Raw genomic sequence first — 57459 nt, 5'->3', positions numbered from 1 at the left:
CGCGCCGGCCCGCCGCGGCGCCGCCCACCTCGTCAGCGTCGACGCGCAGGTGCTCGGCCCCGTCGGGCAGGCGGGCGGCACGTCGGTGAACGGCGGCCCGGTGGCGGACGGCAAGGTCACGAGGGACGGCGGCGCGGCGGCCGGGCACCCGGGTGGCGCGGCCGCGGCCCGGCCCCACGACCCTGCGTCACCCGCATCCGCAAGCGACGCGCAGGCCTCCGCTGCGACACGATCCCGGCGGCGCACGACCTCGGCACCCGATCCCGCGAGCCTGTCCCCGGCCCTCGCCCTGCCCGAGCTCGCCGAGCGCGTCCGCGCGGCCGCGGAGGCCGCGGTGTCGGCGCGCCACGTCGATGCCCGGATCGCCGAGACCGAGGCGAGCGCGCGCCGCGTGCAGCGCGAGGCCGCGGCCGCCCGCAGCCGCCTCGACCGGCTCGGCGTCGAGCTGTGGCTCACGGCGGCTCCCGAGGAGGGCGGCCTCGACGCCGCCGCCGAGCGGGGCCGGGACGCCGTCCGGATCGGCGCCGCGGAGGCCACGGCCCTGGCGCTACTCCGCACCGCCGCCCCGGATCTCGACGCGGACGCCCTGGTCGCGGCCTCGGAGACCGAGGAGCAGAGCGCGCTCGCGGAGGAGCTCGAGCGGACCCGGCTCGCCACGGTCGCGGTCGCCGCGGAGCACGACGAGCTGCTCGGCCAGCTCGGCGGCCTGCGGGACCGCCGCCGCGTGCTCGAAGGTGCGGACGGCGCTGCCGTCCTCCACGCCGAGGCGCAGGGCCACCTCGCCCGCGCCGCCGAGGCCGCGGAGCGGTACGTGGTCGTCCACCTCCAACGGGAGACCCTGCGCAGCGAGCTCGAGGGCTACGAACGCCGCCACTCCTCCCCGCTGCTCGACCAGGCCGGCACGCTGCTGGCGCGCCTGACCGGCGGCCGGTTCACCGCCCTGCGCCCCGCCGGCACGGACACCCGCACCCTCGTCGCGCTCCGCGCGGACGGCGAGGAGCTCAGTCCGGAACGTCTCTCCGAGGGCACCGCGGACCAGGTCTTCCTCGCGCTGCGCCTGGCCGGCATCCGGCAGCTGCAGGCCGAGCGCCGGGCCGCCGGCCTCCCGGCGGTCCCCGTCGTCCTGGACGACGTCCTCATGACCTTCGACGACGAGCGCGCCACCGCGGCCCTCGCCGTCCTTGCGGAGCTGGGGGAGGAGTGGCAGATCCTGCTGTTCACCCACCACGGGCACCTCGCCGCCCTCGCCCCGGCCCGGGCCACGGTCATCGACCTCGGCCCCGGCGTCCCCGTCGCCACCCCCGCCCGACCCCACCCCGCCTGACCGCCCACCCCCGCGAGTCGGCACTTTCGGTAGGCCGACACACACATCTGCGACGCACCCGAAGCACTCGACCGGACGACCACCCGCGAGTCGGCACTTTCGGTAGGCCGAAACGCACATCCACGACGTACCGAGGCGCGTGGCCCGGACGACCGCCGCCGGCCGGGCAGTCCCGCTCCGTGGGAGGCCACCTGCGGGAGCCCCGGGCGCCCGTCGCGCTCGCGTCCGAGAGCTGCGCCCCTCGGACCACTGGACCGCGCCCGATGCGATCGGCTCGCGAACGGAGCTCGCCGGCGCGTGGCCCACCGACAGCGCCGACTCGCGTCCCCGGAACCGCCGACTCGCGCATCCCCGGAACCGCCGACTTGAGCGACCGGAACTGCCGACTCGCGCTACCGGAACCGCCGACTCGTGGGGCGGGAGGCGCCGACCTGCGAGGGCAGCGGGAACCTGCCGGTGCGGTGGTGACCCCCGCTCGTGCACCCGGCAGGATGGGCGCGTGTTCGATCCGTGCGGGGAGCATTTCACGATCACCTCCGGCGCCCAGGCCGCGTCGGTCAGCGAGGTCGGGGGAGGGCTGCGGTCCTTCACCGTCGACGGCGCCCATCTCACCGAGCCCGTGCCGGACGGAGCCCGCCCGCCTCGCGGCTCCGGCGCCCTCCTCGCCCCCTGGCCGAACCGTGTCGCCGGCGGCCGGTGGACCTGGCAGGGCAAGGACCAGCAGCTCGCCCTGACCGAACCGGCGGCCGGCAACGCCATCCACGGCCTGCTCCGCCAGTCGTTCTTCCGCCCCGTGGCGCGGTCCGAGAGCTCCGTCACGCTGGAGGCGATCGTGCCGCCGCAGAACGGGTGGCCCCAGCCCGTCCGCGTCGCCGTCACCTACTCGCTGGACGACGGACTCACCGTCCGCACCGAGGCGACCAACGAGGGCACCGGCGAGATCCCGTTCGGCCTCGGTTTCCATCCCTACCTGCGGGTCGGCGACACCCCGACGGACGACTGCACCCTCACCCTCGCCGCCCGCGCCGCGCTCCCGCTCGTCGACCAGCTCCCGGGCGGCCCGCTCGAACCGCTCCCGGCGGACCATCCCTTGCGCGCCGGCGCCCTGCTGCAGGGCCAGCGGCTCGACCACGCGTTCGGCGACTGCGAACCCGGTGTCGCGCATCGCCTGATCGCCCCGGACGGCAGCGGCACCGAGCTCTGGACGGATCCGGCCTTCCGCTGGGTCCAGGTGTTCACCCCCGACGACATGCCCGGTCACGGTCGCGGTGTCGCGGTCGAACCGATGACCTGCCCACCCGACGCGCTGAGCTCGGGCACCGATCTCGTCGTCCTCGCGCCGGGCGAGAGCTGGTCGGCGAGCTGGGGCGTTCGTCCGGTGCGGGAGGCCCCGCGCCGGTAGGGTCGGGCCCCGTCGACGAGGACGAGCCGGGAAGGGGACCCATGCAAGCGCTCACCGGAGGCAGCCTGCCCGAGCTCGGCGGAGTCGCAGCGAGCGGAGCCGACCACGGGCGGAGCGTGGAGGTCCCCGGCTACGACCGCTCGGCCGTGACCGTCGGCATCGTCCACTTCGGAGTCGGCGGGTTCCACCGCGCCCACCAGGCGATGTATGTCGACGCCCTGATGAACGCCGGCGAGGCGATGGACTGGGGGATCTGCGGCGTCGGCGTGCTCCCCGGCGACCGGCGCATGCAGCAGGCCCTCACCGACCAGGACGGGCTCTACACCCTCGTGGTCAAGGAACCGGACGGGTCGTTGCACCCCAGGGTGATCGGGTCGATCGTCGAGTACCTGTTCGCGCCGGACTCGCCCGAGGCCGTGATCGAGAAGATGGCGGCGGGGTCCACCCGGATCGTCTCCCTGACGGTCACCGAGGGCGGCTACACGATCGACCAGGTCACCGGCGAGTTCGACGCGAACGACCCCGGCGTGCAGGCCGACCTGCGGCCCGGCGCGGAGCCGGCGACGGTGTTCGGGCTGGTCACCGAGGCGCTGCGGCGCCGCCGCGAGCGCGGCCTGCCCGGCTTCACGATCATGAGCTGCGACAACATCCAGGGCAACGGCGACACCGCGGCCCGCACGTTCTCGGCGTTCGCGCGGCTCGAGGATGCCGACCTGGCGACCTGGGTCGAGCAGAACGTCGGCTTCCCGAACTCCATGGTGGACCGCATCACGCCGGCCACCAGCGCCGAGGACACGCAGCGCCTCGCGGACGAGTTCGGCCTCCGGGACGCGTGGCCGGTGGTCTGCGAGCCCTTCACCCAGTGGGTGCTGGAGGACCGGTTCACCGCGGGCCGCCCGCCGTTCGAGGACGCCGGCGTCCAGCTCGTCGACGACGTCGTCCCCTACGAGCTGATGAAGCTCCGCCTGCTCAACGCGTCGCACCAGGCGTTGGGCTACTTCGGTTTCCTCGCCGGCTACGGCTACGTGCACGAGGTCGCGGCGGATCCGCTGTTCGCGAGGTTCCTGCGGGACTACATGGACCGCGAGGGCACGCCGACGCTCTCGGAGGTCCCGGGTGTCGATCTCAACGCGTACAAGACCACCCTGATCGAGCGCTTCGCCAACCCCGGCATCGCGGACACGTTGGCGCGCATCAACTTCGGCAGCTCGGACCGGATCTCGCTGTGGGTGCTGCCGGTGATCCGCCACCAGCTCGCGCACGGCGGGGAGATGGAGCGCGCGACCGCGGTGGTGGCGAGCTGGGCCCGCTACTCCGAGGGGGTGGACGAGAAGGGCGCCGAGATCGACGTCCAGGACCGCCTGGCCGACACCCTCGTCCCCCTCGCGAGGTCGCAGCGCGAGAACCCCGAGGCCTTCATCCGCAACACCGCGGTCTTCGGTGATCTGGCCGACGACGAGCGGTTCCGCGACGTCTACCTCTGGGCTCTCGACTCCCTCCACCGCCACGGCGCCCGCGCCACGGTGGAGGCGATCGTCGCCCGAGGCTGATCGCCGATTCGGTGCGCTCACGCCCGCCCGGGATGCGTGTCTGCACCGACACGGCGACCATCCGAGCCGGGCGCGCGGGGGCAGCCGGGCGCGCGGGACAGCCGGGCCCCGCGAGCGTCACATTCGGGCTCCCGAAAGTGCCGACTCGCGGGTCTTCGAGGTCGGTCCGGCCGTGCCTAGTCCGACTCCGCCAGCAGCGCCGCCCCGATGATCCCCGCCTCGTTGAGCAGCTCTGCGGGCACCATCGGCGTGCGCGTCTGCACGTAGGGGTGCCAGCGGGAGAACTTCTTGCTCACCCCGCCGCCCACCACGAACAGGTCGGGCCAGATCAGGTTCTCGAGCACCCCGAAGTACCGGGTCAGCCGGGCTCCCCAGTCCTCCCAGGACAGCTCCTCGCGCTCCCGGGCCGAGTCGGCGGCACGGGTCTCGGCGTCGTGGCCGTCGACCTCGAGGTGACCGAACTCGGTGTTGGGCATGAGCCGGCCGCGGTGCACCAGGGCCGAGCCGATGCCCGTCCCGAGCGTGATCACGGCGACGACACCCTTGTGCCCCTTGGCCGCGCCGAACTCGACCTCGGCGGCTCCCGCCGCGTCCGCGTCGTTGACGACGATCGCCTTGCGACCCGTCGCGGCGTGGATGATCTTCTGCGCGTCCGCCCCGATCCAGGACTTGTCCACATTGGCCGCGGTCTGGGTGACGCCGTGCTGCACCACCGCGGGGAAGGTGCAGCCGAAGGGCCCCTTCCAGTCGAAGTGGTCGAGGATCTGCCCGACGACCTCGGCGACCGCCTCCGGTGTGGACGGTTGCGGTGTGGGGATGCGCAGCCGCTCGTCGGCCAGCCTGCCCTTCTCGAGGTCGACCGGCGCCCCCTTGATCCCGGAGCCGCCGATGTCGATCCCCAGCCCGAGGTTCTTCTTCTTCGTCATGCGAGGGCCCCCTTGACCACCTGCTGCGCTTCTTCCTGGATCCGGGCGAGGTGCTCGGGTCCGAGGAAGCTCTCGGCGTACACCTTGTAGACGTCCTCGGTGCCGGACGGCCGTGCCGCGAACCACCCGTTCTCCGTGGTCACCTTGAGCCCGCCGAGCGCCGCGCCGTTGCCGGGGGCCTCGGTGAGCCGCGCGGTGATCGGCTCACCGGCGAGCTCGGTCGCGGTGACGTCGGAGGCGGACAGCTTGCCCAGCTTCGCCTTGTCCTCGCGCGAGCAGGCCACGTCGATGCGGGCGTAGGACGGGTTCCCGAACCGCTCGGTGAGCTCGCCGTAGTGCTGCGACGGCGTCTTCCCGGTGCGCGCGGTGATCTCCGAGGCGAGCAGCGCCAGGATGATCCCGTCCTTGTCCGTGGTCCACGGCGAGCCGTCCGTGCGCAGGAAGGACGCGCCGGCGCTCTCCTCGCCGCCGAACGCGATGCTCCCGTCGCGGAGCCCGGGCACGAACCACTTGAACCCGACGGGCACCTCGACCAGCTCCCGGCCCAGGTCCGCGGCCACCCGGTCGATCATCGAGGAGCTCACCGCCGTCTTCCCGACGGCCGCGCCACCGGGCCAGCCGGGCCGGTTGCCGTACAGGTACCCGATCGCGACGGCGAGGTAGTGGTTCGGGTTCATCAGCCCCGCGTCGCGGGTGACGATGCCGTGCCGGTCGGAGTCCGCGTCGTTCCCGGTGGCGACGACGTACTTCTCCTTCTGCGCGACCAGCGACGCCATCGCGTACGGCGACGAGCAGTCCATGCGGATCTTGCCGTCCCAGTCCAGCGTCATGAAGCCGAAGGTGGGATCGACGTCCGGGTTCACGACGGTCAGGTCCAGCCCGTAGCGCTCGGCGATCGCGCCCCAGTAGTGCACCGACGCCCCGCCCAGCGGGTCCGCGCCCAGGACCAGGCCGGAGCCCCGGATCGCCTCGAGGTCCACCACGGAGCCGAGGTCGCCCACGTAGGTGTCGAGGAAGTCGTACCCCGCGCGTTCCGCCCGCGCGAGGGGAACCCGCTGCACGTCCTCGAGCCCGTTCTCCAGCAGCTCGTTGGCCCGCCCCGCGATCCAGCCCGTGGCGTCCGTGCCGGCCGGGCCGCCGTCCGGCGGGTTGTACTTGAAGCCGCCGTCGGCCGGCGGATTGTGCGACGGGGTGACGACGACGCCGTCCGCCAGGCCCGAGGTCCGGCCCCGGTTGTAGGTGAGGATCGCGTGCGAGACCGCGGGCGTGGGCGTCCAGCCGTCCCGCGAGTCGACGAGCACAGCGACGCCGTTGGCCGCGAACACCTCCACGGCGGTCTCCCAGGCCGGGTCGGACAGCGCGTGGGTGTCCTTGCCCAGGAACAGCGGCCCGTCCGTGCCCTGCTGCGCGCGGTACTCGCTGATCGCCTGGCTGGTGGCGGCGATGTGGTCGTCGTTGAAGGTCGCCGTGAGGGCCGACCCGCGATGCCCGGAGGTCCCGAACGCCACCCGCTGCGCGGCCACCGACGGATCGGGGTGCACGTCGGCGTACGCGGCGAGCAGCGCCGGCACGTCGACGAGGTCCTCGGGGCGGGCCGGGGTTCCGGCCCGCGGGTGAACGGCCATGATCGCCTCCGAGTGCGAGGGTCGCGCGGGTGTCGCGCCCAGCCTGCCGCATCCGCGCCCCGCGGTCACCTTCCGTGGACGTGAACGGCGCGCGGCCACCCGTCTACCCTCTCGGGATGCGGATCGCCTCGTTGCTGCCCGCCGCCACGGAGATCGTCACGGCCCTCGGCCTGCGGGACACGTTGGCCGCCGTGACCTTCGAGTGCGCGGCCCCCGGGGTACCCGTCGTGGTCGACACGGCGCTCCCGCCCGGGCTCCCACCTGCGGAGATCGACGCATGGGTCGGCGAGCGCGTGGCCGCGGGCCTGCCGATGTACGAGCTCGACCGCGCCGCGCTCGCCGCCGCGGACCCAGACCTCATCCTGACCCAGGACCTCTGCCGTGTCTGCGCCCTCCCCGCCGGGACGGTGGCGGATGCCCTCGATGCCCTCGGTAGCGACGCCGAGGTCGTCTCGGTGGACCCGCACACCGTCGACGAGGTGCTGGCCGCGATCACCGACGTCGCGCGGGCCGCGGGCGATCCGGCCGCGGGGGAGCGGCTGGTCGGATCCCTGCGCGAGCGGCTGGCCGAGGTCGCCCGCGCCGTCGCGGACCGCCCGCGCCCGCGCACGCTCGTCCTGGAGTGGACCGATCCCGCGTACGTCCCCGGCCACTGGGTCCCGGAGCTCGTCCGCCGCGCCGGGGCCGAGCCGCTGGCCGGGATCGACGGAGGTCGCAGCGTCGCGGTGGCGTGGAGCGCACTGACCGCGCTGGAGCCGGAGGTGGTGGTCGTCGCGCCGTGCGGGTTCGGCCTGGAGGCGGCGGTCGCGCAGGCCGCCGGCGTCCGCGACCGTTTCCCGGACGTGCCGCTGGTCGCGATCGACTCCGCGGCCTACGTCGTGATGGGCGGCCCGAACCTGGTCGGTGGCGTCGAGGCCCTGGCCTGGGCCCTCCATCCCGACGCGCTCCCGAAACCGCCGCCCGGCCGCGTCGTCCGCCTGGGCTGAGCCTCAGTCCGCGGGCTCGCCGCCCCACCGCCGCCCGACCGTCCGGGCCAGGAACGGCGCCACCAGCAGCATCAGGATCACCCGCAGCACCTGCACCGCCACGACGAACGTGACGTCCCCGCCCGACGAGATCGCGGTCGCCAGCACCGCGTAGATCCCGCCGGGCGTGGTCGCCAGATAGCCCTCCAGCAGCGTCGTGCCGGTGGTCCACGAGAGCACCAGCCCGAGCGCCGCGCAGGCCCCGACGATCGCCAGGATCAGCCCGGCCGCCAGCGGGAGGATCCGCAGGACGGTGCGCAGCGCGGGCCGGGTGAAGCGCAGCCCCGCCTGCCAGCCGATCACCGCGTAGGCGACGTCGACCAGCGCCGCCGGGGGCTGCCCGCCGAAGGTCAGCCCACCGACGCTCAGGGCCACCGCGACGATCATGGGCCCGAGCAGCGCCCCGGCCGGGACGTGCAGCTTCGCTGCGATCGGCGCGCCGACCAGGGTGCAGACCGCCACCAGCGCCAGCCCCACGTACCAGGGCGCGGCGCTCCCGCCCGGCGGTCCGCCGCCGCCGACGTGCCCGGCGCCGAACACCGCCGTCGCGACGATCGGCATCGTCGCGGTGACCAGCCCGACGCGCAGGTACTGGATCACCGAGACGATCCGCTCGTCGCCGCCGAGCTCGCGCGCCACCGCGACCAGCCCGGAGGCGCCACCCGCGGTGAGCGCGAGCATCCCGGTCAGCGGCGTCACGCCGCGCTGCACGCCGAGCAGCAGCCCGGCCGCCATGCTCACGACCAGCGAGCCGAGGCTCACCAGGAGGACCGGCAGCCAGCCGTTCGCGAGGGCGCCGAGGGTGTCCGGCCGGGCCAGCACCCCGATGACCACGCCGATCACGGCCTGCGCCCCGCTCGTCGCCGTGCGGTGCACCCGGACCGGCCCGAGCCCCGCCAGTGCCAGGACGGTGGCCACCGCGAGCCCGGCGAACAGGGCGGGCGAGGGCACCCCGGCGAGCTGGAGGACGACCGTCAGTGCCGCCGTGAGACCGACGAGCAGGGCCCAGCGCCACCACGGGAAGGCGCGCAGCTGCTCCCGTCGGTCCGTCACCGTCCGACCCTGTCACGCCGCGTCGATCCGTCGCGCGGGCCGACGGCGCGTGGCAGAGTGATCTCCGATGCAGCGGCGCGACGACGATCCGGCGGATACCGGGACGGACCGGGCGGACAGGACGCCGACGGGCCTCGAGATCGCCCGGCTCACCGCCCCCGGCGGCGAGTTCGCCCTGCGGGAGACGGTGGTCGGCGGCGTCCCGCTGCGGGTGTACGAGCGCGGGCCCCACACCCTCGCCGAGCTGGTCGCCGACACCGCCGCCTTCGGCGACGCCGTGTGCACCGTCCACGAGCGCGAGCGCACGACCTATGCCGAGAACCTGCGGCTGGTCCACGGCCTCGCCGCCGCCTTCCTGGACGAGTACGGGCTGGCCCCGGGGGACCGGCTCGGCATCGCGATGCGCAACCACCCGGAATGGGTCCCGGTCTTCTCCGCCGCCCAGCTCGCCGGGATCGTCGTGGTGCCGCTCAACGCGTGGTGGACGCCGCCGGAGCTGGTCTGGGCGATCGGCGACGCCGGGATCCGCCTGGTCGTGGCCGACGCCGAACGGGCCGAGGCGCTGCTCGGGCGCGTGGACGTGCCGGTGGTCCGGGTGCGTGGGACTGACCCCTCGGCCGCCCGGGAGTGGGGTGAGCTCGCGGCCTCGCTGGATCTCTCCGCCGGGCCGCCGCCGGTGACCGTGCGGCCCGAGGACCCGGCCACGATCGTCTACACCTCCGGCACCACCGGGAGGCCGAAGGGCGCGGTGCACTCGCACCTCAACCACGTGACGAACGCGCTGAACACCCTGCTCACCGCCCGCGCCACGGCCGCCGCGGCCGGGAGCCCGCCGCCGGCCGGGCAGCCGGGCTCGCTGGTCACCTACCCGCTGTTCCACATCGCGGGCCTCAACGGGCTCTACGGCCAGCTCCTGGTCGGCGGCAAGATCGCCACGATGTACCGGTGGGACCGCGACGAGGCCCGCCGGCTCGTCCGCGAGGAGCGGCTGACCGGCTGCGCCGGGGTGCCGTCGACCATCGCCGAGCTCGCCGCCCTCGTGATCGAGCACCCCGACGAGCTGGGCTCGCTCACCCGCATCGGGATGGGCGGGGCACCGATCCCGGGTGAGCTGGTGCGCCGGATCGCGGCGAACCTCGGCCCGCGCGCGGCCAACGGCTACGGCCTCACCGAGACCACCTCCGCGATCTGCGCGAACGCCGGCGCCGACTACGCCGCCCACCCGGACAGTGTCGGCCGGCTCGCCCCGGGCGCGGAGCTGCGCGTGGTCGACCCGGAGTCGTCCGACGACGTCGCGGCGGACTCGGTCGGCGAGCTCTGGTTCCGCGGGCCCACCGTCGTGGCCGGCTACTGGAACAACCCGGCGGCCACCGCCTCCGCCTTCGCCGACGGATGGTTCCGCAGCGGCGACCTCGGCTACGAGCGGGACGGCTGGGTGTACGTCGTCGACCGCCTGAAGGACGTCGTCCTGCGCGGCGGGGAGAACGTCTACAGCGTCCAGGTCGAGGCGGCGCTGTACGAGATCCCCTGGGTGGAGGAGGTGGCGGTCTACGGGATGCCGCACGCGCGCCTGGGAGAGGAGGTCGCGGCCGCGGTCCGCACCGTTCCCGGCGCGCTGCGGGACGAGGAGGCGCTGCGTGCCCAGGTCGCCGCCCGCGTGGGAGCCTTCGCCGCCCCCACCCACGTCGTCTGGTGGGACGGTCCGCTGCCCCGCACCGCTACGGGCAAGATCCTCAAACGCGACCTGCGCGAGCCGGGCCCCTGATCATCGGGACCCGCGCGCTCATCCCAGCTCGGCGAGGGCGGCCTCGGCGCGGTCGAGGGCGGTCGCGGCGTCCCGGGCGATCCGGCCGGCCTCCCGCTCCGCCTTCGCCGCCTCCTTCATCGTCTCGACGGCGCGGGCCCGGGCCTCGCGGGCTCGTTCCAGCTCGGCGGTGAGCTCGTCGACCCGCTCGCCCGCGTCGTCGCGATCGGACTCGGCGTCGCGGAGGGCGGCCTGGGTGTCCTCGTGGGCGTCGGCGGTCCGGCCCGCCTCGGCGCGGGCGGACTCGACGGCCTCCGCGGCCCCGGCGCGGGCCCGCTCCCGCTCGCGGGCCTCCCGCTCCCGCTCGGCGGCCGATTCCTGCGCGGCCTCGTCCCGGTCACCGGCCGAGTGATCATCGGACTCGGCCGTTCGCCCGTCGGTCTCCGGGCGGGGCCGGCGGGGTGGGGGACGCCGGGTGCCCGCGCCGCCGGAGCGGGGGGTGAACGCCTCCCCGTCGGCCGGGCCGAAGCCGGACCAGCTCACCGTCCTGGTGAGACGCCCGGAGCGGACCTCCTCCGCGATGCCGCCGTCCGCGAGGGCGGCATCGAGGATGCCGCGCAGGTCCTTCTCCACGGACTCGGTGACCCGGTGCCCGTCCGCGGCCGCCAGCCGCCGGGCCTCCCGTGCCATCGCGCCGACCAGCTTGGACCGCTGCGCCGACAGCGCACGCAGCTGCGGGCCGTCGAGGTTGCGCTGGGCGGCGGAGAGCTCGCCGCCGAGCTCCAGGAGCCCGTCGAGCTGCTCGAAGCGTTCCCGGGCCAGCAGGTTCGCGAGCCAGGCGGCCTGGGTCGGCCGCCGCAGCCGGCCGATCGCCCGCGCCGCGTCCTTGTCCCCGGCCTCCTTCGCCGCCGCGACCAGTTCGTCGCGAGCCGGGACGAAGTCGTCCGGGGCTAGGCCGTACAGCTCGTCGGCCGCTTCGTCCAGCCGGTCCACGCGGTTCGTCCTTTCTCGATTAAGTATGATGGCGGTCACAGATCGACATCGCTACGCCGGGTTGTCACGGCCCGTTGCCGGGCACCCGACGGCATGAGCAGCACCACACTGATCGTAGTGGTCGTCGTCGTGGTGATCGTCGTGTTGGGACTCGCGGCGTTCGCCTGGTCGACGGCCGGACGCCGGCGCAGCGCGCGATTGCGCGAGCGCTTCGGGCCGGAGTACGAGCACCAGCTCGCCCGGACCGACGATCCCGCCGAGACGGACCGCGTCCTCGCCGAGCGCGAGAAGCGGCACCGCTCCATCAAGCTCCGCGACCTGGACGACCGCGAGCGCGCCACCTTCGAACGCCGCTGGACGGACGTGCAGCGCGAGTTCGTCGACGATCCGGACCAGGCCGTGCAGCACGCCGACGCCCTGGTGGACGAGGTGATGTCCGCGCGCGGCTACCCGGTCGACGACTTCGAGCAGCGGGCCGCCGACGTCTCGGTCGACCATCCCGTCGTGGTGCAGCGCTACCGCGAGGCCCGGCGGACGGCCGAGGCGAACCGGCAGCGCAAGGCCGACACCGAGGAGCTCCGCAGGGCCGTGACGAACTACCGCGAGCTGGTCGACGCCCTGCTCGGCCACGAGCCGGACCACGGCCGCGGCGCCGCACGGTCCGAGCGCGTGAACGACACGCCGCCCGACCGTGCGAACGGCGCGCCGCGCGAGACCCGCACCTGACCGGCCGCACCCCTACCGCACCCGACAGCCTGGAGGCCACGACATGCACCGCTCCGAACACGACGACCGCACCCTGCTCGACAAGGTCCTGGGTCGTGAGCAGGACGTCCCCGCCCCGCGGGACCGGGACGACCGGGGAGATCGGCGGGCGGACCTCGCCCACGAGGACCTCGGTGCCGGTGACGTCCCCGGCGACGGCCTCGCGACCCACGAACGCCGCCTCGACCCCGACCGGCCGGCGGACCGCCTCGACCCGGACGGTTCCGACCCGGACCGCCTCGATCCGGACCGCCTCGATCCCGACCCGCGCAGCACCGGCTCGCGGGGCCCGGACACGACCCGCCGGGCCGACCGGCTCGACCCGGACCTGCCCGGACAGGACCCGGCGGGGACCCGAGGCGCGGATGCCCTGCACGACGAGGGAAGCGGGCGCGCCGGGAGCACCGGGCACGCCGACGTGCGGGGAGCCGACATGCGCACCGTCGACCTCCGGTCCGACGGCGCCGCCCCGGACGACACCCGTCACGACAGCGCCGCTCACGACAGCGCGGCTCACGACAGCGCGGCTCACGACAGCGCCGCTCACGACAGCGCCCTGAGCGACCACGCCCTGGGCGACCGGGCCGACGGCCGCACCACTCAGGACGGACCGGGGCGGGACCCGTCCCGCCCGGACCACGACCCCACCCTCACCGACCCGGACCTGCACGACCGCAACGGGACCCGGGCCGACGGCCGCACCGACGCCCGCGGTGACACGGCGGACCGGGGCCCCCGCGCCCGTTCGCTCGGCGGCCCCGCCGACGGGGCCGCGGGCGGTACCGACGAGCATCCGGCGCTCATCCCGCAGGACCGCTCCGCCGACTACATGCGCCGCTGGGAGAGCCTCAAGGCCGGCTTCGTCGACGAGCCCCGCGGCGCCGTGCGCGACGCCAACGGCCTGGTCGGTGAGGTGCTCGACGAGCTGGAGGAGCTCTTCCGCCGCCAGCGCAGCGAGCTGGAGATCGACCTGCGCGACGAGCAGGCGTCCACCGAGGACCTCCGCCTCGCCCTGGGCCGCTACCGGAGCTTCTTCGACCGGCTCCTGACCTTCTAGCGGGGGAGGCCCGAGGACGGCTCGGGCCGTGAGGGGTGGTCGCCCGACGGGGCGACCACCGCTCACCGGGCTCAGACCAGGACGAACGCCGCGTCGGGCTCGAGGACCCGGAAGGTGAAGCTCTCCTCGAGGTAGAGGCTCACGGTGTCGGCGTCGTGATGGCTGTAGCCCACCGCCAGGTCCTGGCCCACGTCGAGGACGAAGTCGCCGCCCCGCGCGCTGACGATCACCGCGCCGTCCACGCCCGGTGCCCAGATCACCGAGCCGCCGAGGATCCGCGACAGGTGGTCGAAGAGCAGGTAGCCGCCGAGCTCGGTGGTCTCCACGATCTGGGTGTAGAGGTCGGGGCCGACGAGCAGCGAGTACGGGCCGCCGATGCCGTTGCGGCGCAGTGCGTCCACGCCGCGGGCGATCACACCCGGCCACTTCAGGCAGTCCTCGCCGAGCGCGAGGGTGTCGTACGGGGTGGTCTGGAGGATGCCCTCGACCTGGGCGGCGGGCCAGCCGTGGAAGATCGCCCGGTTCTCGATCTCGGCGGCCACCCGGGCGGCACGGGCGAGGTCGTCGAAGTCGGGATCGGCGGCGCCGCGCTGGATGTCGTCGATCTCGCGCCGGCTCACCGTGAACGGGACCCGGACCTCGGCCAGTGGCGTCACCCGGCGGGCCGCGGTGCGGACGCCGTCGGCCCCGGTGACCCCGGGCGGGGGCCCGGCCAGCGGGCTGGTGCGGCCCAGCGAGTGGGCCGAGCGGTGCCAGCCGCCGGCGCCGACGAAGTCCACGACCTTGCGGGCGGCGAGCAGGGAGGTCAGGCGCTCGCGCGCCTCGTCGTCGATCGCCTTCCACGACTCGGTCGGGATGGGGGCGTGCGCCCGGAGGAGATGGTCGGAAGGTGCGCTCACGATCGTCCTTTCAAGCTGCCGATGCCGAGCGAGGTGTCGCCGGAGAAGTCGGACGGCGGGGTGATCTCCCGTTCGATCTCCTGGACGTACTCCTGCGGGTCCTTGTCCACGATGTCGAGTCCCCGGGTCCCCGCGTGCCGCTCCTTGAACTCGGTGAACCGCGCGCCCAGGGAGTCGCGCAGGTCGGCGGGGGCATTCAGCCGGAAGTCCGGCAGGCCCTCGTTCTCCTCCTCGCCCATGTGCTCGTCGTTCGCGGCGCGGGCGTCGTCCACACCGGACCACCAGCCCGCGCTCCCGACGGGGTGCCGGTCGGCCTCGCGGACACCGTCGCGGATGTCGTTGTGGTCGCCGATCGCGTCGAGGGTCTCCTCCTGGGGGTCGTTCTCCCCCTTGCGGAGCAGCTGCGGGTAGAAGATCCGCTCCTCGGCCTCGGCGTGGACGTCGAGGAGGTCGGCGACCGGGCGCCACGCCTCGCGCAGCGCCGACGGGTCCGCCCCGGCCGCCCGGAGCTCGTCGAGCTCCGCGAACCGGCGACGGAACCACTCGTGGTCGTCGAGGATCAGTGCGGTGATGTCGGGCACGGCGGAAAACGTACTGCGCGCCGCGCCGCCGTGCCCGGCGGAGTCAGCCCGTGTTCTCGTGCGTGGCGACGAGCGTGGCGCGGCCCAGCGTGGCACCGAAGAGGGTGAAGCCCAGGAAGGCGGGCGTCGCGCCCGCGGGCACGTCGAGCGTCTCCGCGGACACGGCGTGCACCACGAAGTAGTAGCGGTGCGGGCCGTGCCCGGGCGGCGGGGCGGCGCCCAGGTAGCGCGCGAGGCCGGCGTCGTTGGCCAGGGTGACGCCGGGAGCCGAGCCGCCCTCGGTGCCGGCGTCCGTGTCCAGTGAGGTCGTCGACGCGGGGATGTTGAACACCGCCCAGTGCCAGAAGCCCGACGCGGTGGGCGCGTCCGGGTCGTAGCAGGTCACGGCGTAGCTCTTGGTGCCCTCGGGGGCGCCGCTCCAGGACAGCTGCGGGGAGACGTCCTGCCCGCCCGGGACGCCGAAGATGCCGGAGAGCTGGGCCGCCGGCAGGGTGCCGCCGTCGGTGATGTCCGAGCTGGTGACGGTGAACGAGGGGACCTCGGGGAGTTCCGCGTAGGGGTCGTGGCTCATGCCCGCGATCATGGCACCGATCGACCTGCCAAGCTGCCCCCGTGGAGTACCTGCTGCTCATCGTGGGCCTGATGCTCGGAGCCGTGCTGCTGGTCGGCGTCGGGGACCGGCTGCGGCTGCCGTGGCCCGCGCTGATGGTGGTGCTCGGTGCCCTGGTCGCGGTGGTGCCGGGCCTGCCGGACTCGTTCGAGCTGGAACCCGAGCTGATCCTGCCGCTCTTCCTGCCACCGCTGCTCTTCGCGACCGCGCAGCGGACCTCGTGGGCGCTGTTCCGCGCCCGCTGGCGGACGATCGCGCTGCTCGCCGTCGCCCTCGTCGTGGTGACCGCCGGGGCGGTGGCCGGTGTGGCGGCCGTCCTGGTCCCGGGAATCACGGTGACGGCCGCAGTCGCGCTCGGCGCCATGGTCGCGCCACCCGACCCGGTGGCGGTGGAGGCGGTGGCCGGGCCGGTGCGGATGCCGCGCCGGCTGCTCTCGGTGCTGCAGAGCGAAGGCCTGTTCAACGACGCCACCGCCCTGGTGATCTTCCAGGCCGCGGTGCTGGCGACCGTGCGGGGCGACGAGCTCTCCGTCCCCGGCCTGGTGTTGTCGTTCCTGCTCGGGGCGGCGATCGCCGTGGTGATCGGGCTCGTGGTGGCGTGGCTGGCGCGGCAGCTGCTGACGCGCATCGGCGACACGGTGGGGCGCAGCGCCCTGACCCTGGTGCTGCCGTTCGCCGTCTACCTGGCCGCCGAGGAGGCGCACGCGTCCGGCGTCGTCGCCGTGGTCGTGGTGGCCCTGCAGCTGCGGCGGCTCTCGGACGCGGACGAGGCGGCGGACCGCCTCGTCCAGCGCTCCTTCTGGGACGTCGTGGAGCTGCTGGTCACCGGCATCGCGTTCGGCCTGATCGGGCTCGACCTGCGGCAGGTCGTCGAGCAGGCGGGTGACGACCTGCCGCGGATGCTCGGCCACGCCGGGATCGTCTGCCTGGTGGTGCTGGGCGTCCGTGCGGTGTGGATGACGGCGGCATCGGTGCTGTTCCGGCACTCGAAGGACCCGTCGGCGGGGCCGCGGGCCGGGCGGGAGGCCCTCGTGATCGCGTGGTGCGGCATGCGCGGCCTGGCCACGCTGGCGCTCGCCCTGTCGCTACCGGTGCAGACCGCCGCGGGCGAGCCCTTCCCGGCCCGTGTGGAACTGACCCTGATCGCGGTGTCCGTGCTGGTCGTGACGCTGCTGGTGCCGGGCTTCACGCTCCCGACGCTGGTCCGGCTGCTCGGGGTCGCGGAGAGCGCCGAGACCGAGGAGCGGGCCGAGCAGGACATCGTGCGCCGGGCGCGGCGGGCGGCGCTGCAGCGGATGACCGCGCGCCTGGACGAGGAGCGCGACGAGTCGCTGTCGGAGGAGGTCGAGACCGCGATGCGCGACCGGCTCGGCCGGCTCGACTCGGTGCTCTCCGGCGAGTCCCTCACCGAGGACGAGCGACAGCGGCTGCTGGCCCTGCGCGAGCGGCGGGACCTGATGCAGCGCATCGAGGCGGACGCGCTGGGGGCCGCGCGGGCAGAGGTGCTCGCCGCCCGGCGGGAGCCCGGCGTGGATCCGGAGGCCGCGGACCGGGTGCTGCGCCGTCTCGACCTCCGGACCGTCCTGCTGGGCTAACGGGGCCCGTAGACCACGATCGTCGAGCCCCACGGGTCCTTCGCGACCGCGCGCACCTCGTGGGGGCCCTGCTCGGCCGGCCGCACGACCGTGCCGCCCGCCGCGGTGAGCGCGTCGAGCGCCGCACCCACGTCCGGCACCTTGAACGATGCCGCGGCCACCCCGCCGGTGACGTCCTCCTCCGGGCCGGCGAGGGCCAGGGTGGTGCCGCCGGCGTCGAGGGCCGCGTAGCGGTCGCCGTCGACGAACTTGGGGGTCAGGCCGAAGGCCTCTCCGTAGAAGCGCACGGCGGCGGCGACGTCGCCGACCGGGTGCAGGACGTTGCCGATCTTCGTCTCGCTCACGCCCGGAACCCTACGGCGTCAGGTGATCGTCGTCCCCCCGTCGACCGCGAGTGTCTGCCCGGTCACGTAGCCGCCGGCAGCGCTCGCGAGGAACACCACCGCCGTGGTCAGCTCGTCCGGGTCGCCCATGCGGGCGAGCGGCACCCGGTGGATCATGGCGTCGAGGTAGCCGGGCCGGTAGGTCTCCGTCATCTCGGAGGCGAAGAAGCCGGGGGCGAGCGCGTTGACGCGGATGCCCTTGCGGGCGCCCCACTGCTGGGCCAGATCGCGGGTCAGGCCGATCAGGCCGGCCTTGCTGGCCGAGTAGGCGGCCTGGGGCAGCCCGGCCGTGGTGAGGCCCAGGATGCTGGAGATGTTCACGATGCTGCTGCCCGGCTGCATGACCCGTCCGCAGGCCTGCGCCATCCAGTAGCAGCCGTTCAGGTTCACGTCGATGACCTGGGCGAACTCCTCGGGAGTCTCCCGGGTGGCGGGGACGGCGGTGCCGATCCCGGCGTTGTTGACGAGGACGTCGACCTGGCCGAACTCCGCCATCGCGGCGTCGACGAGGGCCTGGCAGTCCGCGGGCTTCGCGACGTCCGTGGGCACGCACAGGGCCCGCCGGCCCATCGCCTCGACGGTCCTGCGGGTGTCCTCCAGGCGGTCCGCGCGGCGCGCGCCCAGGACGAGGTCCGCCCCGGCCTCGGCCAGGCCCCGGGCGAAGGCCACACCGAGCCCCGACGACGCACCGGTCACGACGGCCACCTTGCCGGCGAGGGAGAAGCGATCCAGAAGGCTCATGGCCGCCGACGATAATGCACTCGCACCAATTTGCCGCCGTGGCAGTGGCGCCGGTGACAGCGGCTTGCGTCGCGCCCGAGGTGCGGTGCGAGGATCGGGCCGGAGTGTGCCGCCGTGAGCGGCACGAGCGGTACCGAACGCATCGAGTCGAAGGAGACGAGACATGGCGGAGTCCCAGCAGCGGGTGGCGATCGTGACGGGCGCGGCCCGGGGGATCGGCGCGGCGACGGCGCTGCGGCTGGCGCAGGACGGCCACAAGGTCGCGGTGATCGACCTCGAGGAGTCCGCCGCCAAGGGCACCGTGGACGCGATCGTGGCCGCCGGCGGCACGGCGATCGCCGTCGGCGCGGACGTGTCCGACTCCGCGGCCGTCGACGCCGCCGTCGAGCGGGTGGTCGCCGAGCTCGGCGGCCCCACGATCCTCGTCAACAACGCCGGCATCACCCGGGACAACCTGCTCTTCAAGATGACCGAGCAGGACTGGGACTCGGTCATGAACGTGCACCTGCGGGGCTCGTTCCTGATGGCGCGCGCGGTGCAGAAGTACATGGTCGAGGCCAAGTGGGGCCGGATCGTCAACCTGTCGTCGACGTCGGCGCTGGGCAACCGCGGCCAGGTGAACTACTCCGCCGCGAAGGCCGGCCTGCAGGGCTTCACCAAGACCCTGGCGATCGAGCTGGGCAAGTTCGGCGTGACCGCCAACAGCATCGCGCCCGGCTTCATCGCCAGCGAGATGACCAAGGCCACCGCCGAGCGCCTCGGCGTGGACTGGGAGGAGTTCAAGGCCGCCCGCGCCGCGGAGATCCCCGTCGCGCGCCCCGGTGAGGTCGAGGACATCGCCAACACCGTGTCGTTCTTCACCGACGCCCGCTCGGGCTTCGTGTCCGGCCAGGTCATCTACGTGGCCGGCGGCCCGAAGGCCTGACGAGCCCCCCGTCCCGCCGGTGCCCGGCACCGGCGGGACGGGTGGTCAGGCCGGGTCGCGGATGGCGATCGCCCAGGCCGGCAACGGTTCCTGGCCCGCCACCGGTACCTCCTGGCCCGTGACGTTGATGATCATCGCGCTACCGTCCGGTGCCCGGAAGGCGATCAGCGGCTGGGTCTGGCTGCGGCCGATCTCCATGCCGCCCTTGGCGAGCCGGGGCACGAGCCACCTCCACGCGGGGGTCAGCGGCGTCGGCTGCCCGCCGTCCGGCTTGGTGGCGTCCGTCCACAGGGACGCGTAGGGGATCCCGCTGTCCTGCGGGCCCCACAGCAGCGCGGTCGAGACGTCCGTGCGGGCGTAGGCGGCGACCGCGGCCAGGGTCGCGACGGCGCTCGCGGGACTCGAGGCGCCGCCGTCGACCCCCGGGGGCGGGTCGGGGTAGAACTCGGCCCACCAGATCGGCAGCTTCGTCTTGCCGCGCAGCCAGCGGTCGACGTCCGCGTACTTGCCCGCCGCGTCGGCGACGGTGCCGGTGATGGTCCCGTCGCGGGTGGCGGTGCCGCCGTCCGCGATCACGAAGTCGGCGCCCACGTTGTGCGTCATCCAGTACTCGACGACGTCGACGACCCGCTGGTCCAGCGCTCCCCAGGGCCCGGTGAGCTCGCTGCTCGCGTTGGGGTCACCCGCCGGCAGGCTGATCATGACGACGTACGGGCCGCCCACCATGACGTCGGGCCGGACGGCCTTCACCGCCGTGTAGACCTTGTTGTAGAGGGCGGTGTAGCCCTCGTAGTCCCAGCGGTTCTCGTCCTCGTGGTAGAAGCCCTTGAGCTCGTTCCACACCTGGACGGCCTCGATCTGCGGGTAGCGCTGCACCGTCGCGGCGACGAGGCTCGCGAACGCGTCGAAGTACTGCGGCTGGGGGGAGACCTCCAGGTCGGACCAGTCCGTCCGGCCCGCGGTGCCGCCCTTCATCCAGTCCGGGGCGCAGCAGGCGGTGAGCACGGTCCGGCCACCGGTGCTCTTCACGAGGTTCATCCTCGAGTCGAGGGTGGACCAGTCGTAGGTGCCCGGCGACGGCTCCGGGTTGAGGGTGCCGAAGCCCATCAGGTGGACGTTCTGCCAGACGGCGCTGCCGTCCTTCAGGATCGCCGTGCCGCGCTCGCGCGCCGCGGTGGGCTCCGCGAGGTCGAGGCTGTCCTGGGTGTGCGTGACGCCGAGGTCCAGCGCGGTGGACTGGGTGTTCCAGTCCCAGCCCTGGCCGAGGTCGACCGCCGCGGCGGTCCTCTGGGCGGCGCTCCGGTCGACCGGCGGGGCGGTCGTGGAGGTGCACCCCGCGACGAGGGCGAGGGCCGCGGCCACCAGCGCGAGGGGGAGGCTCCGGAGCGCCGGGCGGGGCCGGGTGCTCGGCCCGGGACGGAGTGGCTTGCGGAGAGGCACGGGGGGAGGGTGTCAGGGGGTCGCTGTGGTGCTGCTGAGAGCAGTGCCGGACGGGGTGGAACGGCCCAATGCGGTGTCCGCCGCCCGGGCGAACCAGCCACCGGCCTCCCGGAGGTCCGCCGGGGTGCCGTGCTCGAGGACGCGGCCGTCCGCCACGACGTAGAGGTGGTCCATCCGGGAGCACCCCGCGAGGTCGTGGGTGACGAGCAGCGTCGAGCGCCCCCCTGCGGCGGTGAGGAGATCGTCGAGGACGGCGTCGCGGGTGTCCGCGTCGAGGTGTGCGGTGGGTTCGTCGAGGACGAGCAGCGCGGGGTCGGTGAGCAGCGCACGGGCCAGCGCGAGGCGCTGCCGCATCCCGCCCGAGAGCCGGTGCCCCCGCGGGCCGACGGGGTCGTCGAGGTCGAGCCCGTCCAGCCGCACCCGGTGCAGCACCCCGCGGAGGTCGTCGTCGCCTGCGCCGGGGCGGGCCAGTCGCAGGTTCTCGCGCAGCGTGCTGTCGAAGACGTGCGGATCCTGCGGGACCCCGCTGACGGCGGCGCGGACGGCGTCGGGGGAGCGGCGCAGCAGGTCGGCGCCCCCGAGCCGCACGCTGCCGGCCTCCGCGTCGTGGAAGCGGAACAGGATCGCGGCGAGCGTGCTCTTGCCCGCCCCGCTCGGTCCGAGCACGGCGACGTGCGCCCCGGCAGGGATGTCGATGTCGATGCCCCGCAGCACGTCCGGCCCGTCCCCGTACCGGGCCCGCAGGCCCCGGATCCGCAGGTCGGCGGGCGCGGCGGGGACCGGCTCGGCCGACGCCGGCCGGACCTGCGGGGGCGTGTCGAGGACGTCGAACAGCCGCCGGCTCGACGCCGAGATCGCACCGAGCCGGGCGGCCGCGGCGGGCAGCGGCGCGACGATCTCGAAGGCCGCCAGCGCCGTGAGCACCAGGACGGCGAGGGGGACCGGGTCGAGCCGCCCGCCCTGGACCGCGGCCACGCCGAGCAGCAGCGACCCCCAGAGCGTCAGGCCCGCGACCAGCGCAGTGGCCCCGGCGCCGAGGCCGAGGATCGTCGCGTCGCGGCGGGCGACCCGGGTGAGCGCCGCGTCCGCCGCCGCGACCCGCGCGACCGCGGCGTCCGTGGCGCCGTAGGCGAGCAGGTCCGGCGCCCCGTGCAGGGTGTCGACGAGTGCGGTGGCCAGCTCCGCCCGGGCGGCAGCCGCGCGCCGCCCCGGCCCCCGGCCCGCGCGCGCCGCCAGCAGCGGCACGGCCAGCCCGGCGAGCAGCAGCCCGCCCGCCAGCAGCAGTCCGCCCTGGGTGAGCAACGCGGTCGACAGGGCCACCGTCCCGGCTCCCACCACCAGCGCCGACAACGGCGGCGTGAGCCCCCGGACGAGCAGGTCCTGGGTGGCGTCGGTGTCGCTGACCAGCCGCGCCACCAGATCGCCGGACCGGAAGCGCCGCACCGGTTCCGTCTCCGCCAGCCGCGCGTAGACGCGGTCCCGGACGTCGGCCAACGTGCGCAGCGCGGCGTCGTGGGTGACGAGCCGCTCGAGGTAGCGCGCCACCCCGCGCGTCACCCCGAGCGCCCGCGTGAGCACCACGGCCACCGACAACGCGGTCACCGCCGGATGCTGCGCCGCGGTCGCGATCAGCCATGCCGCCAACGCCAGCAGCCCGACCCCCGAGGCCGTCGCCACCGCCCCGGCCAGCACACCCAGGGCGAACCGCATCCCGCGCGGCCGCGCCAACGCCAGCATCCGCAGCATCACCCCACCCCCTGCGGGGACGTCTGGCCCCCGGTCGGGTCGACCGTGCCCACGCTCCCTGCTGACCAGGCCTTGTCGTGCGTGACCAGGACGGCCGTCCGGCCCTCGACGAGGCGGTCGACGGCCCGGCGCACGGCGGCGGCGTTGTCCGGGTCGAGGTGGGCGGTGGGTTCGTCGAGCAGGACCAGCGCGTCCGGCGTCCGGGCCGCGCGGAGGAAGGCACGGGCCAGGGCGACCCGCTGGCGCTGCCCCGAGGAGAACCGGCTGCCGCGCTCGCCGACCCGGGTGGCGAGCCCGTCGGGGAGCTCCGCGAGGACCTCGTCGAGCTCCGCCAGCGAGGCGGCGCGGCGCACCTCCTCGTCGGTCGCGTCGGGTGCGCCGAGGCGGATGTTGCCGGCGAGGGTGTCGTCGAACAGGTGGGGATCCTGCGGGACCCAGGCGATCCGGCGCCGCCACGCCGCGGCGTCGACATCCGCGAGATCCGTTCCGCCGCAGGCGATCCGGCCCTCCGTCGGCGGCAGGAACCGGAGCAGCAGCGACACAAGCGTGGTCTTGCCGCCGCCGCTGCGGCCGGTGATCACGGTGGTCACGCCGGCCGGCAGCGTCAGGTCCAGGTCCTCCAGGACCGGCTCCTCGCGCCCCGGGTAGCGGACCGTCACCCCGCTCAGGACGATGTCGCCGGACGGGGCGGGGCCGCTGCCCGCCGCCGGCAGGGCGTGCGGTTCGTCGAGCACCGCGAACACCTGCTCCGCCGCCGCGATGCCCTCCATGCTGGCGTGGAACCGGGCCCCGACCTCGCGCAGCGGCAGGTAGGCCTCGGGCGCGAGGATCAGCACCAGCAGCGCCGTCCCCAGGTCGATGTGGCCGTAGAGCAGCCGGAACCCGATCTCGACGGCGACGATCGCGACCGACAGCGTGGCCAGCACCTCGAGGGCGAAGGCCGACAGGAACGCCACCCTCAGCGTGCCCATCGTGGCGTCGCGGTGCTGCTCGGTGACGGTGCGGACGAGCGCGGCCTCGGCCTTGGCCCGGCGGAACAGGGCGAGGGTGGGGAGTCCCTCCACGACGTCGAGGAAGTGGCCGCCGAGCCTGTCGAGGAGCTGCCACTGCCTCCGGGTGCGGGCCTGCGTGTGCATCCCGATCAGGGCCAGGAACAGCGGGATCAGCGGGAGCGTGGCGGCGATGGCGACCGCGGAGATCCAGTCCGCCCGCACCACCACCACGAGTACCGCCACCGGGACCAGCGCCGCGAGGACGAGCTGGGGGAGGTAGCGGGCGAAGTAGTCGTCGAGGGCGTCCAGGCCGCGGGTGGCCAGGGTGGTGAGCTCCCCGGCGTTGCGCGCGCCGGGGCCGGCGGTGACGTGCCGGACCAGCCGCATCCGCAACTGGGACTTGGCCTTCGCGGCGCTGCGGAGCGCGGCGGCCTCCCCGGCGTAGGCCAGCAGGGCTCTCGCGACCGCCACGGCGGCGACCACCGAGATCAGCAGGCCGAGGGCGTCGAGTCCCGCGCCGTCGCCGGAGGCGGAGCCTGCGGGGCCGACCATCGACGGAGCGCGGCCGACGGTGCGGGACACGAGCCACGCCTGCACCAGGATCAGCCCGGTGAGTGCCACCCCGCACCCGCCCGCGACGAGCAGGTGGGTGCGCACGGCGCTCGCCGTGCGGAGCAGGCGGGGATCGAGGGGTTTCATCGGGTGGCTCAGTGGGCCGTGATGTGGGCGCGGGTGACGCGCCTGCGGAAGACCCAGTAGCTCCAGGCCTGGTAGGCCAGCACGAGCGGCAGGAAGACCGCGGCCACCCAGGTCATGACGCCGAGGGTGTAGGGCGCCGAGGCGGCGTTGTCGACCGTGAGGGAGAAGGCGGGATCGGTGGTCGAGGGCAGGACCTCGGGGAACAGCGATCCGAAGATCAGCACCGCCAGCATGGCCACCGCGACCGTGGTCGCCGTGAACGCCCAGCCCTCGCGGCGGCGCGCGATCAGCCCGACCGCCAGCGCGAGCGCGACGGCCGAGACGATGCCGACGGCGAGTGTCCACCCGGTGCCGCTGCGAAGATCGTGCTGGCCCTGCGTCCAGCCGACGAACCCGACGAGCAGCGGCACCACGACCAGCCCCGACCGGGCGGCGAACGAGCGCGCCCGCAGCCGCACCGGGCCGTCCGTCTTCAGCGCCAGGAACACCGCGCCGTGCAGCAGGAACAGGCCCAGGGTCAGCAGCCCGCCCAGCACGGCGTACGGGGTGAACAGGCCGAACACGCTCGTCGTCACCACGTGGTCGGCGCCCATCGCCAGGCCGCGGACCAGGTTCGCGAACACGAGCCCCCACACGAAGGCCGGGATCACGCTGCCGGCCACGATCACGCGGTCCCAGCGCCGCCGCCAGGCGACCGAGTCGACCTTGCCGCGGTACTCGAAGGCCACGCCGCGCCCGATCAGCGCGAGCAGGACCAGCAGCAACGGCAGGTAGAAGCCGCTGAGCATCGACGCGTACCAGGCCGGGAACGCGGCGAAGGTCGCGCCCACGGCGGTGATCAGCCAGACCTCGTTGCCGTCCCAGACCGGGCCGATCGAGTTGATCATCACGCGGCGGTCGGTGTCGTCGCGCGACAGCACGGGCAGCAGCGCGCCGACGCCGAAGTCGAAGCCCTCCAGGACGAGGTAGCCGGTCCAGAGGACGGCGATGGCGATGAACCAGAGCAGCGGGAGATCCACGGTGCCCTCCTCAGTAGACGAAAGCCGGGACGCGGTCGTCGGTCTTCTCGGGTTCGTCCTCGGTGGGGTACGGCATGACCGCCGCGGGGCCCGCCTTCACGTACCGGAAGAGCAGCCTCGCCTCGATCACCGCGAGCACCAGGTAGACGAGCGTGAAGGCGCCCAACGAGATCGCCACCTCGGCGAGGCTCACACCGGGGGAGACGCTCGCGGCCGTGAGCAGCTCGCCGTGGACCGTCCAGGGCTGGCGGCCCATCTCGGTGAGCACCCAGCCGACGATGTTCGCCAGCAACGCCGCGGGGAGCGCGGCGATCACCAGCCCGTACTGCCAGCGAGCGGGGAACAGCCGGCCCCTCCTGGTCAGCCAGAGCCCGACCACCGAGATCGCCACCCCGGCCAGGCCCAGCCCGATCATGAGCCGGAACGACCAGTAGAGGACGCCGATGTTCGGCTTGTAGTCGTTGTCCCCGTAGAGCTGGACGTAGCGCTGCTGGACGTCGTTGATGCCCTGGACGTCGCCGTCGAAGCTGCCCGTGGCGAGGAACGCGAGCAGGCCGGGGACCTGGACGTTCACGTGGTTGCGGCCGTCGCGGATGTCGCCGACCGCGAAGATCGAGAACCCGGCGCCGTGCTCGTCCTGCCAGAGCGCCTCGGCGCCCGCGAGCTTCATCGGCTCGTACTGCGCCATCAGCTTCGCCTGGTGGTCGCCGCTGAGCGTCACGAGGACACCGGCGATCGCCGTGACGACGAACCCGGTCCGCATGCTCCTGCGGAACAGCTCGTGCTCGCGCGGATCGCGGTCCTTCAGGAGCTTGTAGGCACTCACCGCGGCCACGAACAGGCCCGCGGCGACGAACGCCGCCGACACCACGTGCAGGTACGTCGACCAGGCCTGGTCGTTGCTCAGCACGGCCCAGATGCTGGTCAGCCGGGCCTGCCCGGTCACCGGGTCGATCGCGTAGCCGACGGGGTGCCGCATCCAGGCGTTGGCCGCGAGGATGAAGTAGGCGGAGAGGTTGGTGCCGATCGCGGCGGCCCAGATGCAGGCCAGGTGCACCCGGCGGGGCAGCCTGTCCCAACCGAAGATCCACAGCCCGATGAAGGTCGACTCGAGGAAGAACGCGAGCAGCGCCTCCATCGCGAGCGGGGCGCCGAAGACGTCGCCGACGAAGGTCGAGTACGCGCTCCAGTTCATCCCGAACTGGAACTCCTGGACGATCCCGGTGACCACGCCCATGGCGAAGTTGATCAGGAAGAGCTTCCCGAAGAACCGGGTGGCGCGCAGGTACTCCGTGCGCCCCGTGCGATGCCACGCCGTCTGGAAGGACGCGACGACCACGGACAGCCCGATCGTCAGCGGGACGAAGAGGAAGTGGTAGATCGTCGTGATCCCGAACTGCCATCGGGCGAGATCGAGCGCCATGGTGGAGGCTCCTCCCGAACTTCTACGCGCTGTAGTAGTTCGAGTTCAGTTCTACACCACGTAGAAGTTCAGGCTCAGGAGACCTACACCACGACCTGCGCGTAGCTGTGGCCGTCCGTGTTCTCCACGACGACCGACTGCACCTGGTCCGGAGGGATCCCGGCGGCACCGTCGAGGTGCACCCCGTTCGCCTCGCCGGTCGGCGGCACGACCCAGCCCCCGGCGACCTCCCGGCTCCCGTCCTTGGCGACGACCACGAGTCGGCAGTGCTCGCCGGCCGGCACCCCCTTCACGTTCGCGGCCAGCCGCACCCACCCGTTGGCGGGGGTGACGGTGACCGCGGCGGTCACCGCACCCTCGGTGACCTGCGCGGTCCGGGCCCCGGCGACGACCGTCGGGGTGGGCGTCGACGGGGTGAGGGTGCTGCCGATCGCGGCCCCGCCGCCGACCAGCGCCGCGGCCACCACCACGGCGGCGACGGCTCGGGTGAGCACGCGGCGGCGGCGCTGCCCGGCGCGTTCCTCCCGGATCTCGCGCAGCGCGCGGTGCAGCACCAGGTCGCTGTCCGGTGGCCCCTCCAGCAGGGCCTCGTCCGGCAGCTCGTCGAGCGTCCGGGTCATGGCGCGCAGGTCCTCCCACTCGGCGCGGCACTGCGCGCAGGTCTCCAGGTGCAGCTCCACGGCAGCCGAGTCCTCGGGCCCCAGCAGGCCCAGTACATGGGCGGAGAGCTCGCCTCCGTCGTGGTTCTCGATACTCATCCCACCGCTCCTTCGGCCGCCGGGCCGAGCGCGGTTCGCAACGCTCGCAGGGCGTAGTAGGAACGGGACTTGACGGTGCCGGTCGGCACCCCGAGCGCCTCGGCCGCCTCGGGCAGCGAGCGGCCGCGGAAGTAGACCTCGGCCAGCACGTCGCGGTGGTCGGGGGAGAGGCGTTCGAGGGCGGGCAGCACGGTGAGCGCGTCGACCACGCGATCGGCGTGGTCGCGCGTCGGCTCGGGGGCGCCGGCCTCCTCCTCGACCTCGGTCGGCCGGGCCCGCTGGGCCCGCACCCGGTCGGTGACGAGGTTGCGCGCCACCGTCAGCAGCCAGCTGCGGACCGAGCCGCGCCCGTTCGTCAGGACGTCAGAGTGCTGCCACGCGCGCACGAGGACCTCCTGCACGACGTCCTCCGCCGCGGCCCGGTCCCCGAGCAGCTTCGTCGTGAACGCGAGCAGCGCCCGCCCGTGCTCGGCGTAGACCGCCCTGATCAGCGCCTCGTCCGGGTTCTTGGGCCCCGGACTCCGCCGGCCCCGGGGGGAACGGATGACCATGAACTCTCCAGTCGCTCCCGGTGGCGGGATGTGCGGGACCTGTGGGTCGCCCCGGTGCCCGCCGGAGCGCGGTGAGGGTAGCGAAGTCCATACCGGCCACACGGACGGCCGAGCAGATCGGTTCACCGCGAACTTCTTTCCCGATCCGGTGAACCGTCCGGGCCCGCGGTCCGTGTACCCCAGCAAGACGCTCCCCGTCGAACACCTGGAGACATGATGCGAACGCGTGGTCCGGTGCTGACCCTGCTCGCGGTGCTGGCGGTCGGGCTGGCGGTGTTCGGGCTCAACAGCCTGCTCAGCGGCCCGCCCACCGACGCCTCCGCCCCGGCGGTGACCCCGGCCGCCCAGGCGGGCGGGTACGGCGACTACGGGGCCTCCGACGGCTACGCGCCCGCGCCGGCCGCCGCCCCCGCTCCGGCTGCTGCGGCTGCCCCTGCCCCGGTCGCCGCGGCCCCCGCTCCGGCGGCCTCGGGGACCTACACGGGTCGCTCGGCCGGCGACGAGGTGACGGTCGCGATGGGCATGCAGGGCGACAAGGTCGTCGCGTACGTGTGCGACGGCAAGGACGTCGAGGCCTGGCTCGAGGGCACCGTGAAGGACGGCGCGGTGCAGCTCAGCGGCCCCGACGGCGCCGACCTCACCGCCGGCGCGACCCAGGGCGCCGTCGTCGGCACCGTGGCGGTCGCCGGCAGGAACTGGCCCTTCTCCGCCCAGCCCGCGAGCGCGGCCGGTTCCCCGACCGACCGCACCACCCTCAAGAAGCTCGGCACGGCCTGACCCGTTCGTCCCACCCGGCCGCTGTTCCCCGACGGCGGCCGCCCGATCCCCGGAGGTCCCCGTGCGCAGCTCCCCGCGCCCCGGCACCACGACCGACCCCGCCGACGACCTGTGGAACCCGGCCTACGACCCGGGCCGCATCAGTGCTCCCGGCAGCAGTGCCCCCGACCGCAGCGCCCCCGACGGCAGCGCCCCGGACGCGTACCGGACGGACGCCTACCCGCGTGGTGGCTGGGACCCGGCCGACCCGCCCACCGATCCCGCGCTCCCGGTGGTCCCCGCCTTCCCCGAGCCGCGGGGCCACGCCCACGACGAGCTGCCCGCCTACCCCACGGACCGCTCCGCGTTCGTCGCCGGCCGCACCACCGAGATCCCGGCCGTGGTCCCCGGCGGGCCCGACGGCACGGGCTGGGAGTACGGCTCCTGGGCGGGACGCTCCTGGGAGCGCCCGGACTACGAGGACTACGGCGACTACGCCGACTACGCGGACGAGGACGGCCGGGACCTCCCGCAGGGTCCCCACGCCTCCTCCGCGGCGAGGTTCGCCCCGGGAGGCGGCCACGCCGGGTTCGACGACCGCGCCGGGTTCGACCTCGAGACCGAGTTCGACGACCGGGCGCTGTTCGACGACCGGGCCGGCTCCCGTGACTACGCCGAGTTCGACGAGTACGGCGATCTCGATGCGCCGAGGCGCGCCGCCGGTGACCGGGAGTTCCCCGACGTCGAGGACTTCGACGGGGAGCCCGGCCGGGACACGCCGTCCACCGAGCTCGTCCCGGTCGGTCGTCCCCGAGCGTCCCGCCTCCGCATGACGGCGCTGCTCGTCCCCGCCGTGGTGGGGATCGCACTGTCGGTCGGGCTCGGTGTGTACGCCCGGGTCCACGAACCCACCGGCGTCGCGCTCAGCCTGGCCGGCTTCTCCAGCGGGGTCGCGGCCAAGAGCTGGCTGACGGCGCTCGCGTTCGCCTTCGGGCTGGCGCAGCTGTGGTCCGCGCTGCGGATGTCGGGCCGGTTCGGCCGCGGCGCCGGCCCCCGGACCTTCCTCGTGCACCGCTGGGCGGGCCGCATCGCGGTGCTGCTCACCCTGCCGGTGGCCGTCCACTGCCTCTACGCGCTCGGCTTCGCCGACACCACGCCCCGGGTGCTGATCCACTCGCTCGCCGGCTGCCTGTTCTACGGCGCCTTCGCCACCAAGATGCTGGTCCTGCCCCGCCGCGCCGCGCCCCGCTGGGCGCTGCCGGTGCTCGGCGGGGTGGTGTTCGCGCTGCTCACCGGCCTCTTCCTGACGTCATCGATGTGGTTCTTCACGACCCACGGGGTGACGTTCTGAGCCCGGCCGATCCCGCCCACCCCGACGTTCTCGCAAGGAGCGCCATGACCACCACCCCGCTGACCCGCCGCTCGATGATGGTGGGCGCCTGCGCCGCCGGCTGCGCGGCGCTCGCCGGCTGCGCCACCTACGGCGGCCCGCAGTTCCCCGCCACCTCCGCACCGCCTCAGGCCGGTGCGCCCGCTCAGGCCGCGCCGACCCAGGGATCGGCGGCGCCGCAGGCGCCCGCCCAGGGCTCCCCGGGACAGGGCGGGGGCGCCGCCCTCGCGAGGACCGCCGACATCCCCGTCGGCACCGGGAAGATCTTCGGCGCCGAGCAGGTCGTGGTGACCCAGCCCTCGGCCGGCGTGTGGAAGGCCTTCGACACGACCTGCACCCACCAGGGCTGCACCGTGTCGAGCGTGTCGTCGGGCTCGATCGAGTGCCCCTGCCACGGCAGCATGTTCTCGATCACCGACGGAGCCCCGACCGCCGGACCGGCCAAGAAGCCGTTGGCCGCCAGGAAGGTCACCGTCGCGAACGGGTCGATCACCCTGGCCTGACGATCAGCCCAACCTCGACCCGGCCGTCGTGCTCGTCGAGGACGTGGACGCGCGTGGCCTGGGCGCGGTAGAGCCGGAACCGCGCCGCACCGGTGACATCGGCCTCGCCCCAGGAGCCGATGCCCTGCTCCTGCGTGCGCCGGTTGTAGACGGCGAGGGCGTCCGCGAGCCGATCGGGTCCGACCTGCTCGGCGAGCGCCTCGACATACACCGCCGCGGCTCCGCCCACCGCCACCGTGGAGTCGAAGACGACGATGCCGACGTCTGCCCGCGCGGCGATGTTGAGCGAGTGCCGGGCACCGGGCCGCGACACCCACACGAACTCCCGGCAGTCCCGGTCCGCGAACCACACCGGTGTCGCCCACGGCCGGCCGTCGCGGTCGGCGGTCGCCAGGGTCAGGTAGGCGTTCGCCGCCAGCACCCTTCGCGCCTCGCCCGCCGCCGTGCCCGCGTCCGCCCCCACCGCGACCGCCATGGTCCCGCCTCCCGTCGTCGGATGTGCTCCCGAGAGGTGGACGTCTGCCGTGAGCCGGACTCATCGGCCTAGCGTCGCGATCGCCGAGGTGAGAGCCGAGCGTGGGGTAGGTGCCGCCCCGGTTGTCTCGCCCGCCACCTGGCCTCCCACCTGCGGGAACGCGGACGCCCGCGAGGTTCTGATGGTCAAACGATCCGGGTGATCATGAGAAATCCACACTGGTGCCCTGATGATCACGGCGGGGCGCGATGTGTTGAGGCCGGGACGGGGACCGGGCGTCTTCGAGGTGTTCGGGTGCGGTCGATCCACGAGGGTGGGACGAACTCCGGGAGGCCGTGGACCATGCGCACCTGCCACAGCGAGTGGTGGACCAGGCGGTGGTGGGCGGCGCAGAGCATCACCAGATTGCCGAGGTCGGTCGGCCCTCCGTGCTGCCACTCCGTCACGTGGTGGACCTCGCACCAGGAGGGCGGGCGGTCGCAGCCGGGGAAGGCGCAGCCGCCGTCCCGGGTCGTGACCGCGCGGCGGAGGCCGTCGGGGACGGTCCGGGAGATCCGCCCGACGTCGAGCGGGACCCCGTCGGCGGACAACACCATCGGGATCACCGCCGCGTCGCAGGCCAGGCGCCGCAGGGCGGCCGCGGTGAGCGCGCCGCCGAACTCGAGCGAGGCCGCGGCGGCGCGCCGCTCCAGGTCCTCCAGCCGGACGGTCACCACGAGCTGGGGTCGGCGGCCACCGGTCTCGGACAGGCGTCCACGCTCCAGGACCTGCGTGCAGGCATCGGCCAGCGCCTCCGCCTGGCGTTGGGGCACAGGACGTTCGTCGTCCGCGTCGCGTGGTGCGGTACCCGGGTCGATCACCGCGACGACGGCGGCGAACAGGGCGGCGTCGTCGTAGCGGGCGGTCAGCTTCCCGCCGGGGCGGGTGCGGAAGTGCGAGAGCCTCAGCTCGTTGATCGGTGCGGGGCCGTCGTCCGGCTCGGCGCCGTCCTGGTCGAGCAGCTCGACGAGCTCCATGCCCCACCTGTGGAGCTGAGTCGGAGTGAGCGCCGCGGCCTCGGCGGCCAGCTGCACCTCGGCGCCGGCCCAGGTCTCCGGATCGAGACGCCGAGCCGGTGCGCTCTCCAGTACCCGAGCGATCACCTCGACGTGGCGCAGGCCGGCGGCGCCCTCCGCGAACACGGTCGCGGTGGCGGGCATCAGGGCAGGGAGGACCTCGCCGCCGAGGCCCGTCGTCGGGCAGACGTTCTCTGCCGCGACCACCCGGCGCCGGGCCTCGAAGCGCTCCCATCCCAACAGGTCCGAGAGCGCGCCGGCGGGGGAGCGATACCCGCGCTCGGCGAAGGTGCCCCGCCGCTGCAGGTCAGCTGTGGCGACGACCATGATCCGGTCGAGCGCCCGCCGAGCCTCCTCCGCGACGACCAACAACGCCACGAGATCGTCCGCCTCGGCCCGCGCCCCGGCGGCCGCGCGCACCAGATCGAGAGCCTCGGCAAGGCTCTCTCGCGCGGAGTCGACGGGGGTCGCGGACATGCCCCCAGCGTACTCGAACGCCCTTTCGATCTCAGGTCGATCGTCGCAGGTGAGATCCCTCTCAGCGTTCCGCGAGAGGGTTCCCGAACGGCTCCGCCACTCGTCGCGTCGGTCCGACCGCTCCCCACGACGATGCGCCCGAGTCCCCTCCCACGCACCTCTGTGCTCGTGACGGATCCGCGTGCGACGCGGCGGCTTGCGCGCCGCCGGGCGTTGCTCTCGGGTCCCCGGGCATGAGCCGCGAGCACGGGCGGGCTGGGTCGTCGGGTCGTCGGGGCGTCTGCCGCCGGGCGCGGGTCGGTTGTGCCCGGAGGCTGCTTCCCTCAGCCGGACCCGAAGTGTGCGGGGCCGGGCCGCCCCTGCCGAGAATCGTCGCGTCCGGCACCGCGCGGGCCGACAGTTCGTCGCCGAAGCCCGGCCGAGCCGGAGCGGGGGCGGCCGGTGCCGGTCAGGTTGTGAGTGCGACGCTCCAGCGCCGGCACGGGACACGTGGCCGCTCCGGGTGAGCTGACCACTGGTGTCCAAAGCCACGGCAGTCAGGGCTGACCGTCTCTGATCCGGTCACTAGACTCCGCACGGCCCCCGGAAGTCGCTCTCCGGGGTCGGTGAGGAGTGGTGGATGGCCCCGCAAGAGACGGGCGAGACCGAGCTGGTCGACGAGCAGACGCTCGCGGACGAGGCTCCGGAGCCCCCCGAGCACCTCGTGCTCGCCGCCGAGTTCGCCCAGGCCACCCGGGACGAGTGGGCGGCCGCGGTCGACGGTGTCCTCCGCAAGGCCCGGCGGATCGGCGAGGACGCGCCGCTGGGCGCGGGCGTCGAGAAGCTGGCCTGGGACACCGCGGACGGCATCCACGTCCAGCCGCTCTACACCGCCGACGACGTGGCCGACCTGCCACCGGCCGGTGTCCCGGGCGCGCTGCCGTACACCCGGGGCGGTACCGCGGCGCGGCCGAGCTGGGACGTGCGGCAGCACCACGTGGCCACCACGGGCTCCGCGGCCCGCGCGGCGGTGATGACGGACCTGGAGAACGGCGTCTCGTCGGTCTGGCTGGCCGTCGGGGCCGGCGGGGTGCCGGTCGCCGAGCTCGGTGCCGTCCTGGAGGACGTCTTCCTGGACCTCGCCCCGGTCGTGCTCGACGCGGGGGAGTCCGCGGCCGAGGCCGCCGAGGAGTTCCTGGCCCTGGCCGAGGCTCGCGGGGTGGCGAAGGACGCGCTGCGGGGCACGCTCGGGCTCGACCCGGTCGGGCTGCGGGCCCGCGCAGGCCGCGGACCCGCGGTCGACTCCGTGGCGCCCCTGGCCACCCGGGTCGCCGCCGAGTACCCGCTGGTCAAGGCCGTGGTCGTCGACGCCACACCGGTCCAGGAGGCCGGCGGCTCGGAGGCGCAGGAGCTCGGCTTCTCGCTCGCCTCGGGCGTCGCGTACCTGCGGGCACTCACCGCGGCCGGGCTGTCCGTCGAGCAGGCGGCGGGCCTCCTCGAGTTCCGCTACGCCGCCACCGCCGAGCAGTTCCCCACGATCGCCAAGCTCCGTGCCGCGCGCCGGCTCTGGGGCCGCGTGCTGGAGGCATCCGGTGCCGCCGGCCCCGGGCAGAGCCAGCACGCCGTCGTCTCGCCCGCGCTGTTCAGCAAGCGGGACCCGTGGGTGAACATGCTGCGGGGCACGGTCGCGAGCTTCGCGGCCGGCGTCGGCGGGGCGGACGCGGTCACCGTGCCGCCGTTCGACATCGCGATCGGCGAGCCGCAGGCCTTCGCCCGCCGCGTCGCCCGCAACACCCAGGCGCTGCTGATCGAGGAGTCGCACGTCTCGCGCGTGCTCGATCCCGCGGGCGGCTCCTGGTACGTCGAGCACCTCACGGCGGACCTGGCGGAGGCCGGCTGGGCCTTCTTCCAGGAGATCGAGGCCGCCGGCGGGGTCGTCGCGGCGCTCGACTCGGGGCTCGTCGCCGAGAAGACGGCGGCGGTCCGGGCCAAGCGGGAGAAGAGCATCGCCACCCGGCGGACCCCGCTGACCGGCGTCTCGGAGTTCCCGAACCTCGACGAGAAGCCGGTCGAGCGCACGCCGCTGCCGGCACCGGTCGAGCGCGGCGGGCTGCCGCTGTACCGCCCGGCGGGCGCGTACGAGGAGTACCGCGACCGCTCGGACGAGCTCCTCGCCGAGAAGGGGCAGCGGCCCACCGCCTACCTGGCCACGCTGGGCCCGCTCGCGGCCTACACCGCCCGCGCCGGGTTCGCCCGCAACCTGCTGCAGGCCGGCGGGATCGCCGCGCCGGAGGCGGGGGCGACCGAGACGGCCGAGGACGTCGTGGCCGCGTGGGGCAAGAGCACGCCGGTCGTCGTCCTGTGCTCCACGGACGCGCTGTACGACGAGCGGGCCGAAGCCACGGCGAAGGCGCTGAAGGAGGCCGGGGCGCAGCGGGTGCTGCTCGCCGGCAAGGGTTCGTACGCCGGCGTCGACGGGTACCTCTCCGCGGGGTGCAACGCCCTCGCCGTCATCGACGACGTCTACACCGCGCTGGAGGAGGCGAAGTGATCCCCGACTTCACGAAGGTGGGCCTCGCGTCCGAGGCGACGCCGGGCACCGACTTCGCGGCCGGTGAGCCCTGGGAGTCGCCCGAGGGCATCCCGGTCAAGCAGCTCTACACGCCCGCGGACACCGAGGGCCTGGACTTCCTGGGCACCTACCCGGGCATCACGCCGTACCTGCGCGGGCCGTACCCGACCATGTACGCCAGCCAGCCGTGGACCGTCCGCCAGTACGCGGGCTTCTCCACCGCGGCCGAGTCCAACGCGTTCTACCGGCGCAACCTCGCGGCCGGCCAGAAGGGCCTGTCGATCGCGTTCGACCTGGCCACGCACCGCGGCTACGACTCGGACCACCCCCGGGTGGCGGGCGACGTCGGCATGGCCGGCGTGGCGATCGACTCGATCTTCGACATGCGGCAGCTCTTCGACGGCATCCCGCTGGACAAGATGTCCGTGTCCATGACGATGAACGGCGCGGTGCTCCCGGTGCTCGCCCTCTACATCGTGGCGGCGGAGGAGCAGGGGGTGGCGCCGGAACTCCTCGCGGGGACCATCCAGAACGACATCCTCAAGGAGTTCATGGTCCGCAACACCTACATCTACCCGCCTCAGCCGAGCATGGGGATCATCTCGGACATCTTCAGCTACACGAGCCGGAAGATGCCGAAGTTCAACTCCATCTCGATCTCCGGGTACCACATCCAGGAGGCCGGGGCGACCAACGACCTCGAGCTCGCGTACACCCTCGCCGACGGCGTGGAGTACCTGCGGGCCGGGATCGACGCGGGCCTGGACGTCGACAAGTTCGCGCCGCGCCTGAGCTTCTTCTGGGCGATCGGCATGAACTTCTTCATGGAGGTCGCCAAGATGCGGGCCGCGCGCCTGCTCTGGTCGAAGCTGGTCAGCGACTTCTCGCCGAAGAACGCGAAGTCCCTGTCGCTGCGCACCCACTCCCAGACGTCCGGCTGGTCGCTGACCGCGCAGGACGTCTACAACAACGTGGTGCGCACCTGCATCGAGGCGATGGCCGCGACCCAGGGGCACACCCAGTCGCTGCACACCAACGCCCTGGACGAGGCGCTCGCGCTGCCCACGGACTTCTCCGCGCGCATCGCCCGCAACACCCAGCTGATGCTGCAGCAGGAGTCCGGCACCACCAAGGTCATCGACCCGTGGGGCGGCTCGCACTACGTCGAGAAGCTCACCTACGACCTGGCCCGCCGCGCGTGGGGGCACATCCAGGAGGTCGAGAAGGCCGGCGGCATGGCCCAGGCCATCGACGCGGGCATCCCGAAGCTCCGCGTCGAGGAGGCGGCGGCCCGCACGCAGGCCCGCATCGACTCCGGGCGCCAGCCGGTGATCGGCATCAACAAGTACGTGGTGGCCGAGGACGAGGCCATCGAGGTCCTCAAGGTGAACAACGCGACCGTGCGCCGCGAGCAGATCGAGAAGCTCGAGCGGCTGCGCGCGGAGCGGGACTCCCGCGAGGTCGACTCCGCGCTCGAGAAGCTCACCAACTCGGCGGCCGCGATCGCCGACGGGTCGACGCGCGACTTCGACCAGAACCTGCTGGCCCTGGCCGTCGACGCCGCCCGCGCGAAGGCCACGGTCGGCGAGATCTCCGACGCGCTGGAGAAGGTGTTCGGGCGGCACTCCGGGCAGATCAGGATCATCTCCGGCGTGTACTCCGAGGAGGCCGGGGCAGGCCCGGCGATCACCCGCGCCCGCGAGCTCGTGGGCGAGTTCGCCGAGGAGGAGGGCCGCCAGCCCCGCATCCTCGTGGCCAAGATGGGGCAGGACGGGCACGACCGCGGCCAGAAGGTGATCGCCACGGCGTTCGCCGACCTCGGCTTCGACGTGGACGTGGGCCCCCTGTTCCAGACCCCGGCCGAGGTCGCGCGCCAGGCCGTCGAGGCGGACGTGCACGTCGTCGGGGCCAGCTCGCTCGCCGCCGGGCACCTCACGCTGGTGCCCGAGCTGAAGGCGGAGCTCGCGAAGCTGGACCGCGCGGACATCATGATCGTGGTCGGCGGCGTGATCCCGCCGGCGGACGTGCCCGAGCTGCTCGACATGGGCGCGGCGGCCGTGTTCCCGCCCGGCACGGTCATCTCCGAGGCCGCGATCTCGCTCCTGGAGAAGCTCAGAGCAGCTCAGCAGGATGCCTCGTAGGGTCGACGTCGAGACCCTCGCCACGGGGGTCCTCGACGGCAACCGCACGCTGCTCGCGCGGGCGATCACGCTGGTCGAGTCGGCCAAGGCGGCGCACCGGGACGAGGCCCAGCAGCTGCTGCTCGAGCTGGCCCCGCACGCCGGGGGAGCCGTGCGGGTCGGGATCTCGGGCGTGCCCGGGGTCGGGAAGTCGACCTTCATCGAGGCCCTCGGCACCCGGCTGACCGGCGCGGGACACAAGGTCGCGGTGCTGGCGGTCGACCCCTCGTCCACCCGGACCGGGGGCTCGATCCTGGGCGACAAGACCCGCATGGCGGCCCTGGCCGTGGACGACAACGCCTTCATCCGGCCGTCGCCGTCAGCCGGCACGCTCGGCGGGGTCGCGCGCAAGACCCGCGAGACGATCGTGCTGATGGAGGCTGCCGGCTACGACGTCGTGCTCGTCGAGACGGTCGGCGTCGGGCAGTCCGAGGTCACCGTGGCCGGGATGGTCGACACCTTCCTGTTCCTCACCATCGCGCGCACCGGTGACCAGCTGCAGGGGATCAAGAAGGGCATCCTCGAGCTGGCGGACGTCGTCGCCGTCAACAAGGCGGACGGGCCGCACGAGCGGGAGGCGAAGGCGGCCGCCCGGGACCTCGCCGGCGCCCTGCACATGATGACGCCGGCGAGCGAGCACTGGCGCGCCCCGGTGCTCTCCTGCTCCGCGCAGACCGGCAACGGGCTGGACGCGGTGTGGGGCAAGATCCTCGAGCACCGGGCGGTCCTGGAGAAGCACGGCGAGCTGGCTTCGCGGCGCGCGGACCAGCAGGTCGAGTGGATGTGGGCGATGATCCGGGACCAGCTGATGGACCGGCTCACCGGCGATCCCGCCGTCAAGGACCGCCTGCCGTCGCTCACCGCGGACGTGCGGAAGGGCTCGCTCACGCCGACCCTCGCGGCGACCGAGATCCTCGGGATGTTGGACTGACGTCGTGGACGGACTCCTGGGGAAGCTCGCCGGCACAGTCAACGCGGGGGTGCTCGCGCTGCGCGCGTCGCCGCTGGGCGGGCCGATCCGCCGCTCGCTGACGATCGTCAGCTACGAGGGGCGGCGCAGCGGGCGGACCTTCAGCACGCCGGTCGCGTTCCGGCGGCGGGGCGAGGATGTGGAGATCCGCGTCGAGATGCCGGACAAGAAGCGCTGGTGGCGGAACTTCACCGGTGACGGCGGCCCGCTCCGACTCGAGCTAGACGGAGCGGAGCGCTCCGGTCACGCGGTGGCACGGCGGGACGGCCGCCAGGTCGTCGTGGCGGTCACGCTGAGCTAACACTCGGCCGGGCGGGGCGCGCCTGCGCTGACAGAAGGCGCAGGTGGGCGCATCCTGGAGGACATGACGGACGTGGCGGGCGAGGCCCGCGAGCGCGCGCGGAGGTCGCGCGCGCCCGGGCCGACCGCCCCGGAGCCGCCCCCCGCGCGGTCCACCGCAGAGTCGTCCGCTGCCGAGTCGTCCACTGCCCAGCCGTCCACCGCCGAGCCGTCCACCGTGGGGCAGGACCCGGCCGCGACGCCGGCGGGGGACGAGCGGCCCACGGACGTCGTGGCCCGCCCTCAGCCCTCGTCTCAGCCCCCGTTTCAGCCCCCGTCGCAGCGGGGCACCGATGCCGCGCCCGTACAGGCGGCCTCGACATCACGGAGCGCGACCGCTCGGCAGGCCGAACCCGCCCCGGCGGCGGACGCCCCTCCCGACGCCCCGACCGTCCGGCTCACCGCCGACGGTCAGCCCCGGCCTTACGGCCGCCGCGGGATCTGGCGGGTCACCACGCGGACCCTGGTCCGGGCATGGGACGACAACATCTTCAGCGAGGCCGCCTCCGCCGCCTTCTGGCAGACCCTCTCGCTCCCGCCGCTGCTCCTGGGGCTGCTCGGCAGCCTCGGCTACATCGGCGGCTGGTTCGGGCCGGACACCATCGAGCTCGCCCAGCAGCAGCTGATCCGCGGGGCGTCGACGGTGTTCAGCAGCAACGCCGTGGACGAGATCATCGGCCCGACCATCACCACGCTGCTCACCACCGGGCGCTCCGAGCTCGTGTCGCTGGGCTTCGTGATCTCGCTGTGGTCCGGCTCGTCGGCCATGTCGTCGTTCGTCGACGCGATCACCCGCGCGCACGACCAGTACGGCGTGCGCAACCCGGTGTGGCAGCGGATCCTCGCGCTGCTGATGTACGTCGTGGCGCTGGTCGGCGGGATCATCTCCCTGCCGCTGCTGGCGCTCGGCCCGGACCGGCTGCCCAAGCTGCTGCCCGCGTCCTGGCAGGACACGGCCGTCACGCTGATCGGCTGGCTGTACTACCCGGTGCTGGCGGTCGGGCTGATCCTCGCGCTCACCACGCTCTACAAGCTCGCGCTGCCGGCGAAGCCGCCCTGGCACCGTGGGCTGCCGGGCGCGGTCCTGGCCGCGGTCGTCTTCCTCGTCGGGGCCACCGGCCTGCGGATCTACATCAGCTGGCTCACCACGACCGGGTACACCTACGGCGCGCTGGCCGCCCCCATCGCCTTCCTGCTCGCGGCCTTCTTCATCGGGCTCGCGATCGTGCTCGGCGCCCACTTCAACGCCGCCATCCAGCACTTCTGGCCGAAGAAGCTCAAGGACCGCCGGGGGACCGTGCCCCAGCCGCCTCTGTCCTGAGCAGCGCGCACGCGGCAGGATCGCCGCATGGGCTGGCTGAGGGCGCACGATCCGGGGCTCGTCGCGGTGCGGAGGGCCGCGCGCGTGACGATCGTGGCCTGCCTGGGCTTCTACCTGTGCCGCTACGTGCTGGACAACGTCGACATGGCGCCCTACGCGCTGTTCGGGGCGGTGGCGCTCGGGGTGCTGTCGCAGATCCCCGGCGGCGGTGCCCGACGCATGCGCACGCTGCTGCTGATGCTGCCCGTCGGCGCGGTGCTGATCACCCTCGGGACGTTGCTGTCGTTCAATCTCGCGGCGGCGACCGCGGGCATGTTCGTGCTCGGTTTCGCCGTGAGCTTCGTGGGGGTCGGCGGGCCCCGGCTGGTCGGGCTGGCCGCGGGCACCCAGCTGCTCTACATCCTGCCGTGCTTCCCGCCCTTCGCCCCCGGGGCGCTGGGCTGGCGGCTGGCCGGGTTCGCGCTGGCCGTGATCCTGCTGGCGCTCGCCGAGCGGTTCCTCTGGCCCGATCCCGAACCGACCCCGTACACGGACCGGCTTGCCGACGCCGTCGACGGCCTGTCGGGCTGCCTGGCGGCGGTCGCCGACGCCTGGTCCGGACGGGACCGCGGCCGGGTCGCGCTCGACGCGCGGCTCCCCGACGCCGTGGCGGCCGCGGACGCGCTGCGGCCTTCCCGGCTGCCGCCCGGGCAGGTGCCGGCCTCGGCGAGCCGCCGCGACCGGGCGCTGACCGCGGCCTCGGCCACCGTGCGGCTGCTGCTCGGCCGGACCGCCGAGCTGGCCCGGCTCGACGACCGCGACGCGGCGGACCTGCCGGCCGCCGCCGCGCTGCTGGAGGAGGTCTCGGGCTGTGCGGAGGCCGCGTCGCGCTGGCTGCGGGGTACCGGCGAGGTGCCCGACACCGACCGGATCGCGGCGGCCCTACGCACGTTCCGCGCCGAGCGCCTCGCCGTGTCCCCGGACGGCATCGACCCCCAGCGCCTGCGGCTCGGCTCGCTCGCCCTGATGCTGGGGGAGTGGACGAAGACGCTGGTCACGGCGCTGCGCGTGGTCGCCCGCGCCCCGATCCCACCCGACCCGACGCCCCCGGAGGCCCGCCCGGGCCAGTTCTGGTTCGCCCACAGCTCCGAACCGGAGCTGCTCTGGCGGCGGCTGCAGGGGCACCTCACGACCCGCTCGGTCTACTTCCAGGGCGCGCTGCGGCTCGCGGCGGCGCTGGCCGCGGCCCGGCTGCTGGCGGGCCTGTTCGACCTCTCGCACGGTTTCTGGGTGCTGCTCACGATCCTCACCGTGCTCCGTACGACGGCCGCGGAGACCCGCTCGGCACTGCGGCCGGCGCTGGTGGGCACGACGATCGGCGCGGTCCTGGCCGCCGGGCTGCTGGTCGCCGGCGTGCCGCCCACGACCTACGCGATCCTGCTGCCGTTCGCGATGCTCGTCGGTTTCGCGGCCGGCCCGCTGCTCGGGCCGGGCTGGGCGCAGGCGCTGTTCACGATCGTCATCTCGCTGATCTTCGCGCAGGTCAGCCCGGCCGACTGGCACCTGGCCGAGGCCCGGCTGCTCGACGTCGGGGTGGGCGCGCTGGTCGGGGTCGTGATAGGGCTGGTCGCGTGGCCGCGCGGGGGCAGCGGCGAGATGCACCGGGCCGGGGCCGAGTTCCTGGCCGACGCCGCCGGCGTCGTCCGGGAGACGGTCCGCGTGGTCGCCGAGGGCGGCCGGCCCGGCGACGCCCTGCCGCGCGCGCGGCGCACCGGACTGCTCGCGGAGGCCTCGTACGCGCTCTACCAGAGCGAACGCCGCACCAGGACCGGTGTCGTGGACTGGCAGGCGACGCTCGTGGCCGGGCACCACGCGGTGCGCGGCGCCGAGGCGCTGGTGCGGGACTGCCCGACCGGGCGGCTGCTCGACTGCGTGGGGCCGCTGGACGCGGCCGCGGCGGACGTCGCGAGCCGGTTCGAGCACGTCGCCCTGGGTCTGGCCCGCCGGGACCGCACGGCGCTGACCGCCCCGACGCTCGCCCATCCCACCCTGACCTGGCCGACGAACCTCGGCGCCGACCTCTACCACCTCGCCGACCTGCGGGCCTGGCTCGACGGCCTCCGCGAGGACCTCAGCCGGGTCACGGGGCGCGCGGAGTCGGCCGAGGAGGTGGCGCAGGAGCAGGATCTCGACGCGCGCCTGGCGAACCTGGCCGACGAGACGGCCGGCTAACGTCCCCCGCCGAGATGAACCTCAGGGCGGTTCGATCATGGTCGGAATCGCCCTGAGGTTCATCTCGGCCCGGGGACGGCTCGGCCCGGGGACGGCTGCACCCGCGGACGGCTGCACCCGCGGCGGCTGGGCCGGGGGACGGCCGGGCCCAGGGACGGCCGGAGTCGGCGGGGCAGCCGGGTGGGCGTCAGGCGCGCATCTCGGTGAGCGCGGCGGCGAGGGCGGTGGAGAGCAGGGCGTGGTCCGCCGGCAGGGTCAGCCAGGTGAAGCCCAGCTCCCGGTAGCGGGCGGCCCAGGCGGGTGCGCCGCAGTACACCCCGACCGGCATGCCCGCCTCCCGGCACTGCCGGGTGATGCTGCGCAGCAGGGCCGCGTAGTCCTCGTCCTCGAGCGGCGGGACGGCCGGCTTCCCGGCACTCAGCGCCAGGTCCGACGGGCCGACGAAGATCGCGTCGACGCCCGGGACCTCCAGGATCGCCGGCAGGTCGCGGGCCCCGGCCAGTGTCTCGATCATGATCACGCAGCCCCCGCGGGCGGAGGTGTCCGCGCCCGCCCAGGCGTGTCGCGTCGGGCCGAAGCTGCGGTGGCCGTCCGGCGGGTAGGCGCACGCCGCGGTCGCGGCCGCGGCCTGGTCCGCGGAGTCGACGAGCGGCACGATCACCCCGTCCGCACCCCGGTCGAGGGCGTGGCCGATCGCGTCCGGGGCGTTGCGCGGCACCCGGACCAGCACCCGCGTGCCCCGCAGCGCCTGCAGCATCGCGAGCAGCGCGTCGTCGCCGATCAGGCCGTGCTGGGCGTCGACGCACACCAGGTCCACACCGGACGCGGCGACGACCTCGGCGCCGGCCGGCGAGGGCAGCTGGCACCAGCCCGCGAGATCCACATCACCCATCTCCACGGGCCCACCCTGCCCCACGGCGCGCCGCGCCGCCGAGCGGGTACCGGGGCCGTAGCCTCACGCGGTGCTCGGGGTCAGTCACGCCACGTCGGGAGCGGCCCTCGGGCTCGCGGTCGCGGGTCTCGCACCCCAGGCCGTCGGGATGGTGGCGACCGTGGGCACCGTGCTCACTTTCGCCGGGGTGACCGCGGGGGCCGCGCTCCTCCCGGACCTCGACCATCCCTCGTCGACGGCGACGCGGCGGTTCTCGTGGGCCTCCTGGCTCGCGGCGCGGGCGGTGCGGCCGTTCTCGGCGTTGCTGTTCCGGCTCACCCGGGGTCCGCGGGACACGGGGCGCGGCACCCACCGCGGGCTGACCCACACCCTCGCCGGGGCCCTGCTGCTCGGCGGCGGGACGGCCGCGGCCAGTGCGCGCTGGGGCACGCCCGTCACGGTCGGCGTGCTGTTCGTGTGCCTGGCGCTGGCGATCAAGGGTCTCGACGGGCTGGTGCCCGGCCCGCCGTCGCTGGTCATCGCCGCGGGGCTGACCTGGGCGGCGGAGGAGAAGCTGCCGGGCGGGACGGCCGGGGCCGCAGGCTGGCTCGGGATCGCGGTGGGGCTCGGGATGCTGGTGCACTCCCTCGGCGACGCGATCACGGAGTCCGGTGCCCCGATCTTCTGGCCGGTGTCGATCCGGGGTCGCCGCTGGTTCCCGGTCGGCAGCCCGCGGCCGCTGCGCTTCCGGGCCGGTGGGCGGGTGGAGATGCTGGTCGTCGCTCCGCTGCTGACGGCGTTGACGCTCGGCCTGGCGGTGTGGGTGGTCCCCGGCGTGGCCGATCTGGTGACGAGTGTGCGGGAGCACCTGGGGGCGGGCGGATGATGGCGGGCGTGAGCGAACTCGTGAGCTCACCATTCGGCGCAGCGCGGTCGCGAATGCGGCCGACGAGCGCCGGCGAGGAGGCGGGCGTGAGCGAGTGGGAGCTGCCGGCGCGGCCGGTGATCGGGATCCTGCACCCGGGTGCGATGGGTGCCGCGCTGGGCTCGGCGCTGAAGCCCCGGGCGGGGGCGGTGATCTGGGCGGATGCCGGGCGGACCCATGCCACCGCGAAGCGGGCCGAGCTGGCCGACCTGATCGCGGTGCCGACCGTGGCGGACCTGGCGCGCCGCGCGGACGTCGTCGTCTCCATCTGTCCGCCGCACGCGGCGCTCGAGGTGGCGGAGCACGTGGCGGCGGCGAGCCGCCCGGCCGGTTCCGCCGCGGGAGGGCCGCTGTACGTCGACGCGAACGCGGTGTCCCCGGCGACGGTCGCGCGGATCGGCGAGCTGTTCGGCGAGGCGCTGGTCGACGGGGCCGTGATCGGCCCGCCGGCGTGGGAGCAGGGGCGGACGGTGCTGTGGCTGTCCGGCCCGCACGCGGCCACGGTCGCGGGCCTGTTCGAGGGCACCCCGTTCATCCCGCGGATCGCCGGGCCGGAGCCGGGCACCGCGAGCGCGCTGAAGGCGTGTTTCGCGTTGCAGAGCAAGGCGTTGCCCGCGATCTGGCTGGCCCTCGACGAGGCCGCCCGCGCCTACGGGGTCACGGAGCAGCTGCGCGAGGAGCTCACCCGCGCCGGCGTCGATCTCGACGACCGGCTGGCGGGGATCGGGCCGCAGGCCAGGGAGAAGGGCTGGCGGTGGGTGGGGGAGATGGAGGAGGCGGCCGCGGCATTCGACGCGATCGGTGTCCCCGGCGGCTTCTCCCGCGCCGCCGCCGAGGTGTACCGCAGGGCGTGACCGCTCACAGGGAGATCACCAGGACCTCAGTGTCGGATGATCATGCACAATTCGCACTGAGGTCCTGATGATCACCGCGGGGGGACGGTGCGGCGGTGGTCAGGTGCCGGTGGGGCCGAAGCGTTCCACCCGGATGCGCGCGGTGGCCGCGCCCAGGCCGGTGAGCAGCTCCGTCACCGTGTCGCAGAAGGGCGGGGTGCCGCACACGTAGATCGGGCCGTCCGGACCGAGGGCCGGCGCGAGATCGGCGGCGGTCAGCCGGCCCGCCGCCCGTCCGGCGACCTCCTGGCGGGTGTGGACGACCGTGGTGCGCGGCCCGGTGATCTCCGCGGCGAAGTAGAGGTCCACCGGGCGCCGCACGGACACCACCAGCCGGAACAGGTCCTCCTGGCCGGTGGCCCTGGCCTGGCGCAGCATCGACATCAGCGGTACGACCCCCGATCCGCCGCCGATCCCGAGGGCCGGGCCGTCCGCCGCCCAGGCGAAGTGGCCGCCGATCGGGCCGCGGAGCTCAAGCTCGTCGCCGACCTCGACGACCTCGTGCAGGAACTCGGAGACCTCCCCGCCGGGCAGGTGCTCGACGGTGATCTGGAGCTCCGGCGAGCCCGGCACCGAGGAGATCGAGTAGTCGCGCTGGGCGGTGTAGCCGTCCGGGGCGGAGAGCCGCAGCACGACGTACTGGCCCGCGACGTGCGTGAACGGGCGTTCGAGGGCCAGGCGGAAGGTCGTGGCGGTCGGGGTCTCCCGCCGGATCCCGACGACCGTGGCCTGCTGCCAGGGGCCTGCCACGTCAGTCCCCCTGATAGCGCTGCTCGAGCCAGGGGTCGCCGCGGTCGTGGTAGCCGTTGCGCTCCCAGAAGCCGGGCTCGTCCTCGGCGCCGATCCGCAGCCCGGAGACCCACTTGGCGCTCTTCCAGAAGTACAGGTGCGGCACCAGGAGCCGGGCCGGGCCGCCGTGTTCGGTGGTCAGCGGGCTGCCGTCCGCGTCCCAGACCACCCAGGCCTTCCCACCGGTGACGTCCTCCAGCGGCAGGTTCGTGGTGTAGCCGGTGTGCGCGGTGGCCACCACGAACCGGGCTTCGGGACGGACACCGGCGGCGTCGAGCAGGGTGTCGACCGAGACGCCGTCGAAGGTCATGGCGAGCTTGGACCACGTCGTCACGCAGTGGATGTCGCCGGAGTAGCGCGAGCGGGGCAGCGCGCGGATCTCGGCCCAGGTCCAGCTGGTGGGGCGGTCGACAAGGCCCTCGATCGTGAAGGTCCAGCGGTCGGTCGCCAGGCGGGGGGTGGACTCGGCGTGCAGGACCGGCCAGTCCCTGCCGGCGTCGTACTGGCCCGGGGGCAGCCGCGGGTCCCGCGCCGCCCGGCCGCGTCCGGTGAATCCTCGGGTGATCGCCACGGCCGACAGCATGCCCTGTCGGGGGCCGGTCCGGGAGGGCTACTCCGGGAGGGGCGCCACGGCGGGGTGCTCGCCGGGCAGGTGCCGGTCGAGGACCAGGGCGCCGAAGCCGAGCCCGAGGAACAGCACCGCGACGACGAGGCAGTTGATCGCCACCCGCCCGTAGCCGAGGCTCACGACGTCGACGAAGGGATAGGGGTACCAGTCGATGAACGCGCCCCGGGCCAGCGTGAACACGAGCCAGGCCGCAGGGTAGATCAACGACAGGAGCACGACCGTCCGGTCGATCAGCCCGCGCGGCCCGAACACCAGCCACCCGGCGACGGCGATCACGGGCGTGACCATGTGACACAGCACGTTGGCGAGCTGGTGCAGGCCCTGGGGGTTCGAGGTCTGCGCGAGCACGAGGTTGTAGACGATCCCGGTGACCCCGATGGACATCACCCCGGCGAGCACCAGCACCCGGATCAGCCGCCCGTAGCGCGGCGGTGCCGCGGCCAGGCGCAGGTGCACCACGCCGACCAGCAGGTTCGACAGGATCGTGAAGAAGGCGAAGACGTTCGCCACCCGCGAGCCGGTCGAGTCGAACACCGAGTACGGCCGGGAGTCGACGGCCGTGGCGATCACCTGCACGACGATGCCGAGCAGCGCCACGACGGCGACGAGCGCGAACCAGGGGCGGGCGAACCGAGACATCGGCAGAATCTAGCCGCCCGAACGCGCGTGCAGGCGCAACGAGGACCCGGCGGTCGGGTGACGGGTCCGACTCGTCCCCATCCGGTGACCCAACGGTGATCCGGCGGAGCGCCCCGTGACCGCCCTACCACGGCATTTCACCCATCCGGCGGAAACCGGGCCACGCACCGCAAGCGTCATGCCCGCGGAACGATCCGGACACAGAGTCGTAACACGGTCGAGGGAGCGTGCTGGGCATGTCGTCGGACGAGGTCGAGATCGGCTTCACGGGTGCCCGCTTCGGTGGTGCGCCCCGCAAGCGGCGCCGCAGACGGGACGATCCGGCGACGGACAGCGCGCCGCGCCCGACGGGCCCCGCGGGACAGCCGGGTGCCCGGCGGACCGCGGACGAGGCGGACACGGTCGCCATGCCGGTCGTGGGGGCCCGTCCCGGCCCGTCCGCACCACCCCCGGCCGCCCCCGTGCCCGCGGTCCCGGACGCCGCCGCGCCGGACCTGCCGGCGCCCGAGGTCGGGTTCACCGGCGCCCGGTTCGGCGGGGCCCCGCGGCGCCGGGCGGCGCCCGTCCCGGCACCGGTCCCCGAGCCCGTCCCGGCACCGCCGCCCCCGCTCGCGGCCGACGACGCGGACGAGGAACCGGACGTGGAGCCGATGGAGGAGCGCGGGGGCCGCTCCACCGCCGTCCGGCCCTACTTCTACACGCGTGGTCGGACGCGCTCCCGCTACGAGCTGGCGGTCGAGACCCTGGTCTCCACCCCGCCCGCCGCGTTCGGCCGCGCGGAGCTGGCCGAGCACCGGCCGATCCTGGAGCTGTGCCGCGAGCCCCGCTCGATCGCCGAGGTCGGTGCCATGGCCGGGATGCCGCTGGGGGTGGCGCGGGTCGTCGTCGGGGACCTGGCCGTCACCGGTGGGCTGGTGGTGCACCGGACCGTCACGGCGGAGGGGCCGGACCTGGCCCTGATGGAGAGGGTCCTGTCCGGACTCCGCAAGCTGTAGGGACAGGTCCCGGCGAGCGGGCTCGCGCGGGCTGTGACACAACTCGGGGATGAGCGAGTTGCTGGCCCCGCCCGTGCCCGTCGTCGCGGACCCGTTCCACACCCCGGAGCGCGAGGAGCTGCAGGCGACCGCGCGCCGCTTCGTCGAGGACCGGGTCCTCCCGGTCGCCGACGAGCTCGACAAGGTCAAGGGCGAGATCCCGCGCTCCCTGCTCGACGAGATGGGCGGGCTCGGGTACTTCGGCATCACGATCCCGCGCGAGGACGGCGGCCTGGGGCTCGGCGCCTTCGAGTACTGCATGATCGCCGAGGAGCTGGCCCGCGGCTGGATGAGCGTCGGCAGCATCATCGCCCGTGCCCAGGGTGCCGGGACCGGCGTCGACGACCCGGGTCGACGGGCGGAGCTGCTGCGGCGCAGCGCGGCCGGCACCTGGATCGGGGCCATCGCCCTGTCCGAGCCGGATGCCGGATCGGACCTCGCCGCCGTCGCCACCCGGGCGGTGCGCGAGGGCGACGAGTTCGTGATCACCGGCCGCAAGCGCTGGATCGGCAACGCCAAGGCGGCCGACTTCCTCCAGGTCCTGGTGCGCACGGCCGATCCCGAGCCGGGGGAGAGGCGTTCGGCGGGGCTGGCGACGCTCGTCGTCGAGAAGGAGCGGGACTCCTTTCCCGAGGGGCTGACCGGCAGCCCGATCGACAAGATCGGCTACCACGGGTTCGTCACCTGGGACCTGGAGTTCGACGGCGTGCGGGTACCCGCCGCCAACCTGCTGGGCGAGCAGGGTTTCTCCGACGCCCAGAAATGGCTCAACGTCGCCCGCGTGCACACCGCGGCCCGGGCGGTGGGGCTGGCCCGCGGGGCGGTCGAGGACTGCATCGTCTACCTGCAGCAGCGCGAGCAGTTCGAGCACCCGATCGCCGATTTCCAGGCCGTCCGCTTCCGGCTGGCGACGATGGCGGCACGGGTAGAGCAGGCCCGTTCCTTCTACCAGCACGTCGCCCACCGCCTGGACCAGGGCGAACCGTGCGAGCGGGAGGCCGCGATGGTGAAGCTGCTGGCCACCGAGATGGCCGCGGAGGTCACCGGCGAGGGCATCCAGCTCCACGGCGGCAACGGCTACACCACCGAGCACCGGGTCGAGCGCTACTGGCGCGACGCGCGGCTCACCACGATCTTCGAGGGCACCAGCGAGATCCAGCAGAAGATCGTCGCCGACCGGCTGCTCCCGCGCAGCCCGCTCGGCTGACACACTGCTCCGATGCCCGACGCCGCGGAGGTCTCCGATGGTGCTGCCCGGGTGGCCCACCATCCGGTGGTCGACGGCCTGGCGCGCGTCGGGCTGGTCGCCTACGGCCTGGTGCACCTGCTGATCGCGGTGCTGGCCGTCCGGATCGCGCTCGGCGCGGGCGGGAAGGCCGACAAGACCGGCGCGCTGCAGGCCGTGGCGTCGACCGGGGCGGGACGGGTGGTGCTCTGGCTCGTCGTCGGCGGGCTCGCGGCACTCGTCCTGGACCGGCTCGTACAGGCGGCCCTCGGGCACCGGGGGCTGCCGTGGGTGCCCCGGTTGCGGCGCACGGCCGTGGATCTCGCCGAGGCGGTCGTCTACGGGGTGCTGCTCAAGACGGCGGCCGACGTCGCGGCCGACGGCGGGGCGGATCCGTCGACGCCGCCGCTGCCGTCGCTGCTCCTGGGCCTGCCCGGCGGGCGGTTCCTGCTGGGCGCGGCGGGCGTCGGGATCGTCGCGGTGGCCGGGTACGCCGCCTGTCGCGGGATCAGCGGGGCGTTCCGCCGCGACCTCGACCTCCGCGGCGCGGGGCTGCGCCGCTCGCTGCTGGTGATGCGCCTCGGCCGGGTGGGCTGGACGGCGCTGGGGACGGCCTACGTGCTGTCCGGCGGCCTGCTCGTGGTCGCGGCGGTCCGGCACGATCCCGCCCAGCCCGTCGGGCTCGACGCCGCGCTGAAGGGCCTGGCCGGGCACGCCGCCGGGCCCGCGGTGCTGATCGTGCTGGCCGCCGGGCTCGTGGTGTTCGCCGTCTACACGCTGTTCCACGCGCGGCACCGCGCCGCGTAGCGCGGCAGTGCGTTCCGTGATCGTCGCGGGTCGACGCCGCGCGACCGGCTCGGTGCGGCTCAGGCAGGGAGGACCGAGCTCGGGAGGGTGGCCTCGGGGCCGGGTTGCCCGCCGAGCGCGCCGACCAGCAGCTCCCGGGCCCGGGCGAGGTGCTCGTCGAGCAGCTCCGCCGCGGCGTCGCCGCGGCCGGCCTGCACGTGGTCGAGGATCCGCTCGTGCTCGGCCACGATGGTCGCCGGGCTGAGCAGCTGCCGACCCTGCACCTGGGCCATGCACAGCCGCACCTCGGACGTCAGCGACCGGTACATCCGGCTGGTCCGGACGTTGTCGACGGCATCGACCAGCGACGAGTGGAACCGCATGTCCGGCTCGACGACGTCGAAGCTGGAGGCCTCCCACCGCCGCCGGATCTCCGCGTTCGCCTCGTGGGCGGCCTCCGGGACCGGGGTACCCGCGCGGGCGAGCCTCCGCAGCACCTCGGCCTCGAGGAAGGCCCGCGAGAGGTAGATGTCGCGCACGTCGGCGGGTCCGAGGCGGACGACCCGCGCGGTCCGGTTCGTGCTGCGTTCCAGCACCGCCTCGGCGACCAGCCGCTCGATGGCGGCCTTCGCCGTGGCGCGGGCCACCTCGTAGCGGCCCGCGACCTCGGCCTCCGTGAGCGAGGCGCCGGGCCCGAGCTCGCCGCCGAGCACGGCGGCGCGGAGATCCGTCGCGATGGCGTCGACGACCGACGTGACCTGGACCCGGGTGACCACGGCGGCCACCCTACTCAACGGAGCTACTCGGTAGTGTTGCTCAGCCAGTCAACTTGCTGAACAATCTGCCGGGAGTCCGGTCGAGGAGGATGGTTCCCTGATGCTCGAGCTGCGGACCGACGTGCTCTCCCGCCACGCCCTGGCCCACGACGCCTCGCACTTCCACCTGCTGCCCGCCGCGATCGCGGTGCCGCGGGGTGCGGCGGAGGTGGGGGCGCTGCTGCTGGAGAGCCGGCGCGTCGGCGTCCCGCTGACCTTCCGCTCCGGCGGGACCAGCCTGTCCGGGCAGGGCGTCACGGACCAGCTGCTCGTCGACACCCGGAAGCACTTCCGCGAGATCGAGATCCTCGACGACGGGCTGCGGGTGCGCGTCGAGCCCGGCGTCACGGTGCGGCAGCTCAACGCCCGGCTGGCCCGGTACGGGCGGCGGTTCGGCCCGGACCCGGCGAGCGAGGCGGCCTGCACGGTCGGCGGCGTGCTCGCGAACAACTCCAGCGGCATGGCCTGCGGGACGGTCGAGAACAGCTACCGCACCCTGGAGTCGGTGCTCGCGGTGCTGCCGTCCGGCACGGTCGTCGACACCGGCGCGCCCGACGCGGACGAGCGGCTGCGCGCCCTCGAACCCGACCTCGCCAAGGGCCTGTCGGAGCTGCGCGAGCGGATCCTGGCGCGTCCGGCGTCCGTGGCGACGATCGAGCGCCAGTTCGCCATGAAGAACACCATGGGCTACGGACTCAACGCCCTGCTCGACCACGCCACCCCGGCCGAGATCCTCACGCACCTGCTGGTGGGCAGCGAGGGGACGCTCGCGTTCGTCGCCTCCGCGGTGTTCCGTACGGTCCCGCTCCGCACGCGGATCTCCTCCGCGCTCCTGGTGTTCGACGACCTGTTCGCGGCGAGCGAGGCCCTCCCGGCCCTGGTGGCGACGGACGCGGCGACCCTGGAGCTGATGGACGCCACCTCGCTGCGCGTGGGCCAGTCCTTCGCGGACTGTCCGCCCGAGGTCGCCCGGATCGCGGTCGACTCCCAGGCGGCGCTGCTGCTGGAGTACCAGGCGACCTCCGCCGACGAGCTCGCCGACCTCGTCGCCGCGGCGCGCCCGACCTTGGACGCGCTGCGGATCCCGGCCGAGCTCAGCACGGAGGCGTCGGTCCGCGGTCCGCTGTGGAAGCTGCGCAAGGGGCTCTACGCGTCGGTCGCCGGGGCGCGCCCGCAGGGCAGCACCGCCCTGCTGGAGGACGTCGTGGTGCCGGTCCCGGCGCTGGCGGAGACCTGCCGCGACCTGGCCGCCCTGTTCGACCGCCACAGCTACCGCGACAGCGTGGTGTTCGGGCACGCCAAGGACGGCAACATCCACTTCATGCTCACGGACCGCTTCGAGACCGACGAGCAGCTCGGCCGCTACCGGGCCTTCACCGACGACATGGTGGATCTCGTGCTGGCACAGGGCGGCTCGCTCAAGGCCGAGCACGGCACGGGCCGGGTGATGGCGCCGTACGTCCGCCGCCAGTACGGCGACGAGCTGTACTCCGTGATGCGGGAGATCAAGCGCCTCTTCGATCCCCACGGCGTGCTCAGCCCGGGCGTGGTGATCGGCGACGATCCCGAGGTGCACCTCAAGCACATCAAGGTCAATCCCGAGGTCGAGGCGGAGGTCGACCGCTGCACGGCCTGCGGCTTCTGCGAGCCGGTGTGCCCCAGCAAGGACCTGACGCTCACACCGCGGCAGCGCATCGCCGCCCGGCGGGCGATCCGGGACGCCGAGCAGGCAGGAGACACCGCGCTGGCCGCGCAGCTGGAGGAGGCGTACGGGTACAGCGGCGTGGACACCTGCGCCGTGGACGGCATGTGCCAGACGGCCTGCCCGGTGCTGATCAACACCGGCGACCTGGTCAAGACGTTGCGCAAGCAGGACCAGCCGGCCGTCACCGCGGCGGCGTGGACCACCGCCGCGGGTCACTGGTCGGCGGTCACCCGGGGCGCCTCGCTGGGCCTGACGGCGCTGCGACGGGCCGGCAGCGCGGCCGACCGGAGCGCGGACGACGCGCCGCGGACGACGGCGTTCGGTGCGGCGGTGGCCGCCGCGAACCGCCTGGCGCGCAGGGTCGCGGGGGCGGACACCGTCCCTCTCTGGTCGCCCGAGCTCCCCGCCGGTGGAGGACGCCGCGCCCGGCCCGCGCCCCAGGGGAGGCCGGCGGCCGTGTACCTCCCGGCCTGCGTCGCCACGATGTTCGGGCCGGCCGAGGGCCCCGGGGTGCAGGCGAGCCTCGAGACCCTCTGTGCCGCAGCGGGAGTCGAGCTGCTGGTCCCGGAGGGGATCGACTCGCTCTGCTGCGCCACCCCGTGGTCGTCGAAGGGCCTGCCGGCGGGCCACGAGGCGATGCGGGCGCGGGTCCTTCCCGTCGTTCGGGAGGCCACGCGTTCCGGCGAGCTCCCGGTGATCAGCGACGCCTCCTCGTGCAGCGAGGGATTCCGTGCTCTGCTGACCGACGGCGTGCCCGGCGACGTCCGGGTGGTCGACGCCGTGCAGTTCGTCCTCGACGAGGTGGTGCCCAGGCTCCCACCGCACCGGAAGGTGCCGTCGGTCTCGGTGCACCCCACCTGCTCGTCTGCCCGGATGGGCCTGGACCCGGCGCTGCTCGCGCTCGCCCGCGAGGTGGCCGACGAGGTCCACGTCCCGGACGACTGGGGCTGCTGCGCCTTCGCCGGCGACCGCGGCCTGCTCCATCCCGAGCTGACCGCCTCCGCGACCGCGAGGGAGGCCGCGGAGGTGAAGGCGCGCAACGCGAGTGCCCACGTCTCGTGCAACCGCACCTGCGAGCTCGGCATGACCCGGGCGACCGGCAGCACCTACCGCCACATCCTGGAGCTGCTCGCCGACCTCACGCCGAGATGAACCTCAGGGCGATCTCGTGGGGGCCGGAATCGCCCTGAGGTTCATCTCGGGTCAGGTGTCGGAGAAGCCCGTGATCCAGACGACGGCCTCGCCGGCCTCGTCAGAGGCGGCGAGGTCGACCTCGGCGGTGATGGCCCAGTCGTGGTCGCCCTCGGGATCGTCGATGACCTGGCGGACGAGCCAGCGCTCCGGCTCCTCGACGACGTCGATCATCTTGGGGCCGCGGGCGTTCGGGCCGACCCCGATGCCGCCGAAGCCGTGCAGGTCGAAGAAGGGCGCGAAGGCCTCGCGCCAGCGGTCCGCCGTCCAGCCGGACTCCTTGTCCAGCTCGCCGAGCAGGTCCCAGCGGTTGAGCGAGGCGAGCTCGACGCGGCGGAACAGGGCGTTGCGCACCAGCACCCGGAAGGCGCGGGCGTTGCGGGTGACCCCCGCGGGCCGCGAGTCGACGGACGGCGGTGCCGTCTCCTCCTCGACGCCGCCGCCGGCGGCCAGCTCGGACCACTCGTCGAGCAGCGAGGAGTCGACCTGCCGCACCAGCTCGCCGAGCCACTCGACGAGGTCCGTGAGCTCCTCGGTGTGGGCCGCCGCGGGCACGGTCTGGCGCAGCGCGCGGAAGCAGTCCGCGAGGTAGCGCAGGACGAGACCCTCGGAGCGGGCGAGCTGGTAGAAGGCAACGTATTCATGGAAGGTCATGGCACGCTCGGACATGTCCCGCACCACGGACTTCGGCGACAGCACGGCGTCCTCCACCCACGGCGCCCCGCGCCGGTAGGTGTCCAGGGCGCCGACCAGCAGCTCCTCGAGGGGCTTCGGGTAGGTGACCTCCTCGAGCAGCGCCATGCGCTCCTCGTACTCGATGCCCTCGGCCTTCATGGCCGCGACGGCCTCGCCCTTGGCCTTGTTCTGCTGGGCGTAGAGCACCTGCCGCGGGTCGTCGAGGGTCGCCTCGACCACCGACACCATGTCGAGCGCGTAGTCCGGGGACTCCCGGTCGAGCAGGTCGAACGCGGCCAGCGCGAAGGGGGACAGCGGCTGGTTGAGCGCGAAGTCCAGCTGCAGGTCGCCCACGAGGCGCACGGTGCGGCCCTCGGCGTCCGGCTCGTCGAGCTTCTCGACGACCCCGGCGGCCAGCAGCGCCTTGTAGATCGCGATGGCCCGCAGGATGTGCTTGCGCTGCCGCGGGCGCGGCTCGTGGTTGTCCTCCAGCAGGTGCCGCATGTTGGCGAACGCGTCCCCGGGGCGGGAGATCACGTTGAGCAGCAACGCGTGCGTGACCTGGAAGTGGCTGGTCAGCGGCTCGGGCTGCGCGGTCTGGAACTTCTCGAACGAGGCCGCGGACCAGCCGACGAACCCCTCCGGCGCCTGCACCCGGACCACGCGGCGGCGCTTCTTGACGTCGTCGCCCGCCTTGGCGAGCCGCCGCGCGTTCTCGACCTCGTGCTCCGGGGCCTCGGCCACCACGGTGCCGACGGTGTCGTACCCGGCCCGCCCCGCCCGTCCGGCGATCTGGTGGAACTCACGGGCCTTCAGCGGGCGCGTGCGGGTGCCGTCGTACTTCGCCAGGGCCGTGAACAGCACGGTCCGGATCGGCACGTTGATGCCGACGCCGAGGGTGTCCGTGCCGCAGATGACCTTCAGCAGCCCCGCCTGCGCGAGGGTCTCCACGAGCCGGCGGTAGCGCGGCAGCATGCCGGCGTGGTGCACGCCGATCCCGTGCCGGACCAGCCGCGACAGCGTCTTCCCGAAGCCCGCCGTGAACCGGAAGTCGCCGATCAGCTCCGCGATCGCCGCCTTCTCCTCCTTCGAGGTCACGTTCACGCTCATCAGCGACTGCGCCCGCTCGACGGCGGACTGCTGGGTGAAGTGCACGACGTAGACGGGCGCCTCGTGGGTGTGGAGGAGCTCGTCGATCGTCTCGTGCAGCGGCGTGGTGACGTACCGGTACAGCAGCGGCACGGGCCGCTCGACACTCGTGATCTCCACGGTGGTCCGCCCGGTGCGGCGGGTGAGGTCCTCGGAGAAGAAGGTCGTGTCACCCAGGGTGGCGCTCATCAACAGGAACTGCGCCTGCGGGAGCTCGATCAGCGGCACCTGCCACGCCCAGCCGCGGCTCGGGTCGGCGTAGAAGTGGAACTCGTCCATGATCACCGAGCCGACGTCCGCCGCCCGGCCCTGGCGCAGCGCGATGTTCGCGAGGATCTCCGCGGTGCAGCAGATGATCTCCGCGCCCTCGTTGACCGCCGCGTCGCCGGTGAGCATGCCGACCCGCTCGGGGCCGAACACGTCGATCAGCGCGAAGAACTTCTCGCTGACCAGCGCCTTGATCGGCGCGGTGTAGAAGGTGCGGACGCCGCGGGCCAGGGCGGCCGCGTGCGCCGCGATGGCCACCAGCGACTTCCCGGAGCCGGTCGGCGTGGAGAGGATGACGTTGCCGCCGGTCGCGATCTCCAGGAGCGCCTCCTCCTGCGCCGGGTAGAGCGACAGGCCCCGCTCGGAGTAGGCCCAGTCGGCGAAGGTCTCGACCAGCGCGTCGGGGTCGTCGGCACGCGGGAGGCGGTCGGTGAGGAGGGGAGACGTCATGGTGGGTCCGATTGTCCACCCGTGCCCGCCGATCGGCCCACCCGCCACCACGAGCCGGCCCACCACCACTGCGGGCCGGCTCACCCGCCACCCGCCGCAGATCAGGGCTGTCTGGGCGCGCCGCCACCACCGTACGGCCGATCAGGTGACGAGGAGGGTGTACCGCCGATTACCGTGGGGCGCGTGAACGGGCGGCGGGGTGGTGTGGGCAGCGGCATGCCCGCAGGAATGCCCGCGGTCGTCCCGCCGATGCTCCCCGCCCAGGGCGACCTCGCCGACGGCGACCGCGGCGAGTGGGCCGTCGAGTTCGCCTGGGCCGGGTTCCGGTGCGTGGCCTATGTCCTGCCGGGCCGGGTGCGGCTGCTCTCCTCCACCGCCCGGACGGTCACCGGGTCCTTCCCGGAGCTCGCGGTGCTCGGTGAGCGGGTCCGCGGCTCCGGCATGGTGCTCGACGGCGTCGTGGTCGCCCTGGACGACGCGGGGCGCCCCAGCCGCCGGCCGCTGATGCGCCGCACCTCCACCGTCGCCCCGTCGGAGCGGCTGCGCGAGCGGGTGCCGATCGGGTTCGTGGCCACGGACCTGCTCTGGCTCGACGGCCGCCCGCTGCTGCGCAGGCCCTACGCGGAACGCCGCGAGCTGCTGGAGGGTCTGGGCATCGCCGGGGCGCCGATCCTCGTGCCGCCCTCGCACCCGGCGTCGGACGCGGCGTTCGTGATGGAGACCGCGGAGCGTTACGGGCTCGACGGGCTGCACCTCAAGCGGGCGGACGCGTCGTACAAGGCGGGCCGGCGCACCCGGGACTGGCTGCGGGTGCCGCTGCGGCGGTCGCGGCCGGTCGTCGTGGGCGGGTGGATGCCCGCGGACCCGCGCAAGCCCGGCCGCCCCGGGGCGCTGCTGCTCGGCATCCCGGAGGTGGACGGCCCGCTCCGCTACGTCGGGCGGGTCGGTATCGGCTCGGGAGCCGCGCGCCGCGAGATCGCCGAGCTCCTCCGCACCCACCACGCCCAGCTCTCGCCGTTCGACGAGGAGGGGCCCGGCGCCGTCCCGGACCAGGTGGCGGACGACGCCCGCTGGCTGCGCCCGGAGATCGTCGGGTCCGCCGAGTACCAGGGCTGGACGCGGGGCGGGCACCTGCGTCTTCCGGTGTGGGCCGGGGTGGAGGCCGCCGAGGAGATCGACCCGGAGGCGTGGGGCGGGACGCCCTGGGAGACCGAGCAGACCGAGCAGGCCGAACAGGCCGAGCGGGCGGAGCAGGCCCGGCAGTCGGGGCCGACGGGGCAGCCGGGGCAGGCCCAGCAGGCTGAGCCGAGTGAGCGGGAGCGGCCGAGCGGCCGGACCGGGCAGGGCGGGCGGGCGGGGCAGG

Annotated in this window: 48 protein-coding genes and 1 pseudogene; 25 read left to right on the top strand and 24 right to left on the bottom strand. The window is 74.3% G+C overall.

Translation table 11 applies throughout. The features are described 5' to 3' along the window. From ABD324_RS04430 to ABD324_RS04420, 3 genes are all read left to right on the top strand, one after another. The coding region (locus ABD324_RS04430) for an ATP-binding protein (RefSeq protein WP_344412601.1) at positions 1–1324 on the top strand (1324 nt) is incomplete at its 5' end. 499 nt (positions 1325–1823) lie between these two features. Beyond that, positions 1824–2726, top strand: a complete 903-nt coding sequence (locus tag ABD324_RS04425; RefSeq protein ID WP_344412599.1) for an aldose 1-epimerase family protein — start codon at positions 1824–1826, stop codon at positions 2724–2726. 41 nt (positions 2727–2767) lie between these two features. Continuing rightward, positions 2768–4276 (top strand): mannitol dehydrogenase family protein, encoded by a 1509-nt coding sequence (locus ABD324_RS04420; protein WP_344412597.1) that lies wholly within the window; start codon positions 2768–2770, stop codon positions 4274–4276. 176 nt (positions 4277–4452) lie between these two features. On the opposite strand, the gene ppgK is transcribed toward ABD324_RS04420, so the two are convergent. Both ppgK and pgm read right to left on the bottom strand, forming a co-directional pair. Beyond that, the gene (gene ppgK / locus ABD324_RS04415) at positions 4453–5202 is read right to left on the bottom strand and encodes a polyphosphate--glucose phosphotransferase (protein ID WP_344412595.1); all 750 of its coding nucleotides are present in this window, start codon (positions 5200–5202) and stop codon (positions 4453–4455) included. Beyond that, positions 5199–6827, bottom strand: a complete 1629-nt coding sequence (pgm, locus tag ABD324_RS04410; protein WP_344412592.1) for a phosphoglucomutase (alpha-D-glucose-1,6-bisphosphate-dependent) — start codon at positions 6825–6827, stop codon at positions 5199–5201. The genes ppgK and pgm overlap by 4 nt, the downstream gene beginning before the upstream one ends. A 116-nt stretch (positions 6828–6943) precedes the next feature. Here pgm and ABD324_RS04405 point away from each other — a divergent pair, with 116 nt between their 5' ends. Next, positions 6944–7813 (top strand): ABC transporter substrate-binding protein, encoded by an 870-nt coding sequence (locus ABD324_RS04405; protein WP_344412590.1) that lies wholly within the window; start codon positions 6944–6946, stop codon positions 7811–7813. Between the two features lie 3 nt (positions 7814–7816). Here ABD324_RS04405 and ABD324_RS04400 read toward each other — a convergent pair whose 3' ends face one another. Beyond that, entirely contained in the window at positions 7817–8905 is a 1089-nt protein-coding gene (locus tag ABD324_RS04400) for an AbrB family transcriptional regulator (protein ID WP_344412588.1), read from the bottom strand. Between the two features lie 67 nt (positions 8906–8972). Between ABD324_RS04400 and ABD324_RS04395 the strand changes: the two genes are divergently transcribed. Continuing rightward, complete coding sequence (locus ABD324_RS04395) at positions 8973–10670, top strand: class I adenylate-forming enzyme family protein (RefSeq protein ID WP_344412586.1); 1698 nt, start codon at positions 8973–8975, stop codon at positions 10668–10670. An 18-nt stretch (positions 10671–10688) separates the two neighbouring features. Here ABD324_RS04395 and ABD324_RS04390 read toward each other — a convergent pair whose 3' ends face one another. Then, entirely contained in the window at positions 10689–11642 is a 954-nt protein-coding gene (locus ABD324_RS04390; protein WP_344412584.1) for a hypothetical protein, read from the bottom strand. 93 nt (positions 11643–11735) lie between these two features. On the opposite strand from ABD324_RS04390, the gene ABD324_RS04385 reads away from it, so the two are divergent. Beyond that, positions 11736–12368 (top strand): hypothetical protein, encoded by a 633-nt coding sequence (locus tag ABD324_RS04385; protein ID WP_344412582.1) that lies wholly within the window; start codon positions 11736–11738, stop codon positions 12366–12368. 43 nt (positions 12369–12411) lie between these two features. Continuing rightward, on the top strand, positions 12412–13464 hold the full coding sequence (locus ABD324_RS04380; protein WP_344412580.1) for a hypothetical protein: 1053 nt from the start codon (positions 12412–12414) through the stop codon (positions 13462–13464). Positions 13465–13535: 71 nt separating this feature from the next. Here ABD324_RS04380 and ABD324_RS04375 read toward each other — a convergent pair whose 3' ends face one another. From ABD324_RS04375 to ABD324_RS04365, 3 genes are read right to left on the bottom strand one after another with little or no spacing between them, the layout of a single operon-like run. Beyond that, the gene (locus ABD324_RS04375) at positions 13536–14363 is read right to left on the bottom strand and encodes a family 1 encapsulin nanocompartment shell protein (RefSeq protein WP_344412577.1); all 828 of its coding nucleotides are present in this window, start codon (positions 14361–14363) and stop codon (positions 13536–13538) included. Continuing rightward, the gene (locus ABD324_RS04370) at positions 14360–14944 is read right to left on the bottom strand and encodes a hemerythrin domain-containing protein (RefSeq protein ID WP_344412575.1); all 585 of its coding nucleotides are present in this window, start codon (positions 14942–14944) and stop codon (positions 14360–14362) included. The genes ABD324_RS04375 and ABD324_RS04370 overlap by 4 nt, the downstream gene beginning before the upstream one ends. A gap of 43 nt (positions 14945–14987) precedes the next feature. Next, a complete protein-coding gene (locus ABD324_RS04365) occupies positions 14988–15515 on the bottom strand; it encodes a YbhB/YbcL family Raf kinase inhibitor-like protein (protein ID WP_344412573.1) in 528 nt (175 codons plus the stop codon). Positions 15516–15556: 41 nt separating this feature from the next. Between ABD324_RS04365 and ABD324_RS04360 the strand changes: the two genes are divergently transcribed. Continuing rightward, positions 15557–17149, top strand: a complete 1593-nt coding sequence (locus ABD324_RS04360) for a Na+/H+ antiporter (protein WP_344412571.1) — start codon at positions 15557–15559, stop codon at positions 17147–17149. Here the strand turns inward: ABD324_RS04360 and ABD324_RS04355 are convergent. Both ABD324_RS04355 and ABD324_RS04350 read right to left on the bottom strand, forming a co-directional pair. Then, the gene (locus tag ABD324_RS04355) at positions 17146–17493 is read right to left on the bottom strand and encodes a VOC family protein (protein ID WP_344412569.1); all 348 of its coding nucleotides are present in this window, start codon (positions 17491–17493) and stop codon (positions 17146–17148) included. The genes ABD324_RS04360 and ABD324_RS04355 overlap by 4 nt on opposite strands. An 18-nt stretch (positions 17494–17511) precedes the next feature. Beyond that, the gene (locus ABD324_RS04350; RefSeq protein WP_344412567.1) at positions 17512–18273 is read right to left on the bottom strand and encodes an SDR family NAD(P)-dependent oxidoreductase; all 762 of its coding nucleotides are present in this window, start codon (positions 18271–18273) and stop codon (positions 17512–17514) included. 163 nt (positions 18274–18436) lie between these two features. On the opposite strand from ABD324_RS04350, the gene fabG reads away from it, so the two are divergent. After that, positions 18437–19198, top strand: a complete 762-nt coding sequence (gene fabG, locus ABD324_RS04345) for a 3-oxoacyl-ACP reductase FabG (RefSeq protein WP_344412565.1) — start codon at positions 18437–18439, stop codon at positions 19196–19198. Positions 19199–19243: 45 nt separating this feature from the next. Here fabG and ABD324_RS04340 read toward each other — a convergent pair whose 3' ends face one another. From ABD324_RS04340 to ABD324_RS04310, 7 genes are all read right to left on the bottom strand, one after another. Further along, positions 19244–20638 carry a glycoside hydrolase family protein gene (locus tag ABD324_RS04340; protein WP_344412563.1) on the bottom strand — a complete coding sequence of 465 codons (1395 nt, stop codon included), beginning with the start codon at positions 20636–20638 and terminating at the stop codon, positions 19244–19246. Between the two features lie 12 nt (positions 20639–20650). Further along, positions 20651–22384, bottom strand: coding sequence for a thiol reductant ABC exporter subunit CydC (gene cydC, locus ABD324_RS04335; RefSeq protein WP_344412561.1), 1734 nt, complete (start codon positions 22382–22384; stop codon positions 20651–20653). Beyond that, positions 22384–24075: a thiol reductant ABC exporter subunit CydD gene (gene cydD / locus ABD324_RS04330; RefSeq protein ID WP_344412559.1), complete on the bottom strand. Its 1692-nt coding sequence runs from the start codon at positions 24073–24075 to the stop codon at positions 22384–22386. Before cydD ends, cydC begins: the two co-directional genes overlap by 1 nt. An 8-nt stretch (positions 24076–24083) precedes the next feature. Further along, positions 24084–25094 carry a cytochrome d ubiquinol oxidase subunit II gene (gene cydB, locus ABD324_RS04325; RefSeq protein ID WP_344412557.1) on the bottom strand — a complete coding sequence of 337 codons (1011 nt, stop codon included), beginning with the start codon at positions 25092–25094 and terminating at the stop codon, positions 24084–24086. Positions 25095–25104: 10 nt separating this feature from the next. Beyond that, entirely contained in the window at positions 25105–26517 is a 1413-nt protein-coding gene (locus ABD324_RS04320) for a cytochrome ubiquinol oxidase subunit I (protein ID WP_344412555.1), read from the bottom strand. A gap of 83 nt (positions 26518–26600) precedes the next feature. Then, positions 26601–27275, bottom strand: a complete 675-nt coding sequence (locus tag ABD324_RS04315) for an anti-sigma factor family protein (RefSeq protein WP_344412553.1) — start codon at positions 27273–27275, stop codon at positions 26601–26603. After that, positions 27272–27826, bottom strand: a complete 555-nt coding sequence (locus ABD324_RS04310) for a sigma-70 family RNA polymerase sigma factor (protein ID WP_344412551.1) — start codon at positions 27824–27826, stop codon at positions 27272–27274. Before ABD324_RS04310 ends, ABD324_RS04315 begins: the two co-directional genes overlap by 4 nt. 216 nt (positions 27827–28042) lie before the next feature. On the opposite strand from ABD324_RS04310, the gene ABD324_RS04305 reads away from it, so the two are divergent. The 3 genes from ABD324_RS04305 (at position 28043) to ABD324_RS04295 (ending at position 30475) form a co-directional block, all read left to right on the top strand. Further along, entirely contained in the window at positions 28043–28603 is a 561-nt protein-coding gene (locus tag ABD324_RS04305; RefSeq protein WP_344412549.1) for a hypothetical protein, read from the top strand. A gap of 61 nt (positions 28604–28664) precedes the next feature. Further along, the gene (locus ABD324_RS04300) at positions 28665–29933 is read left to right on the top strand and encodes a DUF6529 family protein (RefSeq protein WP_344412547.1); all 1269 of its coding nucleotides are present in this window, start codon (positions 28665–28667) and stop codon (positions 29931–29933) included. A 44-nt stretch (positions 29934–29977) separates the two neighbouring features. After that, positions 29978–30475 carry a Rieske (2Fe-2S) protein gene (locus ABD324_RS04295; RefSeq protein WP_344412545.1) on the top strand — a complete coding sequence of 166 codons (498 nt, stop codon included), beginning with the start codon at positions 29978–29980 and terminating at the stop codon, positions 30473–30475. Here ABD324_RS04295 and ABD324_RS04290 read toward each other — a convergent pair. Both ABD324_RS04290 and ABD324_RS04285 read right to left on the bottom strand, forming a co-directional pair. After that, positions 30462–30950: a pyridoxamine 5'-phosphate oxidase family protein gene (locus ABD324_RS04290; RefSeq protein ID WP_344412543.1), complete on the bottom strand. Its 489-nt coding sequence runs from the start codon at positions 30948–30950 to the stop codon at positions 30462–30464. The two genes, ABD324_RS04295 and ABD324_RS04290, sit on opposite strands and share 14 nt — an antisense overlap. Before the next feature lie 233 nt (positions 30951–31183). Continuing rightward, positions 31184–32482 carry an HNH endonuclease signature motif containing protein gene (locus ABD324_RS04285; protein ID WP_344412541.1) on the bottom strand — a complete coding sequence of 433 codons (1299 nt, stop codon included), beginning with the start codon at positions 32480–32482 and terminating at the stop codon, positions 31184–31186. Between the two features lie 619 nt (positions 32483–33101). On the opposite strand from ABD324_RS04285, the gene ABD324_RS04280 reads away from it, so the two are divergent. The 6 genes and pseudogenes from ABD324_RS04280 to ABD324_RS04255 all read left to right on the top strand — a co-directional run bounded on the left by ABD324_RS04280 (position 33102) and on the right by ABD324_RS04255 (position 42054). Next, the gene (locus ABD324_RS04280; protein ID WP_344412539.1) at positions 33102–35012 is read left to right on the top strand and encodes a methylmalonyl-CoA mutase family protein; all 1911 of its coding nucleotides are present in this window, start codon (positions 33102–33104) and stop codon (positions 35010–35012) included. Between the two features lie 17 nt (positions 35013–35029). After that, positions 35030–37174, top strand: coding sequence for a methylmalonyl-CoA mutase (gene scpA / locus ABD324_RS04275; RefSeq protein WP_344413409.1), 2145 nt, complete (start codon positions 35030–35032; stop codon positions 37172–37174). Then, positions 37164–38144 (top strand): methylmalonyl Co-A mutase-associated GTPase MeaB, encoded by a 981-nt coding sequence (gene meaB / locus ABD324_RS04270; RefSeq protein ID WP_344412537.1) that lies wholly within the window; start codon positions 37164–37166, stop codon positions 38142–38144. The genes scpA and meaB overlap by 11 nt, the downstream gene beginning before the upstream one ends. A gap of 4 nt (positions 38145–38148) precedes the next feature. Next, positions 38149–38484 carry a hypothetical protein gene (locus ABD324_RS04265; protein ID WP_344412535.1) on the top strand — a complete coding sequence of 112 codons (336 nt, stop codon included), beginning with the start codon at positions 38149–38151 and terminating at the stop codon, positions 38482–38484. A 477-nt stretch (positions 38485–38961) separates the two neighbouring features. Next, positions 38962–39813 (top strand): annotated as a pseudogene (locus tag ABD324_RS04260) (YihY/virulence factor BrkB family protein); the annotation flags it as partial. 57 nt (positions 39814–39870) lie between these two features. Further along, on the top strand, positions 39871–42054 hold the full coding sequence (locus ABD324_RS04255; protein WP_344412533.1) for an FUSC family protein: 2184 nt from the start codon (positions 39871–39873) through the stop codon (positions 42052–42054). Positions 42055–42241: 187 nt separating this feature from the next. Here the strand turns inward: ABD324_RS04255 and ABD324_RS04250 are convergent, their stop codons facing one another. Next, positions 42242–42946, bottom strand: a complete 705-nt coding sequence (locus ABD324_RS04250; protein ID WP_344413405.1) for an HpcH/HpaI aldolase family protein — start codon at positions 42944–42946, stop codon at positions 42242–42244. Between the two features lie 70 nt (positions 42947–43016). Here ABD324_RS04250 and ABD324_RS04245 point away from each other — a divergent pair, with 70 nt between their 5' ends. Further along, positions 43017–43811 carry a metal-dependent hydrolase gene (locus ABD324_RS04245; RefSeq protein ID WP_344412531.1) on the top strand — a complete coding sequence of 265 codons (795 nt, stop codon included), beginning with the start codon at positions 43017–43019 and terminating at the stop codon, positions 43809–43811. Between the two features lie 86 nt (positions 43812–43897). Continuing rightward, positions 43898–44704, top strand: coding sequence for a DUF1932 domain-containing protein (locus ABD324_RS04240; protein ID WP_344412529.1), 807 nt, complete (start codon positions 43898–43900; stop codon positions 44702–44704). 99 nt (positions 44705–44803) lie between these two features. Here ABD324_RS04240 and ABD324_RS04235 read toward each other — a convergent pair whose 3' ends face one another. The 3 genes from ABD324_RS04235 to ABD324_RS04225 are packed head-to-tail and all read right to left on the bottom strand — an operon-like array spanning position 44804 to position 46799. Then, positions 44804–45493 carry an FAD-binding oxidoreductase gene (locus tag ABD324_RS04235; protein WP_344412527.1) on the bottom strand — a complete coding sequence of 230 codons (690 nt, stop codon included), beginning with the start codon at positions 45491–45493 and terminating at the stop codon, positions 44804–44806. 1 nt (position 45494) lies between these two features. Next, the gene (locus ABD324_RS04230) at positions 45495–46115 is read right to left on the bottom strand and encodes a sulfite oxidase-like oxidoreductase (protein ID WP_344412525.1); all 621 of its coding nucleotides are present in this window, start codon (positions 46113–46115) and stop codon (positions 45495–45497) included. A 27-nt stretch (positions 46116–46142) separates the two neighbouring features. Then, on the bottom strand, positions 46143–46799 hold the full coding sequence (locus tag ABD324_RS04225) for a Pr6Pr family membrane protein (RefSeq protein ID WP_344412523.1): 657 nt from the start codon (positions 46797–46799) through the stop codon (positions 46143–46145). A gap of 236 nt (positions 46800–47035) precedes the next feature. On the opposite strand from ABD324_RS04225, the gene ABD324_RS04220 reads away from it, so the two are divergent. The 3 genes from ABD324_RS04220 to ABD324_RS04210 are packed head-to-tail and all read left to right on the top strand — an operon-like array spanning position 47036 to position 49865. Then, positions 47036–47794: a DUF742 domain-containing protein gene (locus ABD324_RS04220; RefSeq protein WP_344412521.1), complete on the top strand. Its 759-nt coding sequence runs from the start codon at positions 47036–47038 to the stop codon at positions 47792–47794. A 49-nt stretch (positions 47795–47843) separates the two neighbouring features. After that, entirely contained in the window at positions 47844–49040 is a 1197-nt protein-coding gene (locus tag ABD324_RS04215; RefSeq protein ID WP_344412519.1) for an acyl-CoA dehydrogenase family protein, read from the top strand. Between the two features lie 12 nt (positions 49041–49052). Beyond that, positions 49053–49865 carry a DUF1206 domain-containing protein gene (locus ABD324_RS04210; RefSeq protein WP_344412517.1) on the top strand — a complete coding sequence of 271 codons (813 nt, stop codon included), beginning with the start codon at positions 49053–49055 and terminating at the stop codon, positions 49863–49865. Between the two features lie 59 nt (positions 49866–49924). On the opposite strand, the gene ABD324_RS04205 is transcribed toward ABD324_RS04210, so the two are convergent. Beyond that, complete coding sequence (locus ABD324_RS04205) at positions 49925–50620, bottom strand: GntR family transcriptional regulator (RefSeq protein ID WP_344412515.1); 696 nt, start codon at positions 50618–50620, stop codon at positions 49925–49927. A 100-nt stretch (positions 50621–50720) separates the two neighbouring features. Here ABD324_RS04205 and ABD324_RS04200 point away from each other — a divergent pair, with 100 nt between their 5' ends. Continuing rightward, positions 50721–53516, top strand: coding sequence for an FAD-binding and (Fe-S)-binding domain-containing protein (locus tag ABD324_RS04200; protein WP_344412513.1), 2796 nt, complete (start codon positions 50721–50723; stop codon positions 53514–53516). A gap of 51 nt (positions 53517–53567) precedes the next feature. On the opposite strand, the gene ABD324_RS04195 is transcribed toward ABD324_RS04200, so the two are convergent. Continuing rightward, positions 53568–56096, bottom strand: coding sequence for a DEAD/DEAH box helicase (locus tag ABD324_RS04195; RefSeq protein ID WP_344412511.1), 2529 nt, complete (start codon positions 56094–56096; stop codon positions 53568–53570). A 183-nt stretch (positions 56097–56279) separates the two neighbouring features. On the opposite strand from ABD324_RS04195, the gene ABD324_RS04190 reads away from it, so the two are divergent. Continuing rightward, a partial coding sequence (locus tag ABD324_RS04190; RefSeq protein ID WP_344412509.1) for an ATP-dependent DNA ligase occupies positions 56280–57459 on the top strand: 1180 nt, incomplete at its 3' end.

The organism is Pseudonocardia ailaonensis, from assembly GCF_039531635.1.
In the GTDB taxonomy this organism is placed as follows: Bacteria; Actinomycetota; Actinomycetes; order Mycobacteriales; family Pseudonocardiaceae; genus Pseudonocardia; species Pseudonocardia ailaonensis.
This window is presented reverse-complemented; position numbering and strand designations above follow the sequence as displayed.

Coding starts and splice junctions, on each gene's coding strand:
- ABD324_RS04420 (WP_344412597.1), top strand. CDS start 2,768: ATGCAAGCGCTCACCGGAGGCAGCCTGCCCGAGCTCGGCGGAGTCGCA.
- ppgK (WP_344412595.1), bottom strand. CDS start 5,202: ATGACGAAGAAGAAGAACCTCGGGCTGGGGATCGACATCGGCGGCTCC.
- pgm (WP_344412592.1), bottom strand. CDS start 6,827: ATGGCCGTTCACCCGCGGGCCGGAACCCCGGCCCGCCCCGAGGACCTC.
- ABD324_RS04405 (WP_344412590.1), top strand. CDS start 6,944: ATGCGGATCGCCTCGTTGCTGCCCGCCGCCACGGAGATCGTCACGGCC.
- ABD324_RS04395 (WP_344412586.1), top strand. CDS start 8,973: ATGCAGCGGCGCGACGACGATCCGGCGGATACCGGGACGGACCGGGCG.
- ABD324_RS04385 (WP_344412582.1), top strand. CDS start 11,736: ATGAGCAGCACCACACTGATCGTAGTGGTCGTCGTCGTGGTGATCGTC.
- ABD324_RS04380 (WP_344412580.1), top strand. CDS start 12,412: ATGCACCGCTCCGAACACGACGACCGCACCCTGCTCGACAAGGTCCTG.
- ABD324_RS04365 (WP_344412573.1), bottom strand. CDS start 15,515: ATGAGCCACGACCCCTACGCGGAACTCCCCGAGGTCCCCTCGTTCACC.
- ABD324_RS04350 (WP_344412567.1), bottom strand. CDS start 18,273: ATGAGCCTTCTGGATCGCTTCTCCCTCGCCGGCAAGGTGGCCGTCGTG.
- fabG (WP_344412565.1), top strand. CDS start 18,437: ATGGCGGAGTCCCAGCAGCGGGTGGCGATCGTGACGGGCGCGGCCCGG.
- cydC (WP_344412561.1), bottom strand. CDS start 22,384: ATGCTGCGGATGCTGGCGTTGGCGCGGCCGCGCGGGATGCGGTTCGCC.
- cydD (WP_344412559.1), bottom strand. CDS start 24,075: ATGAAACCCCTCGATCCCCGCCTGCTCCGCACGGCGAGCGCCGTGCGC.
- ABD324_RS04320 (WP_344412555.1), bottom strand. CDS start 26,517: ATGGCGCTCGATCTCGCCCGATGGCAGTTCGGGATCACGACGATCTAC.
- ABD324_RS04315 (WP_344412553.1), bottom strand. CDS start 27,275: ATGAGTATCGAGAACCACGACGGAGGCGAGCTCTCCGCCCATGTACTG.
- ABD324_RS04310 (WP_344412551.1), bottom strand. CDS start 27,826: ATGGTCATCCGTTCCCCCCGGGGCCGGCGGAGTCCGGGGCCCAAGAAC.
- ABD324_RS04305 (WP_344412549.1), top strand. CDS start 28,043: ATGCGAACGCGTGGTCCGGTGCTGACCCTGCTCGCGGTGCTGGCGGTC.
- ABD324_RS04295 (WP_344412545.1), top strand. CDS start 29,978: ATGACCACCACCCCGCTGACCCGCCGCTCGATGATGGTGGGCGCCTGC.
- ABD324_RS04290 (WP_344412543.1), bottom strand. CDS start 30,950: ATGGCGGTCGCGGTGGGGGCGGACGCGGGCACGGCGGCGGGCGAGGCG.
- ABD324_RS04285 (WP_344412541.1), bottom strand. CDS start 32,482: ATGTCCGCGACCCCCGTCGACTCCGCGCGAGAGAGCCTTGCCGAGGCT.
- ABD324_RS04280 (WP_344412539.1), top strand. CDS start 33,102: ATGGCCCCGCAAGAGACGGGCGAGACCGAGCTGGTCGACGAGCAGACG.
- meaB (WP_344412537.1), top strand. CDS start 37,164: ATGCCTCGTAGGGTCGACGTCGAGACCCTCGCCACGGGGGTCCTCGAC.
- ABD324_RS04255 (WP_344412533.1), top strand. CDS start 39,871: ATGGGCTGGCTGAGGGCGCACGATCCGGGGCTCGTCGCGGTGCGGAGG.
- ABD324_RS04250 (WP_344413405.1), bottom strand. CDS start 42,946: ATGGGTGATGTGGATCTCGCGGGCTGGTGCCAGCTGCCCTCGCCGGCC.
- ABD324_RS04230 (WP_344412525.1), bottom strand. CDS start 46,115: ATGCTGTCGGCCGTGGCGATCACCCGAGGATTCACCGGACGCGGCCGG.
- ABD324_RS04225 (WP_344412523.1), bottom strand. CDS start 46,799: ATGTCTCGGTTCGCCCGCCCCTGGTTCGCGCTCGTCGCCGTCGTGGCG.
- ABD324_RS04220 (WP_344412521.1), top strand. CDS start 47,036: ATGTCGTCGGACGAGGTCGAGATCGGCTTCACGGGTGCCCGCTTCGGT.
- ABD324_RS04215 (WP_344412519.1), top strand. CDS start 47,844: ATGAGCGAGTTGCTGGCCCCGCCCGTGCCCGTCGTCGCGGACCCGTTC.
- ABD324_RS04210 (WP_344412517.1), top strand. CDS start 49,053: ATGCCCGACGCCGCGGAGGTCTCCGATGGTGCTGCCCGGGTGGCCCAC.
- ABD324_RS04200 (WP_344412513.1), top strand. CDS start 50,721: ATGCTCGAGCTGCGGACCGACGTGCTCTCCCGCCACGCCCTGGCCCAC.
- ABD324_RS04195 (WP_344412511.1), bottom strand. CDS start 56,096: ATGACGTCTCCCCTCCTCACCGACCGCCTCCCGCGTGCCGACGACCCC.